This is a genomic window from Methylobacterium sp. Leaf106, from assembly GCF_001422895.1.
GTDB lineage: Bacteria > Pseudomonadota > Alphaproteobacteria > Rhizobiales > Beijerinckiaceae > Methylobacterium > Methylobacterium bullatum.
Genome location: NZ_LMNB01000032.1, coordinates 56675 through 114345, shown reverse-complemented (window position 1 = coordinate 114345; position 57671 = coordinate 56675). Strand labels below are relative to the sequence as shown.

Below are 57671 nucleotides of genomic sequence, written 5' to 3'. Positions count from 1 at the left end.
AACCCTCACCGGTCGTCGAGGCCGCCGCCGCTCCCGAATCCTCCCCGGAGGCCGAGCCCGCCGCCGAGATCGCCGCCGTCACCGAAGTCGCGGCCGTCACCGAAGTCACTGCCCCCGCCGAAGTCGCTGCCCCCGCCGAAGTCGCGGCCGTCGCTTCGGACCCGGTCGAGCCGTTCACGAACTCGATCGCCGAGATGATGCGGCGTCTCGACCGGATCGACCACAAGATCGGTCAGGACCAGCAGGCCTCGCAACAGGCGGCGAGCCGGACGATCGAGGAGATCGAGGCCCGGATCAGCACCGTGCTCGATGCCGGCCTGTCCCCGGCCGCGCAGATGGCCGAGCGCCTGGGCCAGATCGAGCGCCGCATGGTCGAGCTCGGCGAGCAGCTGGCGTCCCCGCGGCCGATCGGCCGGCGCGGCCGTCCGGCGGAGGCCGAGATCCGCGACGCCGTCGCCGAGATCCGCCAGCGCCAGCGCGAACTCGATTCCGACGGGACGCCCGCCCAGGGCAAGGCGAGCGGTGCCGCTCTCCGGATGCCGTCTCCCGCCATTTCCGAATTGCAGGCCGAGACGAGCCGCCTGCGCGAATCGATCGGCGGCCTCGCCACGGGTCGCGACGTCGGCGCCCTCGAACAGGCCATGCGCTCCCTCGTCACCGGGGTCCAGCGCGCCCAGGAGCCGGCCGACCTCGCCGCCATCGCGGCCCCGATCGAGTTGATCCGCGTTCAGGTCACCCGTCTCGCCGACGACGTGGCCGAGAACGTCCATGCCCGCGTCGCCAATGACGTGGAGCGCCTCGCGGCGAAGGTCGACGGCGCGCTCAGCAACAGCACGCCGGGCTTCGCCGACCGCGACGAGCTCGGCAACCTGTTCCGCGAGCTCGACGAGATCCGCCGCCTGATCGCCGCCCTGGCCGGGCCGGAACGGATCCAGAGCCTCGCGCAGGGTCTCCAGGCCATCAGCGCCCAGATCACCGAGCTGCAGGGCGGCGTCGGCGGCGACGGCTCCAACATGGCCGAGCTGCGGCCCCTGCTCGAAGAGATCCGCACCGGATTGCGGACCCCGCCATCGGGGGGGATCGAGGAACAGATCCAGGCGATGGGCGCCAAGCTCGACGCCCTGCGTGACGGTGCCTCCGGCGGCGGCGGCAATTCGGACGCGATCATCGTGCGCATCGACGCCCTGGCCGACAAGGTCGAGCGGGCCAGCGTCAATCCCGTCGGCGACCTGATCGGCCGCCTCGAAGACCTGGGCGAGACCCTGCGCCGGCCGGTGATTCCCGGCGGCGACCTCGCCTCGATCCACGGCATGCTCCACGACCTCGCCGAGAAGCTCGACCGTGTGGGCGGCCCCGTCGGGCCGCGCGCCGAGGGGCTGGATGCCCTGGAAAAGCAGGTCCTGGCGCTCGCCAGCCGTATCGACACGCGGGACGCCGACCCGGCCCTCGCGGGGCTCGAGCGGACGATGTCCGACCTCCTGGCCCAGGTCTCGGCCCTGCGCGACGAAGCACCGATCGAGGCCGCCGTGGAGCGGGCGGCGCGCAACGCCGTCGCCGAGAGCATCGGGACCACCGGCGATACCGGCGAACTCGAACTGCTCAAGGCCAGCCTCGCCGACCTTCGCATGCATCAGGCCGCCTCCGAGCAGCGGATGCAGGCGACCCTCGACGGTGTCCATTCGACCCTGCACAAGCTCGTCGGCCAGCTCGGCGCCCTGGCGGAGGGCGGAGCGCTCCCCACCAACCACGCCTGGTCGACCCATGACCTCGCCGAGCGCCTCGCGGTCGCCACCGGCCGCGTGGACGAGCGTGCGCCGATGCAGAGCGGAATCGGCGTTCGGCGCCCCGAAGCCCTGCGGGTGAGCCCCACGACGCAATCCTTCGAACTGGGCCATGTGACGGACCTGCCGCTGGAGCCCGGCACCCGGCGTCCGAGCCCGGATCGTCCCGCCGACGCCGCGACGGATGCCGCCGCGCCGACCGAGAGCGACATCAAGACGAGCTTCATCGCCGCCGCCCGGCGCGCGGCGCAGGCGGCGCAGAACGAGGCGGCCGAGGCTGCCCGCTCGCCCGGGATGCGCGGCCGCGCCTCATCCGACAACGCCGCGGAAGCCCCCGTCCCCGGGCGCGGCGCGCGGCTGCGCGCCGAACTCGACAAGCGCCGCAAGCCGCTGCTCCTCGGCCTCGCCGCCATCGTCCTGGCACTCGGAGCGCTGCAGGCCATCAACACCCGCCGTGGCGGCGCCGACGCGTCCGCGCCGCAGCTCGCCGCCACGACGGCGGCTCCGGCCGAACCGTCCGAGAGCCCGGACAAGGCCTCCACCGCCGCGACGGCCGGCACCTCTCCGGCCAGCGCTTCACCGGCCGGCACGGAAACGACCGCTCGGCCCGACCCCGAGACCACCCAGTCGATTTCCGACGTCGCGCCGCCACCGACCGTCCCGGCGACCGCTACTGCCGAAGCCGCATCTCGGCCGCCCCAGCGCACCGTGCCGAAGGTCGCCGCGCTGCACGACCTGGCGGGCGATCTCGGCGCCGTGCCCACCGGGCTCGCGCAGCTTCGCAAGGCCGCCCTCGATGGCGACGGCGCCTCCGTCTACGACCTCGCTTCCCGTGCCCTCGAAGGGCGCGGCATGCCGCGCGATTTCGCCGTGGCGGCGAAGCTGTTCGAGGCCCTGGCCGGTGCCGGCTACGCCCCGGCGCAGTACAAGCTCGGCGGCCTCTACGAGAAGGGCTCCGGGGTGGTGCGCGACCTCTCCCAGGCCAAGCTCTGGTACGGGCGTGCGGCGGAGCAGGGCCATGCCCGCTCGATGCACAACCTCGCCGTGGTCTATGCCGAGAACCCCGCCGCGAACGGCAAGCCGGACTACACCACGGCCTCGCAATGGTTCCGGCGCGGCGCCGAATACGGCATGCGCGACAGCCAGTACAACCTCGCCGTCCTGTACGCGCGCGGCCTCGGTGTGCAGCAGGATCTCGTCCAGTCCTACCTCTGGTTCTCCGCCGCCGCGGCCCAGGGCGACGACGATGCGGGCCGGAAGCGCGACGACGTCGCCGCGAAGCTCTCGCCGAAGGATCTCGTCACGGCGCAGAGCCTGAGCACCGCCTTCAAACCGAAGGCGCCGCTCCAGGCCGTGAACGAGCCCCCCGCGCCGACCGGCACCGGGGTGGACGGATCGATGAGCCTGATCGGCGCTCCGCCCCCCGCCGCGCCGGTGCCGGCGCCGCGCCGCAGCACGGGCGCATGACGTGAGCCGCGCATGACAGGGACCGCGCGTGATAGCGACGCGCATGGCCGGTAAGAACGCGGCGCCGCAGCGAATCGGCGTTTCGTAACAAGAGCTTGTCCGGGTTTTGGCGAGGCGCCAGCCCGTCGGTGGCGTGGCGTCCGGTCGGCGTTCCGGGCCGTCGCAACCGTGTATATGATCGAGATCGATGCGATCCAGCCTCCCGGATCGCGGATAACGGAGCCGGAGATTTGATGGCGCGTGTGACGCCCATACCGACGTCAGCCCTCGTTCTCGGCGTCGCCGGCCTCATTCCCTTTCTGGGTTTCGCGGTTCTCTCCCTCAGCGGCAGCGATGGCGGCCTCGGCAATGTCGGCCTGGCCCCGCGCACCATCCTTTCCACTTACGGCGCGGTCATCGCCTCGTTCCTCGGCGGCATCCGCTGGGGGGCTGCCGCTTCCGGCGGTGCGGGCGGGCGCGACTACGTCATCGCCATCCTGCCCTCCCTCATCGCCTGGGCGGCGCTCGCCTGTCCCGTTCCGTGGGACCTGCGGGTGCTCGGCCTCCTCGTCCTCGGCTGGGGCATCGTCGATCTCGACCTCGTCCGGCGCGGACTCGTTCCGAGCTGGCTCGGGCGCCTGCGGCTCGTCCTGTCGGTGGTGGCCGGCTGCGCCCTGCTGATCGCGGCGTGAGGGTTCAGGGCCGGTCCGGGCTCAGCCGCGCGAGATAGTCCCCGGCTTCTTCCCAGGATTCGGCCGTGCCGGAAAAGCCGACATAGCCGTCGGGCCGCACGAGGATCAGCCGGTCGCCGTCGGGCGGGCGTCGCGGCGTCGGCTCGACGAGGGCGGGAAACCGCGCGGCGAAGGCGGCGCCTCGTTCCGAATCCGCCGCATAGAGGACGAAGAGCGGCACCGATCCGGAACCGGGGGGCTTTCCGTCATCCTGCGCCGGTGCCCAGCGCATCCCGGCCTCCGGGCCGTGCGACAGCGGGCTGTCGGCATAGGCGATTCCCACCTCGCTCATCGTGGTCGCCATCTTGTCCTGCACGGCATGGAAGCCGAGCATGAACCGGAGCCCGAGGTTGCGCACGCCCTGCGCCACAGGGTTCGACAGGGTCGCCATGTCGGTGAGCCGGCCGGCATTGCGCAAAACCATGTCGCCGACGGCGTTGCGCTCGGGGCCGTAGCTGTCGAGGAGCGAGGGCGCGGCCTGCTTCCGCTGCACCATCGCCAGTTTCCAGGCGAGGTTGATGGCGTCCTGCATCCCGGTATTCATGCCCTGGCCACCGGCCGGGCTGTGGATATGCGCCGCGTCGCCGGCCAGGATCGCGCGCCCCCGCGCATATTGCGAGACCTTGCGCTCGTTGATGCGGAAATGCGTGAGCCAGACCGGATCGACGACACGAAAGCCGCCCGCGCGCTGATCCACCAGGGCCTGCACGTCGCCGAGGGTCGGGTCCGGGCGCGGATGCGCCGGATCGGTCTTGCCGACCTGGGCGATCACCCGCGCGCGCCCGCCGGGGATCGGGAAGACGACGAGCGGCCCGTCCCGGTGGAGATAGGTCGCGATCTCGTCGCCGGGCGGTGCGCCGTCGCCCTCCAGGCGAATGTCGGCCAGAAGCCAATCGTCCCCCTGGGCCTCTCCCTCGAAGGCGAGATCGAGGCCGTGCCGCACTTTGCTGTGCGCGCCGTCGCAGCCGATGAGCCAGGATGCCGACATGGTCTCCTCCGCACCGTCCGCGTGGCGCAGCGTCGCCTCGACGTGGTCGTCGCCTTGTCTGAAGTTCACGAGCTCCACCTCGCGCTCCACCGCGACACCGAAGGTGGCGAGATGCTCGATCAGCAGGCGCTCGGTCTCCCGCTGCGGGATCATGAGGGCGAAGTTGTAGATGCTGGCGACGGTGTCGAACCGGATATGGCCGAGGATGCTGCCGGCGCTGCGCAGGGTCGCCCCGTGGGCGCGCAGGCCGGCGTCGAGGAAAGCCTGCCTGCACCCCATCCGGTCCATGAGTTCGAGGGTGCGCGCCCAGACCACGAGGGCCTTCGAGGTCTGCGTCGGCTGCGGGCTCTTATCGATCAGGCGGAGGCCGATGCCGTATCGGGCGAGTTCGGCGGCGAGGGTGAGGCCGACCGGGCCGGCCCCGACGATGAGCGCTTGAAGCATGACCGTGCCCTGGCTCCGCTGCGATTCGTATTCGCCACCACTGTACCGGCATTCCGGGCTGGGGGCAGCGACGGAGACGAAGACGACCGCGTGGTGGCTTCCGATCGGCTGCGGATTGGCGTCCCTGAGTGCAGCCGTGCTGTTCTCGTTCGCCCTCGACCGGCCGCTTGCCTGACCGAAACGCGACCTCATCCTGAGGCGCCGCGTGAGCGGCCTCGAAGGAGCCCTCCAGGACGCGCCGAGCGAACTGGAGCCCTCCTTCGAGGCCTCCGCTGCGCTGCAGCGCCTCAGGATGAGGGGGTTGGTTGGGATGGTCCATACTCCCCGGGTCGTCGACCCATGAACCCGATCAACGACGCCCTTAGATCGGAGAGTACCCCCATGCCGCCGTCGTTACTCGGCATCGATGGCCGGGCAGAATTTACCACGCAGGATGCCCCAGCGGCGATGGGGGTTCTCTAAGCACCTGACATAAAACAGGATTTTCCGTCGCGACCGGCGGCGTCGTTCTTGCAATGCAGGCGTGTATCGCTGGGAAAATCGTGCCGCCATGTCCATCGGGCTCAACGGAATATCCGCCCCGGGAGCGAGCTACCCCGTCCGCGCGACATCGTCCGGATCGACGGAGGCGTCGGCGAAGGAAGACTTCCTGAAATATGCCAAGATGACGCCCGCCGAGAAGATCCGCGAACAGATCCTCAAGAAGATGGGCCTCACGGAGGAGGGTTTGGCCGGGATGCCGCAGGATGAGCTCAAAAAGATCAACGACGTGATCAAGGAGAAGATCGAGGAACTGGTGAAGCAAGGCCGGGAGAAAATCGTCGGGGCCTTCGCCGACATCAAGGCCTGACGGGACGGCTCCCTCTCGATCGGCGCTGAGTGTCTCTCACAAAACTCCCGCTGCGCCGTCATGCTCGCAGCGGGACCGACCGTGATCGGGAGTTTTGTGAGCACTCTTAGTCCCGCGCCAGCATCGCCTTGCCGATGGCGAAGACCCGGCCGTCTCCCAGGAGATGCGCGGTGAAGCCGGCGGGAAACAGCGGATCGAAGGCCGGGTTGCGCACGTTGAGGCCGCCCGCATAGGCGCCGAAAGCCGGCATCACCAGGCGCTTCCCGTCGGTGACGAAGCAGCGCCGCCGAACCGCCCGGCCACGCATGGCGACCTTGCCGCAGGGATGCAGATGGCCGGCGATCTCGCCCTCCGGCGCATCCGGCAGCGGCTCGTGCCGCAGGGTCAGGCCACCGAGGGCCAGCGTCTCGGCATAGCGCCCGCCGACGCCCTCCGACACGGCATGGTCGTGGTTGCCGGCGATCCAGACCCAGTCCCGGCCTTCCTGCAGGGCGGCGATCATGGCGCGGTCGCCGGGCTCCATCCGCTCGGGGCCGCGCGCATCGTGGAAGGAATCGCCCAGAGCCACGACGCAGGCCGGGTCGAAGCGGGCCACCGCCTCGTGCAGGCAGGCCAGGGTCTCGCGGGTATCGTAGGGTGGTAGGAACTGGCCCGAGCGCGCGGCAAAGGCCGAGCCCTTCTCCAGATGCAGGTCGGAGACGATCAGGGTCCGGTGCGCGGCGAGCCACAATCCACCGCAGAGGTCGAGGGTGAGGGCTTCGCCGGCCAGAGTTAGGCCGGGGGTTTTGATGGTCCGTTCGAGTTTCTGGCCGAGCGCCAAGATCGCATCCTCTAATCCGGGAAAGGGGCGCGTCACCCGAGCGCTTCTTCGAGAAGCTGCGCCTCGGCCTCGGCCAGGATCTCGTCCGCGCCTTCGCCGTAGACCTTCTCGCGCCCGATTTCGAGCATGACGGACACGGAGAGCGGCGAGACGCGATCGAGCGCCTTGTGGGTGATTCGCCCCTGGATGCGCCTCAACATCATGCCGAGGCGGGCCACGTCGAGGAGTCCGGTTGCCGCATCCTGCCGGGCGGCGCGCAGGAGCAGGTGGTCGGGCTGGTGCTTGCGCAGCACGTCGTAGACGAGGTCGGTGGACATGGTGACCTGCCGCCCGGTCTTCTTCTGGCCGGGATGGCGCCGCTCGATCAGCCCGGCGATGACGGCGCATTGGCGGAAGGTGCGCTTCATCATGGAGGATTCGTCGAGCCAGGCTTCGAGATCGTCGCCGAGCATGTCCTGCGCGAACAAGTCGGCCAGGAAACCGGGCTCGCGGGCGATGGCCTCGCTCACGTCGCGGGTCATCCAGACGGCGATGCCGTAATCGTTGGCGGCAAAACCCAGCGGGCGCAGGCGCGCGCGCTCCATGCGCCGGGTGAGCAGCATCCCCAGGGTCTGGTGGGCGAGCCGGCCCTCGAATGGGAACGCCGTGAGGTAATGACGGCCGCCACGTGGAAACGTCTCCACCAGCAAGCCCTCGGGGCCGGGCAGGATCGAGCGCTGGCGCTGGAGCAGGAGGTAATCCGCCACCTGCTTCGGCAGCCGGTCCCACTCGAACGGATCGGCGATGAGGGCGCGGACACGGGCGGCGAGGAAGGTCGAGAGCGGGAACTTCGCTCCCGCATAGGAGGGAATCGCCGGGTCGGTGCCGGGGCCCGCCCGCGTCGCCAGGGCCTCGTCCTCGGACAGGCCCTCGAAGCGCAGCACCTCGCCGGCGAAGAGGAAGGTGTCGCCCGGCGTCAGGGTGTCGGCGAAATCCTCTTCGATCTCGCCGAGCACGCGCCCGCCCTTCGGCAGGATGGCGCCCGGCTTGCCGCGCACCCCGCGGGCGAGACGCACCTTCACCTTGGCGGATTCGACGATGGTGCCGACATTCATGCGGTATTGCTGGGCGGTCCGCGCATCGCGCACCCGCCACAGCCCGTCCGGCCCGCGCAGGATCTTGGCGAAGCGCTCGTAAGCGCGCAGCGCGTAGCCGCCGGTGGCCACGTAATCGACCACCGCCTCGAAATCCTCCCAGGACAGGGTGGCGTAGGGCGCCGCCGAGACGATCTCGTCGTAAAGCTGCAAAGGATCGAACGCATTGGCGCAGGCCATGCCGAGGACGTGCTGGGCGAGGACGTCCGGCGCGCCGAGGCGGGCATCCGGCGTGTCCTGGGCCGCTGCCTCCACCGCATCGAGGGCGGCTTGGCATTCGAGGATCTCGAAGCGGTTGCCGGGGACGAGATAGGCTTTCGACGGTTCGTCCATGCGGTGGTTGGCGCGCCCGATCCGCTGCATGATCCGGCTCGCTCCCTTCGGCGCGCCGATATTCACGACGAGGTCGACATCGCCCCAGTCGATGCCGAGATCGAGGGTGGCGGTGCAGACGATGGCCCGCAATTGCCCCGCCGCCATCGCCGCCTCCACCCGCCGCCTCTGGCTGGCGTCGAGGGAGCCGTGATGGAGCGCGATGGGCAGCGAGTCTTCGTTGATCCGCCAGAGTTCCTGGAAGGTGTACTCGGCCTGGAGCCGGGTGTTGACGAAGACCAGCACCGTCCGGTGCGCCTGGATCAGGTCGTAGATCGCCGGCATCGCCTGTGAGGCGGTGTGGCCGGCCAGTGGTAGGGTCAGGCCGGTATCGAGCAGGTGCAGGTCGGGTGCCGCCCCGCCCTTCACCACGACGAGGTCGGCCATGGCATCACCGAACCCTCCCCCCTCTGCGGGGGAGGGTGGCCCGCGAAGCGGGTCGGGAGAGGGGAGCGCCGGTTCCGGAGAGGTCGCCCCCTCTCCCGCCTGCTCCGCAGGCACCCTCCCCCGCAGAGGGGGGAGGGTCATCGAGCCCTGCGGCACCAGATACCGCCGCAGATCGTCCGGCTCGCGCACCGTGGCGGAGAGGCCGATGGCGGTGAGGTTCGGGCTGAGGCGGTGGAGCCGCGCCAGCCCGAGGGACAGCAGGTCGCCCCGCTTCGAGGTGACCAGCGCATGCAACTCGTCGAGCACCACGCAGGAGAGGTTCGCAAAGAGCTCGGCCGCCTCGCGATGGGCGATGAGCAGGGCGAGCTGTTCCGGCGTCGTCAGCAGGATGTCGGGCGGGCGCTCGATCTGGCGCGTGCGCTTGTGCGAGGGGGTGTCGCCGGTGCGGGTCTCGACCCGGATCGGCAGGCCCATCTCGGCGATGGGCGCTTCGAGGTTGCGGGCGATGTCGACGGCGAGCGCCTTCAAGGGCGAGATGTAGAGGGTGTGGAGCCCCCGCGTTTTTCGCGATGGGGCGCGCTCGGACAGGGCGACGAGGCTCGGCAGGAAGCCCGCCAGCGTCTTGCCGGCTCCCGTCGGCGCCACCAGCAGGGCCGAGCGCCCGTCGCCGACGATCCGGAGCAACTCGGTCTGGTGCGGCCGGGGTGCCCATCCGCGCGAGGCGAACCAGGCCTCGAACCGCGCGGGGAGGGAGCCCTCAGGCAAGAGTCATCAGGCGAGCGCCATCAGGAACCGGTCGATCAGTTCGAGGGCGCGCTCGGTCATGGCGCCGGGATAGCGCACGAAGACGTGGCAGCCGCCGGGATAGATCGCGGTATGGCCGCCATTGCCGGCCGCCGCCCAGCGCGACGACATGTAGAGCGTGTCGTCCAGCAGCGGATCGTGCGTGCCCACCGAGAACAGGGCAGGCGGCAGGCCCTTCAGCTCGGCATAGAGCGGCGACACGTCGGGGCGGCGCCGGTCGATGCCGTCGCGCACGTAGTCGTTGGCGAAGGTGGTGAGGTCCTGGGTGTTCACCACGAGGCGGGTCTCGCCCCAATTGCGCACGCTCGGCGTCAGGCCGAGATCGAAGAAACCGGCATTGAGGTTGGCGCCGCGGAAGGCGCGGGGCAGGTTGTGCCGGTCGCGCAGGCGCAGGAGCGTCATCACGGCGAGATGCGCGCCCGCAGATTCCCCGCCGATGGTGAGCGCCGAGATGCCGAACTCGGCCTTGCCCGGACCGGCGAGCCACAGGGCCGCCGCCTCGCAATCCTCCAAAGCCGCCGGATAGGGATGCTCCGGGGCGAGGCGGTACTCCACGGACAGGCAGACGAAGCCGCAGGCATCGGCGATCCGCTCCAGCCACGGATCCTGCTCGTCGGCGGCACCCCAGACCCAGCCGCCACGGTGGATGTGGAGATAGGCCCCGCGCAGCTTCTTCCACTTCCGGGCGTCGGGGCGGATCAGCCTCAGGGACAGCGGCCCGTCGGGGCCGTCGATGACCACCGTCTCGGCGCGGGCGCTGCGCGGCATCGCGGGCGAGGCCTGGGTTCCCTGCCGGCGGCGCGCGCGCACCTCGGAGAGGGGGATCGACCAGGGATCGGCCTGGGCCGCATGGGCCGCGACGATCTCGGCGTTGAGGCGGTGGGTCTCCGGATCGATCGTCGCCGGGTCGAAGAGGGCGTGGTCGATCATGGAACGGTTCGTCTCATCCAGTGTGGGGCCGAAGCGGCATTCGGGCTGGCGCGTCGAATGTGGGCGAAGCCCGCACCGATGCCAGTCGCAGGGCCGGCGCGAAACGCCCTAACGCCCCAATGGACAGACGGTTTCGTTCGGGTGTGTCGCATCGGTCACGCTTCCGCCGGGTTCGCCGGCTTCAGAGACGCCGATGAGGCCCCATATGTCCGAAAGAGTTCAGCCGTCGGATCACGGCCAGAGGATGACAGCATGATCGTCGACAACGACCCGCGCCGACAGGGACCCTACCAGGGCCGTCCCCCCGTCGGGAGTGGCTATTCCGATGGACAACCGCGTTCGGCCCTGCGGCGCTTCCTCGGCGGTTCGCCCATGGCGGTGCTGGTGAAGCTGCTGTTCCTGTCCATCCTCGTCGGCGCCATCATGGCGACGCTGGGCATTACGCCCGGCCTGCTGTTCTGGCACATCTACGATGCGGGCCGCGCGCTCATCGACCTCGGGTTCGAGACCTTCCACGATTTCGGCCGCTGGATCCTCGCCGGTGCCGTGGTGGTGGTGCCGCTCTGGCTGCTGTCGCGGTTCCTGTCGGTCTCGAAATAGGCAAGCGGACCGCATTCTACCGAGGGACACGGAAAAGGCCGGCGTTTCCGCCGGCCTTTTTCAATTCGACGCGTGTCGAAAACGATCAGCGCTGGACGATGACCTTCGCGCCGACCTTGGCGCGGGTGTAGAGATCGGCCACGTCGTCGTTGGTCATGCGGATGCAGCCCGACGACACGGCGGTGCCGATCGTCTCCGGCTCGTTGGAGCCGTGGATGCGGTAGATCGAGCCGCCGAGATACATGGCGCGGGCGCCGAGCGGGTTCTCGATGCCGCCCTTCATGAAGCGCGGCAGGTCGGGGCGACGGCGCAGCATCTCGGCCGGGGGACGCCAATCGGGCCATTCCCGCTTCATCGTGATGGTCTGGGTGCCGCCCCAGGTGAAGCCGGGACGACCGACGCCGACGCCGTAGCGCAGGGCCTGACCGCCGCCGAGCACGTAATAGAGCCGGCGCTCGGCCGTGGAGACCACGATGGTGCCGGGAGCGTAATTGCCGCCGAAGGCGACCTGCTCGCGCTGGATCGCCGACATCTGCGGCACGGCCGAGGCCATCGGGTCGGCCGGGTTGAGCGAGGCGTTGGCGGTGGGCACCGCCACCACGGCGGCGGGGGCGGGCTCCGCCTGCGGACGCACGCGCAGCACCAGCGCGTTGTCCAGGGGCTGGCGGGTGAGGGGGTCGATCTCATAGGCGGCGGCGGGCGAGGCCCAGACACCAACCATGCAGGCGAGCCCGGACAGGGCGGGGGCGATACGGCGCATCAAAGCCTCTCGAAGGCAGGCGAAACGTGGGGGAAACACGGTCGGTAACGCGACACAGGATACCGTTTTCCGATCGCCAAGACGTAAACGCTGCCGCCCCAAAGCCAAGCTGAATTCGCGATGAAGCGATGGTTGCGCCGGGGTCGTGACTCCATGGCCACAGTGTGGCGGCTTAGCCGTATTCGCAGGGATTATTGTCCGGGGGCCAGGTCGGCCGGGAACAATCTCCGACGCGGCGGAACCGGAACCGCGCCGGACGCCGTGGTCCTCCGGATCAGACCGCGTCGAGGCCGAGGTCGATGATCGGCGCGCTATGGGTAATCCAGCCGCTGGAGATCAGGTCGACGCCGGAGGCGGCGATGGCGCCCACCGTCTCGCGGTTGATGCGGCCCGAGGCCTCCGCGATGGCGCGCCCGTCGATCATCCGCACGGCCTCGCGCAGCTGGTCCGGGCTCATGTTGTCGAGAAGTACCGCATCGGCGCGGACAGACAGGGCCTCGGCCAGCTGATCCAGCGTGTCGACCTCGATCTCGATCTTCACGAGATGCCCGGAATAGGCCCGTGCCCGCTCGATGGCGGGAACGATCCCGCCGGCCACGGCGACGTGGTTGTCCTTGATGAGCACGGCATCGTCGAGGCCGTAGCGGTGATTGGAGCCTCCCCCGGCCCGGACCGCGTGTTTCTCCAGGGAACGCAGGCCCGGCGTGGTCTTGCGGGTGCAGACGATGCGCGCCTTGCCGTGCGGCCGGGCCGCCTCCACGAGGCCGGCCGTCGCGGTGGCCACGCCGGACATGCGGCACAGCAGGTTCAGCGCCACGCGCTCTGCGGTGAGGATGGCGCGCGCCGGACCGTCGAGCCGGATCACCACGTCGCCGGGTGAGACCCGCGCGCCGTCGCCCCGTTCGACCACGACCGACACGGCCGGGTCGATCAGCCCGAAGGCGATGATGGCCGCGTCGACGCCGGAGATCACCCCGTCCTGCCGGGCCGCGATGACGCCGGAGAGGCGGGCATCGGCGGGCACGATCGCGTCGGTGGTGATGTCGCCGGCCCGGCCGAGATCTTCCAGCAGAGCCGCGCGGACGATCGGCTCCACGAGGAGACGGGGGAGGGGGACGAGACGGGCATCGCTCATGGGGTCGCTCGTAAGATGGTCGCTGGTAGGGGGCCTGAAGTCCCGGTCGTCCGATCTAAACCGGAGCGACCGTATCGGCCGAGACGGTCTCCGCGATCCGCCAAACCTCGGCGAGCGTCACGTCGCTGTGCCGGGCCGGTGCCTGCTCCGGGTGGTCGCTGCGCCAATGGGCACCCCGGCTCTCGTGGCGAGACAGCGCCGAGGTCGCGACCATCAACCCGGTGAGGGCCGCGTCAGAGCCATGCCTCGCCGCCGGCGCGAGGTCGCGCACAGCGTCGGTGAGACCATCGGCGTCACGCACCACCCCGACATCGGCTTCCATGACTTGGCGGATCGCGTCGTGATCGGCCTCGTCGTGCCGGCGTGGCTCGGCCATCTCCGCCGGACCGGGTGCGGGCACGGAGGCGACGGCCTCGGCGATCCAGGGGGCGAAGGCCATCGCTTCGAGGAGGGAGTTGCTGGCGAGGCGGTTCGCGCCGTGCAGGCCGGTGGAGGCGACCTCGCCGCAGGCGAACAGGCCGGGCACGGTGCTGGCGCCGGCACCGTCCACCTTGATGCCGCCCATGTGGTAATGCGCCGCCGGCCGCACGGGGATCGGCTGGCGCTGCGGATCGATGCCGGAGGCGGCGCAGAGGCCCGCCACGGTGGGGAACCGCGTCGCCATGCGCGCGCCGAGGGCACCGCGACAATCGAGGAACACCTCGGTGCCGCGCCGCCGCGCCTGGAAGATCGCGCGGGCGACCACGTCGCGAGGCGCGAGATCGCCCCCGGCGATGCCAGCCATCACCGGCTCGCTATTCGCATCGATCAGCCGCGCGCCCTCGCCGCGCAGGGCTTCGGTGGCGAGCGGCATCGGGTCCAGCCCCACCGAGATGGCGGTGGGGTGGAACTGCACGAACTCCATGTCGCGTAGGGTCGCCCCGGCGCGGGCCGCGAGCGCCAGCCCCCGGCCCGTGGCCCCGCGCGGGTTGGTGGTGGAGGCGTAGAGGGAGCCGAGCCCGCCGGTGGCGAGCACCACCGACCGCGCTGCGAGCCGCACCGAGGCACCGTCGCGCTCACAGACGAGGCCGGCGACGGCGCCGCTCTCGTCCTGCAGCAGGCCGCGGACATCGGCGACCAGGATCTCGATGGACGGCGTCAGCGCCACGGCCTTCAGCAGCGTGTCGAGAACCATCCGCCCGGTGGAATCCCCGCCCGCCCGGACGATGCGGCGGCGCGAATGCGCCGCTTCGAGGCCGAGCGCCAGGGCGCCGGCGGCATCCCGGTCGAAGGGCGCGCCGAGGCCGACGAGCCACTCGATCAGGCCGGGGCCGGCTTGCGCCACCCGCAGGGCGACGGCCGGGTCGGTGAGGCCGGCGCCTGCGGCCTCCGTGTCCGCCGCATGCAGTGCGGCGGCATCGTCCTCGGCCATGGCGGCGGCGATGCCACCCTGCGCCCAGCCGGTCGCCGTGCCGCTGCCGAGGGGCGATGCGGTGACGAGGGTGACCGGGCGGGGGCTGAGCCGCAAAGCCGTGGCGAGGCCGGCGACGCCGGCGCCGACGACGATCACCCGATCAGAGCCGGAGAGGGTGAAGGAGAACGGGGAATGCGCGTTCATCGCGGACGCACCGCGAGCATGCGCTCCACCGCCGCGCGGGCGCGCTCGGCGAGTTCCGGCTCCACCGTCACCTCGTGGGTGAGGGTCTCCAGCGCATGCCGGATGTTCCGCAGCGACATCCGCTTCATGTGCGGGCACAGGTTGCAGGGCTTGATGAACTCGATGTCCGGGTTGGCGGCGGCGATGTTGTCGCCCATGGAGCACTCGGTGACGAGCACCACCTGACGCGGCCGCTTCTCGGTGACGAAGTTCATCATCATCGCGGTCGACCCCGAGAAGTCCGAGGCCGCCACCACGTCGGGCGGGCATTCCGGATGGGCGATGACGGTGACGCCGGGATAGCTCTCGCGCACCTCGTCGATGTCGGCGGGGGTGAACTGCTCGTGGACCTCGCAATGGCCGGCCCAGGTGAGGATCTCGACCTCGGGCACCAGAACCTGGACGTTCTGTGCCAGGAACTCGTCGGGGATCATCAGGACGCGCGGCGCATTGAGCGAGCGCACCACATCCACCGCGTTGCCGGAGGTGCAGCACACGTCCGATTCCGCCTTCACGGCGGCGGAGGTGTTGACGTAGGTCACGATCGGCACGCCGGGATACTTTTCGCGCAAGCCCCGCACGTCGGCGGCGGTGATCGAATCGGCGAGCGAACACCCGGCCCGCATGTCGGGGATCAGGACGGTCTTGCCCGGATTGAGCAGCTTGGCCGTCTCCGCCATGAAATGGACGCCGGCCAGCACGATCACGTCGGCATCCACGTTGATGGCCTCGCGGGCCAGCGCCAGGCTGTCGCCGACGATGTCCGACACCGTGTGGAAGATCTCGGGCGCCTGGTAGTTATGAGCGAGGATGACCGCGTTGCGGGTCTTCTTCAGCTCCAGGATCGCCGCGACGTCGTCGGCCAGGGCCGGCCATTCGATGGCCGGGACATGCCGGCTCACGCGGGCGTAGATCTCGGGCAGAGGCAGGGTCGAAACCCGGTCGATCGGAAAACTCGTGGCCGCCATGGACGCGTCCTCAGTTATGCTCAATCTGAGCATTGTGCCGACTAACGTAGGCGCGCGAGATACGCTTGTCTAGATATGCTGAGCCTGAGCATATTCATTTTGCAGTGCGATATTGTGCAAACGTCATCCTCAGCCACCGCCGTCCCTTCCTGCATGGTCGAGCGCGATAGTTCCTGATCGCATGCAGGGACGATCAGACGTCGAGCGCCGGTTCGGTCCGATAGGCACGATGCAGCAGGGCGGCGAGGTCGCCGGATCGCGGCAGGGTGACGGTGCCGATGGAAGCGACGGCGACTCCCGGCGTCCACGAATTCATCGCGACGGCTCCGGAAAACTCGCCGAGTCCGTCCGCCGCTACGACCGCCTCGCGCTGGGCGACACCGAGGGCGGTCAATCGCCGGCGGAGGATCCCCATCGTGACCCCAGCGAGGATGCCGGCCTGCGGCCATGTCACTGTCGCGCCGTCCAAGAAGGCCAGGTTCCAGATCGTCGCTTCGCCGATCCGTCCCTGGCGATCGACGAAGGCGGCATCGTCGAAGCCCTGCCGGGCGGCCTCGCGCAGGAGATGGGTCTTCGCCGACTCGCCCACATGCTTGACCTCTGGGCGCCAGCGCTCATGCGGTGTGAGGGCCAGTTTCAGCGGGCCGGCGGGGCCGTCATCCGGCGGAAAGGTCCGGACCAGGATCGAGCACTCATCGGTCGCATCGCCGACGCGGAATTCTCCGCTACGCAAAAACACTGTCGCGGTGAGCGACAGGTCGCCGGGTGCGTCCGCAACGGCGATCCGAAGCGCGTCTCGTATGCGCTCCTCCGGCATGATGCGGCCGAACAGTGCCTGCGACCCGTCGCGAAGGCGATCGAGATGGAGGTCCAACCCCCTCACGCGGCGGTCACGGACCTGCATGGCGGTGAAATGCGCGAACCCGGCGAAGGCGAGGGGGGCGGGGTCGGAGGCGGTGGCGGACCGCCCGTCGATCCAAGCACGGGTGGCGAAGACGTCTGTCATGGGAAAGCGCTCTCGACTGGTTTCCATCGAAGAGCCGCAGCCTTAATCCGTGACAGCACTGTCAGGGTCAACGGCCAATGCGGATCGGGACGCTATCGAAGCGCACGGGCGTGAGCGTGCGCATGCTGCGCTATTACGAAGGGGAGGGGCTGCTCACGCCGGAGCGCACCGGCGCCGGGTATCGCGATTACACGCCGCTGGACGAGGACATTGTCCGGCGGATCAGGACACTCGGCGCGGCCGGGATGACGTTGCCGGTCATCCGCGATTTCTTGCCCTGTGCGCTCGCCGGGCGCGGCGCATTCGAACCCTGCGACGAGCTTCGGCAGACGTTGCGCCGGCACATCGCGCAGGTGGACGAGCGCATCACCGAACTGGCGAAGAGCCGCAGCCTGCTGGAATCGATCCTGGCCACGATGTAGTCCCGCCGGGCCATTGCCGCATCGCCGAGGCCGACCCGCGCCCCGGCACGCGCTGCGTCAGGACGACCGCCGCGACGGGGTCAGCCGGAATCCCGGCGCCGGGCGCTCCAGCAGCACCTCACGGCGGAAACGCACGAGGCGGGCAGGCCGCCCTGCGGCGCCGCTCGTGACTTCGTCGGTCTCCTCCACCAGCCCCTGCTGGGCCACGAGCCGACGAAAGTTCTGCTTGTGGAGATTGGCACCGGACAGGGCCTCCACGGTGCGCTGCAGCTGGAACAGGGTGAAGGTCGGCGGCATCAGCTCGAACACCACGGGGCGATACTTGATCTTGCCGCGCAGCCGCCCGATCGCCGTGGCGAGCACGCGGCGATGATCGAAGGTCATGGGGCGCCCCGTCGTGGCGATATCCGTGGCGTGTGCCTCGCCGGCCTGCCCCTGCGCTTCGGGAATCAGCCCGGCCTCGAACAGGAGTTCGTAGCGTTCGAGCACGCGCTCCTCGTTCCAGGCCCCGCCGCCGATGCCGAAGGTGAGCCCGAGCCTGTCCTCGCGCCGGCGCCTGACCTTGGCATCCACCGCCCCGGCGGCCCAGGCCAGGAGCTTGGCCTCGATGCCGTCCAGGGTCTCGGGCCGGCCGGCGCGCCAATCCTCCCAGGGCAGGAAGGCATACCAATTGTGCCACGACGCGTCAGGGAGGGAGGCCGAGCGCATCTCCCGCACGAGGGCGAGGTAGGCCACGGACAGGGAGTGGAGGCCGGCCGAATCGTCGCCCTGCCGGTCGCGGTCGCCGAAGGTGTAGAGTTGCTCCACATAGCCGAGGCGCTGCTGCGTCTGGCGTTCCACCCAGGCGCGCAGGCCGCGCTCCAGCGTGGGGTGCTCCGGCACGAGGGGGCCTGCCGGCAACCCGGTCTCACGGCCCGTGGCCTGTCCCGGAACCCGCACCGTGAGCGCGCGTGGCTCACCGTCCGTCGCCGCGACGATGACGGCGACGAGCCCGACCGCCGACGGATTGGGAAGCGCGCCGGTCGCCTCCACCGCAAACCCGTCCTGCGCCCTCGTCACCTGTCCCGCCCCCCGGTCCGTGAATGGGTCTCATGGCAGATTGTGTGCCGGAATCAACGCGCGACAGGGTGCGCGCGTCGCCTCACGCCTTGGCGGGCACCGGCCGGGCCGGGTTGCCGACCACCGTCGCGCCGGGCGCCACGTCGCGGGTGACGACGGCGCCGGCCCCGATGATCGCATGGTCGCCCACCGTGACGCCGGGCAGGATCAGCGCGCCGCCGCCGATCCAGACGTTGCGGCCGATGGCGATGGGGCGGGCGAATTCCAGCCCGGCCTCGCGCGCCTCCGCCTCGCGGGGATGGTCCGCCGTGAGGATCTGGACACCCGGCCCGATCTGCGTCCGGTCGCCGATCGTCACCGTGGTGCAATCGAGGATGACGCAGTTGAAGTTCAGGAAGACGTGAGCGCCGATGCTGATGTTGAAGCCGTAATCGCAATGGAACGGCGGCCGGATCACCGCCCCGTTGCCGACCCCCGCGAAGATCTCGCGCAGCAGAACCCGGCGCTCGTCGGCGGGGCGCCCGAGCATGGCGTTGTAGCGCGCGAGCCAGGCCTGGCAGGCGCGCAGGTCGGCACCGAGTTCCGCGTCGTCGGGGTGATAGAGGTCCCCCGCGATCATCTTCTGCTTCGGCGTGCGCCCGGCTTCGGTGGTCATGCCAGTCTCCGTGCTTCGTCGAGGCGGGGAGTAGGCCGATGGGCCGGGGCCGGCAAGCGAGGTCCGGTTGGATCGGCCCTGCCTGGCGCGGTCGCCGGAGGCGTCGACACGGTTCGGGAACAGTTGACCGTAGGGCGGCGAGGAGATGCCGAGTAGGGTCACCTCATGGTCGATCTCGTCGCCGAGATCGTAGCGGAACACTGCAACCCCGGCGCATTCGATCACGACCCCTTCGGGGCTTATGGCCGACAGCGCGTTCCAAATGAGAACTCCGTCGCCCGCCGCCTCGTCCGGCGGGACGGTCCGCACGAAAGCATCGAAGCCGGCGGCGGGAACAAAGCGGCCGAACGCGACGCCCATCGGCGGATCGCCGCTTTCCAGTTCGGAATGGCCGATGACCACTCCGTACGCGACGATACCGTACATGACCTTCACCCCCTTCCGCCTTCGCTCTCAGGTGCCCGTGACGCCTCGCCCGTGTCGGTCCGCAGGATGAACTCGGCCCGCTCCCGCACCGAGGGCGAGCGATCCCCGAGAAGCCGCGTGGCGTAGGTACGGGCCTCCGGGCGCCCCTTCAGGCGATACATGGCACCCTCAAGGGCCACACGCCTCACGGCGGCGGAGCGATCGGCGATGCTCTGGGCGATTACGGTGTCGAGACCGGGCGCCACCGTCAGGGGCCGCACGTCGTACACGAATACGAGACGGCGCCGGCCTATCGACTTGTCCACCCATTGCCAGTCGCGGCCCACCGGCCAGGAGGCCTTGCCCTCGACCAGCAGCGAGAGCGCCGCCGCCCGTGCCGCGGGTTGCACCGCCTCGGCGGCCACCCTCAGCAGGTAAGGGTCGAGCGCGGGTGTTCGCGAGACGGCGCGCAGCACCCGCGCGACCGGTCCCGTCATCTGCCCGATCAACAGGTCCGCCAGACGTGCAGCGACGTCCGGGCGGCCGAAGGCCTCGTCGAGGACCGCGCGCTCGCCGCTCCACCGGGACCAGCCGAGCCGTTGAAGGTGGAGGGCGGCCGCGCAGCGCGCCACCACCTCGGGGGGCGTGAGCGGAAAGCAGCGCCGTGCGCAGGCCACGGCGGCCGTGCGCACCGGCGCGGACCAGTCGTTCAGCCGCCACGCCACCGCCGCGAACAGGAACGGCGAGGGCAGGCCGCCGGAGAGGCGCGCCAGGGCGGCCTCGCGCATGCGTCCGTCCCGGTGGAACAGAAACAGGAGGGCGAGATCCGGTGACTGGGCGAGCAGTTCCGCATCGGTGCGCGGCTTGCCGAACCACCGCCAGCGGGACGGGGGCGGCTCCCGGTGGAGCCCCGCCGCGTAGGCGATGGCCGCGTCGGCGGTGGTGATCCGCTCGGGCGGCACCTCGCCCAGAAGGTCGACGATCCGATCCAGGTCGGGGGCAGCCAGCCCATGGTCCGCGCGTCGCCCCAGTACCCTCGCCAGAGCGGCCTGGAGTTCGGGACTGAGCGGCGACGGCATCGGCTTCATGGGGATCATGCTCCCTCCGCCCGTCGATCTCGAGGGCCGGTACCCTGCCTTATAGAAGCCCTGTCGGAGACCTTTGAAGGAAATGCAGGCTCGTCGCGCCGCGTCGGGGCATCCATCCGCCAGGGGGGATGGCGGCCGGATCACGGGTCCTATTGCGGCCCTCCCCCGATTCGGCTGTTTGAAGCGGGTACCAAATCCCGGAGGTTTCCCACTAGGATGCCGTCGCTGCGGCTTACCGGAGGAACGACGTGATCGGACGCGATACCGCCTTGGGCTCGACCGTGCCGGTCGACGTGAGGCTCTACGGCATCCTGGACGTGGGCGTCTGCGGCGATGACGGCGCCGACCTCGCCGAGATGGCGGCGGAGGCCGTCGCGGGCGGGTGCACCCTTCTTCAATACCGCGAAAAGTCCATCGAGAACGCGCGCGAGGCCCTGGCGCGCATCCGCGCCATCCGCGCGGCCATCACGGGCACCGGCGTGCCGCTCCTCGTCAACGACCGCTGCGATCTCGCCCTGGCGGCCGAGGCCGAGGGCGTGCATCTCGGCCAGTCGGACCTGCACCCGGCGGAGGCGCGGCGCATTCTGGGCTCGAGCGCCATCATCGGCCTGACCCTGAAATCGGCGGCCCAGGCGGACGAGCTCTATCGCCTGCCCGTGGATTACGCCTGCATCGGCGGCGTCTTCGCCACCACGAGCAAGGACAATCCCGATCCGCCGGTCGGGCTCGACGGGTTCACGCGCATCGCCTTCCGGGCGCGCCTCGCCCGGGGCACAGGCTTTCCCGTGGGAGCCATCGCGGGCATCGACGGCAGCAACGCCGCATCGATCATCGCGGCGGGCGCCGACGGCATCGCTTTGATCTCGGCGCTGTTTTCCACCGAGGAGGTGGAGGCCGGCGCCAGGGACCTGCGCTTCCGGGTGGATTCGGCCCTCGCGGCGAGGGGCGCGGGCCGTTAGGCCCGGGCCTAAGCGGGTCGCCGGTGAAATTCTCTAAGTCCCTGTTCTAAAATCATTTTCAATCGGGCCGGATTCCCTCGTTCCGGTCGATGGTCTAAGCAGGTTCGCATTGGCAAGCCAACGCTTTACCTCGCTTAGGCCTTTGAAGTGTCGCAGGTTTGAGGACGCAAAACCGGTGACCACTTTTGCTAAACCTGCTTAGGGTTGCTGCAACGCAAGGGACGAGACACGCCATGACACCCATCGCCGTCACCATAGCGGGCTCCGATTCCAGCGGCGGCGCCGGTATCCAGGCCGATCTCAAGACCTTCGCGGCGCTCAAGGTCTACGGCGCCAGCATCATCACCGCGCTCACGGCGCAGAACACCCTGGGCGTCCAGGCCATCCACGACGTGCCGGCCGATTTCATCGCGGCCCAGATCGACAGCGTGTTCTCCGATCTCGACGTCAAGGCGGTGAAGATCGGCATGCTGTCGAAGCCCGCGGTGATCGAGGCCGTGGCCGCCGGGCTCGGCCGTCATGCGTCCCGCATCCCCATCGTCCTCGACCCGGTCATGGTGGCCACGAGCGGAGACCGCCTCATCTCGGACGAGGCGGTGGAGGCCATGCGCCGCCACCTCCTGCCCCTGGCCGATCTGGTGACGCCGAACCTCCCCGAGGCCGCCACCCTGATCGAGTCTCCCGTGGCCAAGAGCGAGAACGAGGCGGTGGTGCAGGGGCGCAAGCTCCTGGCCCTGGGCGCCCGCGCCGTCCTCATCAAGGGAGGCCATGCGGAGGGCACCGAGAGCGTCGACCACCTCATGAGCGCCGACGGGACGCTGCGGCGCTTCGCGTCGGCCCGTGTCGAGACCCGCAATACGCACGGCACCGGCTGCACCCTGTCCTCGGCCGTGGCGGCGGGACTCGCCCGCGGCCTGCCCCTGACGGAGGCCGTCGCCCAGGCCAAACGCTACGTCACCGCCGCCATCGCCGCATCCGGCTCCGTGAACGTGGGACGAGGACACGGACCGGTCCATCATTTCCACGCCCTTTGGCATTGAGACGACGGAGAAGTTGGCCTCCTTCGCCTTGCATCGGATGCCTGATTGCGTTTGAAGTACCGCACGATCGTTCGATGTACGGAACGGCGCGATAGGTTCTGGGACAATGCAAGATCAGGCGACGACGCCCGAGCGGGGGCGGCAGCGGGACATCCTGAACGGGGCACAGGTTCTCTCGGGCCAGCTCGGCAAGACCATCCAGCGGCTGCGCAAGGCCTACAATCTCTCGCTCTCCGAACTCGCCGAGCAGTCCGGTGTCGCGAAATCGATCATCAGCCAGATCGAGCGCAACGAGACCAACCCGACCCTGGCGACGATCTGGCGCCTGAGCCAGGCCCTCGACGTCTCCATCGAGCGGGTGCTGGCCACCAGCGACGAAGAGCCCTTCATCGAGAAGACGTCGCGCGCCGACACGCCGATCCTGCTCTCCGACGACGGCAAGATACGCCTCGCCATCGTCGGCTGGATCAAGACGGTGGAATGGCTGCAATGGTACGAGGTCACGGCCGATCCCGGCGGCGTGCTCGATTCCGATCCGCACCAGCGCGGCTCGGTGGAATCCCTCACCGTCACCGAGGGCGCCCTCGAAGTCGAGGTGGCCGGCACGTTCCAGCGGGCGCGGGTGGGCGAGACGCTGCGCTACCGCTGCGACAGGCCGCACACCGTGCGCTGCGTCGGCACCGAGCCGGCCAAGGCGATCATGGTGGTGATCATGAAGGCCGCCGTGATGGAGTAGGCTAAATAATCCGACTGATATTGGATGCCTGAGAGGATACCAAAACTGAGAATATCCAATCTATGACTGATCACGGAAACGTGATCGCAATCGGGTATTAGTCTAAGTCGAGTCGTATTGACGAAATTGCTGATTGAATATTCAACGATGGTAGTTCAGCTGCCAATCGATGGATCGTGCCATGCCTGTTCGCAAATGGGGCGGGGAGACGCTGGTCAATACCAAGACTGCGGGTGACCAGACATCGGCGGTCGTCACGGTCTTGAACAACGGAAACGTCGTGGCCGTCTGGCAAGATGGCAGCGGTTCCACTGCGGTTCTACGCGGACAGACGTTCGACACGACGGGAGCGCGGATCGGCCGCGAGTTCCTGGTCGACGAGACGACGATCGGCGACACGCTGCCGAGCATCGCGCCGCTGGAGAATGGCGGCTTCATCGTCACCTACCAGCACTACGCCTCGCCCGAGAACCAGGATCTCTACGCTTCTGTCTTCGATGCGGCCGGAAAGTATCAGAGCCGGATCGTCTCGACGTCCTTTGCCAATCAATATCAGCCCGATGTCTCCCAATTGAGAAACGGCTCGGAATCGATCCTGGTCTGGCAGGATCTCGAATCGACGAACGGGGACATCCGCGCCGCGACCTACAACGCGGACGGAACGCTCAAGCCCTCCTTCGTCGTCAACAGCGTGGTCGACGGGGTGCAATCGCACCCTGCCATTTCGGCCGGGCCACTGAGCATCCTTCCCGTGGCCGTCTGGCAGAGCGGAAACAGCATCAAGGGTTCGCTGCTTGGACCCGACGGAACCTACGGGTCCGAATTCCAGGTCAACATCCCGACCGGCGACATCCCGATGGAGCCCGATGTCTCGTATATCGGTGCCGGTCGGTTCGTGGTGACGTGGACGTCGTTCAACCAGGGCAGCGGCGGCGGTATCCATGCGCGGCTCTACGGGGTCTATGGCGGCATCGCGCAGCCGATCGCCAGCGAGATCTTCGTGAACTCGACCACCTTTGGCGGCGATCCTACCCTCACGCCGCTGCATAACGGTGGATTCGTCGTATCCTGGTCGGAAACAAACTACTTCGGCGGCAGCGGACCCGACACATCCGGCTCGTCGATCCATCTCCAGGCGTTCGACGGGTCCGGCGCGAAGATGGGCGGCGAGGCCATCGTCAACACGACGACGTCGAACTCGCAGTTCGATCCCTCCGTCACCGCGCTTCGTGACGGTCGCGTCATGGTGACCTGGACAGATTACAGCGGGGCCGGAGGCGATGCGTCGGGCTCCTCCATCAAGATGCAGATCATCGATCCGCGCGACGGCCTCGTCTACGGCGCCGGCGGCGACGACCTCCTCTACGGGCACGATTTCGTCAATGACGAAATCAATGGCGGCGACGGGGCCGACAGGCTTTACGGCCTCAACGGTGCGGATGCCCTGTATGGCGGAGAAGGCGACGACCTCCTCGATGGAGGAGCAGGCGCGGATACGATGGTCGGCGGCAGCGGGAACGACCGCTACTATGTGGATTCGCGGGACGACCGTATCGTCGAGTTGAAGGAGACGGGAAAGGACGTCGTCGTCTCTTCCGTCAGCTATTCGCTGGCGGGAACCTACGCGGAAACGATCCTTCTTACGGGCACGGGCGCGATCTCGGCCACAGGCAACGAATCGTCCAACAAGATCGTCGGCAATGCTGCGGCCAACACGCTCTCGGGCGGGGCGGGCACCGATACGATCGAGGGCGGTCTCGGCAAAGACTCGCTCTTGGGGGGCATGGGCAACGACAGCTTCGTGTTCGACACCAAGCTCGGCGCCACGAATGTCGACACGATCAACGATTTCGCCAATGTTTCGGGCAACAACGATACGATCAAGCTGGACAATGCGATCTTCACGGCCCTGGTAAAGACCGGTGTTCTCTCCGCTGGACTGTTCGCGGCGAATACCACGGGGACGGCGACGCAGAGCGACGACCGGATCGTCTACGAAACCGATACGGGCCGGCTTCTCTACGATCCCGACGGGGTCAACGGCGCTGCGGCCGTCCTGTTCGCCGTCGTGAAGGACCATCCGGCCCTGACCGCTCAGGACTTCCTGATCGTATGAGGTTTACCGATCGCCCGACCGGGCTCAATGCCCGGAATTCACCCAACGGACCATGTCGGCGAGCACGATGCTCAGCGCAGCGTCGAGACCGACCGCGGCGCTGCCCGCCTCGATCTTGGCCACGGGCACCCGCGCGGTGAAGATGCGGGCGGCGACCACCTTGCCGGTGCCGTCGGCGATGAGCTTGGCCGAGACGTCCACCACCGCTTCGCCCGAATTCGAGGCGATGTCGAAGGCGCGGATCTCGCTGATCAGCGCATAATCGGCGACGATCTTGTCGCCCGGACGGCTCACGGATTTCAGGCGCCCGGAATTCTCGAGGCTCTGGATCAGCCGCGTCTGGACGAGGCGCGGCAGGCGGTCGGCCCATTGGCCGCCGCCGAGGAACGACAGGGCGCCGCCGGCCTGACGCACGATGATGCGATCCTGCTCGAAGGGCTGGAGGCCCACCGGCTCGGCCACCGAGATCGACCGTGCCGCCACGCTCGGCCGGCCGGAACTCGGCAGGGCGGCGAGGTCGAAGGTCATGGGCGCGCCGCCGCCGCAACCGCCGAGCAGGGCGGAGAGGCAGGCGAGCGCCAGGGCATGCGAGCGAAACGTCATCCGAAGAGCCTGGAAACCTGTGCAGCGCGGCAGAACGCGCAACCGTAAACTACGCCATAGCGGTTTCCGTGCCGTGACGCCGGACACATGCGGCTAGGCTTTGCCGGGTTCAGCGGCCACCGTTGTATTCCGGCAACGATGGCTTGCCGCCGAAGATGACCTGGGACGGGTCGCGCTCCAGGCTCTTCACCGTCCGGTTGAGGGTGTTGAGGGTGCGCTGGCCGTCCGACGACAGGGCTTCGACTTCGCGCCGTCCGGTCCCGCTGAGCTTGCTGAAGCTCGACGCGATGGTGGAGGTGCGCTTGTCGAGGTTCTCGGAGAGGGTGCGGAAGGCCTTGCCGGCGTCGCGCACGGAGATCGCCGCGTCGCGCACTTCGGCGAAGGTGCTGCTGCCGGTCTGGCCCGAGGCGGAGCCGAGGAAGCTCTCGGCCCCCTTCAGCACGTTGTCCACCCGGTCGGCCGAGGCGTTGAGTTTGGCCGCCAGCGAGCGCGCATCCTTGACCGCGCCCTCGATGTCGGGGCTGGCGGTGCTGAGCGCCGCCGAGAAGCGCTCGGCATTGTCGATGACGCGGTTGAGCTTCTGCCCGTCGATGGCCTTCACCAGCGAACTCACGGCGGGGCCCGCATCGCTGAGGGTCTTGGAGAACGATTCCACGTTGGCAAGGGTGCGGGTGATGGCGCCTTCGTTGCCGGCCACCAGCTTGTCGAGGCGCTGGAGCATGTCGTCGGCGCGCTGTGCGATCTGCTTGGCCGCCGTCATCATGTCCTGGATGTCGGAACTGTCGGCGAAGATGGTGGGTGTCTGATCGCCCGAGCCCGGCGTCAGCGCCGGGGCATCCGCGTTGCCGCCGGAGAGCGAGATCGTCGAGACGCCGGTGAGCATCGCCGAATCGAGGCGGGCGCGGGTGTCGGCGCGCAGGGGCGTGGTGCGGTCCACCTCCACCATGGCGACGACGCGGCGCGGATCCTGCGGCAGCAGGCGCACGTCCATCACCTCGCCGACCTTGATGCCGTTGAAGGCCACGGTCGAGCCCTTGGCGAGGCCGCCGACGCTGCCGGAGAAGACGATGCGCACGCCCTGCCGTTCCTGGCTGCGCGATCCGCCCTGAAGCCAGAACACGAAGCCGAAGGCGGCCACGACGACCGCGAGAGTGAAGGCGCCGACGAGGGCGTAGTTCGCACGAGTCTCCATTGGATCAGCGATACCTCGGCGTGGCGGGGCGAGTGCGGTGCGGGGACGCACGCGGTGCGCGAGCCCCGATCGATCGCTGCGCGATGTGGCGCACGGCTCCGCACAGGCGCCGCGCGGATGGGATGGAAGGCATTCCGGCCGATCGGCCCGAAGGCCCTTCCGAAGGCTCGGATGTATCGGCGGGGAGCACGGCGAGGCTCCCCTTCCAGGAGGGGGAACCCGCGATGCCCTCGAATCGTGTCCGGACCCGGATCGGCAGGACACAGGCTCCGGTCCGACCGACCGGCGCCCGCATCGTCACGGCGGCGTCAGGCGGCTGCATGCCGGCCTCCCTGCGGGACGATGGCCCGCGCGCGCTTGCCGTGGAAGTAGGAGCGCAGCCAGGGGTGGTCGCTCGCCAGCATGGCCTCGATGGGACCCTGCGCGATGATCTGCCCGTCGCCGAGCGCCGCGATGCGGTCGCAGGCGGTGTAGAGACTGTCGAGATCGTGCGTCACCATGAAGACGGTGAGGCCCAGCGTCTGCTTCAAGGTGGCGACGAGTTCGTCGAATTCGCCCGCGCCGATGGGGTCGAGGCCCGAGGTCGGCTCGTCGAGGAACAGGATTTCCGGGTCGAGGGCGAGGGAGCGGGCCAGGGCCGCGCGCTTGATCATGCCGCCGGAGAGTTCCGAGGGGAGCTTGTCGGCGGCATCGGGCTTCAGGCCCACCATCTCGATCTTGAGGCGGGCGAACTCGTCGAGCAGGCGCTCGGACAGGTTCAGGTGCTCGCGCATGGGCATCTGGATGTTCTGCTTGACCGTCAGGGCGGAAAACAGTGCACCCTGCTGGAACAGCACGCCCCAGCGCTGCTCGATCTGCCGACGGCGGGTCATCGTCATCCCGTCGACGTCCTCGCCGAACACCTCGATCGTGCCCGAGCGCTTCGGCACCAAGCCGAGGATGGTCCGTGTGAGGACCGACTTGCCCTGCCCGGACGGACCGACGAAGCCGAGGATCTCGCCGCGATAGATGTCGAGGTTGAGCCCCTTCATCACGATCTTGTCGCCGAATCCGACCACGAGATCGCGGACGCCGATGATGACGTCGCGGGCTGGGGCGCTGTCGAACCGCGCGGGGGGGGAGGACATGTGATTCACGGGCGTCAGAAATCGATGGCCGCGAAGAACACGGCGAAAAGTCCATCCAGTACGATGACCATGAAGATAGACTTCACGACTGAGGCCGTGACGTGACGCCCGAGCGATTCCGCCGATCCTTCGACCGCGAAACCTTCGATCGTGGCGATGATGCCGATGATCAGCGCCATGAACGGCGCCTTGATCAGGCCGACCGCCACGTGGTGGAACGAGACCGCTGCCTGGAGCCGGGCCAGGAACGCGTCGATGGTCATGCCGCCATAGAGCGAGGCGGTGAGGCCGCCCCCGGCCAGGGCCGCCAGCGAGGCGAGGAAGGCGAGGATCGGCAGGCCGATCACCAGCGCGAGGATGCGCGGGACGATGAGGATCTCGATGGGGTCGAGGCCCATCACCCGCAGGGCATCCACCTCCTCGCGCATACGCATGGAGCCGATCTCGGCGGTGAAGGCCGAGCCCGAGCGCCCCGCCACCATGATCGAGGTGAGAAGCACGCCGAGTTCGCGCAGGATGAGCAGGCCGATCAGGTTGACGACGAAGCTCTGCGCCCCGAAGCGCTGCAGCTGGAAGATGCCCTGCTGCGCCACGATGCCGCCCACCAGGAACGAGATCAGCATGATGATCGGCACGCCCCGGAAGGCGACCTGTTCGAGCTGGTTGACCAGGGCCGTGCCGCGGAACGTGCTCGGCCGCGAGGCGACGCGGATGCAGGCGGTCACCACCTCCCCGAGGAAGGCGAGGCCGCTCACCATGTCCGATTTCGCGCCGACGACCCGGACCCCGAGATCGTGCAGGAAACCGACGAGGCGTCCGCGCTTCGGCTTGCCGGCATAGCCGTCGTCCGGCAGCTTCATCTCGCCGAGCAGGATGCGGTGCTCGGCCGAGGCGCCCGCATAGGCGAGTGTCCCGCCGGATGCCTCGATCTCGCCGCGGGTCCGCTCCAGGACCCAGGCGCCGAGCGTATCGAGGCGGGCGACGTTGGAGAGATCGATGAGGGTGGAAGCGCCGTTGGTGCGTGCCGCGATCTGTGCTGCGGCCTTCTCCACGGACGAGCCCTGATCCGCCGTCCAGCGGCCGCTCAGGACCACGCGTCCGCCCTCGCCGAGAATCGCGGCTTCGGCGGCGTCAGGGTTCGGCTTGGCAGCAGCGTGGCGCACGAAGCGCGACTCCCGGTTCATGCTTCAGAAAAAGCAGATCAAGGTTACGGAATGGTCAAGGTCCGCCACCGACGGCGGAGTGCTGACCTACAAACGAGGCCGTGTGAAGGGCTCACCGGCCGCCATGCGCGCGGAAAGTGACACGAGGCACAGGCCGGACAGGGCGAGCGGCGCCATCAGCGCGAAGGCCAGGCTCCCCCCGCCGGCCTCGTAGGCGACACCGCAGAGGATGGTGGCGCTCGCCGAGGCGCAGGCATTGACGGCGCTCGACAGGCCCTGGGCGCGTCCCCGCGCCCCATCGGGCGCGAAGGCCGAGATCGCCGTCATGGCGCCGAGCTGCGTCGCGCCGAAGCTGAACGCGTGCAGGGTCTGCAGGAGCAGGGCCGGGACGAGGTCGCCTCCCACCTGGGAGAGGCCGACCACGCGGATCAGGGACGCCACGGCGCCGAGCCCGATGAGGCGGAAGGGCGTGCGCCAATGGGCGGGCCAGCGCCCCACGGTGGCGAAGAACACGATCTCGGCGGCGACACCCGTCGCCCAGAGGACGCCGATCCACGAGGCCGAGATGCCGCTGGCCTGCCAGTGGATGCTGCCGAAGGCGTAGGTCGCCGCGTGGCTCGCCTGGATCGTCGCCTGCGCTCCAATGCAGAGCCAGAGCACGCGAGGCAGCTTCGGGCGTGGGCCCGGCGCGATGCGCGGCTGCGCCACGTGGGCTTCCACCGGACTGGCGAAGATGGTGATGGCGGCGACCAGGGCGAGGCCGGTGAGGAGGACCGGCACGGCCAGGCGTTCCCCCATGGCGCCGAGGGCCGCGCCTCCGAGCAGGCTGGCGATGAGAAAGCCGATGGACCCGGCCATGCGGATGCGGGCGTAGTCGAGCCGCTTGCTGTGCCGCACGGCGGCGAGGGTGAGGTAGTCGATGGTCGGCACCAGCGGCGCTCCGGCCGCCGCGTTCACGGCGACGAGCACAGCGAGGATGGGCCAGCCGATGGCGGCACCGGCGGGCATCAGCGCGTAGGTCGCGGCCACCGCCACGCTCCCGACCAGCAGGAGACGGCGCGCGGCCACGCCCCGGTCGATCAGCCCCACCAGGGGCGCCGTGGCGATGATCTTCATGGCGATGGGCAGCGCCAGGAGGGCGCCGATGATCCGCGCATCGAGGCCGAGCGCCTTCAGCCAGACCGGCATGAACGGCATGGCGATGCCGATCTCGACGAAGACGACGGCATAGAGCAGCGACAGGCGCGTCGCGTTCGGCTCCGTCGGAGAGGTTTGGGACACCGGATGGACCGCTCGATCGAGGGGGCGGAGCGGCCTGAAGGCGAAGCGCTGCCGGCCGCTGACGACGATTCGACCCGTAAAGGCGGCGTTAAAACCATCGTGTCAATCTACCGGTGCTGGTACCCGCGACTTCGCGCAATGGCGCGAGGCACCATCGAGGACACGAGTTCTATGTCTGTCATGCGTTCGCTCACCTCGGTCGATGAGTCGGAATACGACCGGATCGAAGCGGCGATGAGCGAGAGCGAACGCGGCCGCTGGTTCCTCGCCGAATATACGAGGCGCAACCGCAGCGCCGATACGGACATGCTGCTCGGCGCCATCGCGCGCCTGGAAAGCGCGGTGACGGCGGACCGCCCCTCCGACCGGGAGACCGAGCGTGTCGGACGCATGCGCGGCGACCTGATGGAGATGGCCCATGCCATCGCCCGCACCAAGGCCGAGATCGCGGCGATCAGCACCGTGGATCAGGACCATAGCCGCCTGGGCATCGCCTCCGTCGCCCTCGACGCCATCGTCCGGGCCACCGAACGCGCGACCTCCGATATCCTCGGCGCAGCGGAAGAGGTCCAGGAGACCGCCTGGACCATGCGCGAATCGGGTGCGGACGCCGAGATCTGCGATGTGCTCGACCGCCGGGCCACGGAAATCTACACGGCCTGCTCGTTCCAGGACCTGACGGCGCAGCGGACCGCGCGCATCATCCATACCCTGCGCTATCTGGAAGAACGCCTCGCGGCGATGATCGCGATCTGGGGCGGCGAGGTCGAGCCGATCCCGCCGGCACCGGGCTCCACCGCGTCGAATGTCGCCCAGGATCTCGACCAGAGCGACGTGGACCGGTTCATCGGCATGGATTCCCTGCGGTCGGAGGCCCAGGCGGCGTCCGAGGTGAAGCCCGAGGCGGCGATGCCGCCCCTCGCCCCTGTGGAAACCGTGGACGACGAGCCGCAATCCGCGGAGGTCCCCTCGCTCGAGGTGATGGCCGAGGCCGCCGAAGAGGACGCGTTCCCCGAGGCGGATCCCGAAGAAACCGCTCCCGAAGAGTCCGTTCTGGACCAGTCCGTTCTCGAGATTCCCACCCCCGAGGAATCCGCCCCCGAGGAAACGGACACCACCGATCTGAACGAGGTCGGCTTCGAGGACGTCGAATCCGACGAGGCGAAGCCGGCGCCGGAGAAGACCGACATCGCCACGGCCTTCGCCGATATCGACGGGCTGAGCGAGAAAGAGAAACTCGCCCTGTTCTCCTGAGGGAGACGAAAGTCACGCGCGCATTCTCGCCGGCGCTGATAAGAGGGCCGTCATGGCCCTTCACCTTCTGAAGCTCTGCGTCGGACCCGCGACGATCGAGGACCTCGAACAGCGCATCGCCCATTACCGGGACGAGGCGGTGCAGGCCGGGCGCGAACCGTCGACGACCCATGTCACCCGGATGGTCCCGAAGCGGGCCTCCGCCATCGCCGGGCAGGGCTCGATCTACTGGGTCATCAAGGGCACCCTGTGCTGCCGCCAGGCCATCACGGCGATCGAGCCATTCACGGATAGCGACGGGATCGGCCGCTGCCGCCTCGTCCTCGATCCCGTCGTGGTGCCGGTCAATCCGCGCCCCTGCCGGCCCTTCCAGGGCTGGCGCTACCTCACGGCGCGGTCGGCACCGGCCGATCTCGCCATGGGCCGTTCCGACGACCTCGCCGACATGCCGGAATCCTTGCGCCGCGAGCTTTCCGTCCTCGGCCTGATCTGACCCGGCCCGGCTTCGGCTTGGCGACGGAGCGGCGATGCCGCCCCGTCGCCGAGGGATGTCAGGCCCCTTCGAAGCGGCCGCTCGCATGGGCGAGCATCGTGTAGACCTTGCCCGTCTCGGAGGTGAGGTAGGCATCGGCGCGGCGCGAGTCGCGGTCGTTCTTCGAGACCTCGCCGAGGAGCCGTTCGAACTCGCCGACATAGCGGTCCACCGTCCGGCGGAACTCGGCATCGGCCGCGTAGCGCCTCCGGATCTCCTCGAAGGTCTGCCGGCCCTGGGCCGTGTAGAGGCGGCGGTCGAACAGGTTCGGCTCACCGCGGCGGTAGCGCTCCCACAATTCCACCGCCGTCTGATGCTCGATCATTTTGGCGATGTCGGTGGAGAGCGTCTCCAGGGCGGTGCGGCTCCGCTCGACGGCGGCCTTGTTCGGCTCCGCACCGGCCGCTCCCTTGGCCGGCTCCGCCTTCGCGGCTCCGGATTTGGCGGCTTTGGGCTGACCGGCGGGCGCCGGAGAGGCGTTCGCCGGATCGGACCCGTCCGTGTCGTCGTCGAGGGAGGCGCGGGTCAGGAGATCCGAGAGCCAGCCGCGATTGTCGCGTCCGTCGCGGGCCGCCGGGACGGCGCCGCGCGCGGCCTCACCGGGCCGCAGGGCGGCCTGGTTGCCGGCCCGGCCGGCTGCCGCCGGCGCGGAGACGATGGTCATCTGCTGGGTCGGGCGCGGATCGGACCCCTTGTCGTCGCGGGCCTTGGGCTCGGATGGCTTGGCGCTCGCCGATGTTGCGACCGGGTTGGCCGCATTCTGCTTCGGCTTGGGAGGCGCGGCTTCCGAGACCTGCACGTCCTGCTGCTTGGCCGGCTGGACCTCCGCCTTGCGCGGGGCGGGGGCTGCCGCCTCGGTCACGTCGACGCTGCGGCGCGAACGCGAGACCAGGGAGGACAGTTCGTTCAGCGCCTTGATCTGGTCGGTCACGACCCGACGCATCTCGCTGGTGGCATCCTGGGTCTCGCGGGGGATTTCCAGAACGCCGCGCTGCAGGTCCGCCCGCGTTGCCTCGAGTTCGCGGCGGATCTCGGCCGCCATCTCGCGCATCCCCGCCACCGAGTCGCCGAAGCGACTGGCCGCGCCCTCGAACACCGTCATCATCTGCTCGGACGCGCCGGAGATCGCCGCACGGACGGCGGTGGCGGTCCGCTCGCCCTCGCTCCCGGCATCCTTGCGAAGGCCTTCGAAGGCTCCGGTCACGCTGGCGCCCGCGCTCTGCGCCGCCTCGGACAGGCTGCCGGCGATGCCGCGCGCCCGCTCCTCGGCGGAGCGAAGGGTCTCGGCCATCAGCGTGTCGAAGCGCGCGGTCTGCTCCTCCAGGGCGCCGGACCGTGCCTCGATGCGCGTCAGCACGTCCTCCACCGCCTTGTCGCGGCTGGTGAGGAGATCGATCAGGCGCGTCTCGACGGTCTCGAGCGAGCCCGCCGCGCTGGTGAGCGTGCCGGAATGGGCGCGGGAGATCTCGGTGAGCGAGGTCCCGCGGGCATCGAGCGAGGCGGCGAGGTCGGCCGCATCGCGCAGGGCGCCCTCGGCGACCGCCTTCAGCTGATCGACCTGTTCGGCCACGCTCCGGCTGGCGCGCTCGGTCTCGCTTCCAATCGCGGAGAGCGTCGCCTGCACCTGCTCGACCCGGCCCGAGAGGCCCTGCTCGATGGCGCCGAGATTCTCGCCGGCATCGGTGATGAGCTCGCGCAGGGCCGAGTTCGCCCCCTCGACCCGGTTCAGGACGCCGCCCAGCTCGCTGCGGAGCCGGTCGTTGGCCTCGTTGAGGCTCGCCAGGGCGCGGGAGGCGCCGCCGTCGATGGCCGCGAGCAGCGCGTTCCTCGACGCGTCGGACTGTTCGGCGAGGTCGCGGACCCGCTCGCGCAGGGTCTCGGCGAGGGGCGTTCCGCTCTCGTCGAGGATGCGCGCGATCTCCTGGCTGCGCTCGCCCAGGGAGGCGACCAGCCGGGAGGCCGGGCCTTCGACGATCTCGCGGAGGCGTTCGGAATGGGTCGCCATCGCCTCGACCATATGGTTTCCGCGACCGTCGATGGTCTCCACGATCGATCCTCCCCGCTCCTCGATGGCGCGGGTGATGGTCTCCGCACTCTCGGCGAGGCGGCGGGCCAGCGATTGCCCGCGAGCCTCGATCAGCGAGGCCAGGGCCGTCGAGCGGCGGTCGAAGCCGGCGATCATGTCCTGGTTGCGACCGTCGATGAGGGCGGCGACGGCCTCGTTGCGCTGGTCCAGAGCCGTGGCGAGCGCGTCGGCATGGGCCTGGGCGAGGGCGGCGTGACGGTCCACGCGTTCGTCGAAGGCGGCGAGCATCGTGGCGCTGTGCTCGTCCACCAGGGCCGCATAGGCGTCCTGGCGGTCGTCGAAGGCGCTGGCGAGGGCATCGCCGCGCGATGCCACGAGGGCGGCGAAGACCTTCATCCGGCTGTCGATCCGGTTCGTGAAGGCTTCGCTTCGGGCATCCACCGCCTGGGTCAGGGCCGTGCCCTGATTGTCGATGGTCCGGGCGAAGGCCGTGGTCCGGTCGTCCACCAGCCGCTCGAGGGCGCGCAGGCACTCGTCGAACAGGGCCGCGATGGCCTGCGTGCGGGTATCCACCGACTGTGTCAGCGACAGGCCCTGGTCGTCCACGGTGCGGGTGAACTCCGTCGTCCGCCCGTCGACGAGGTCGGCGAGGGCGCGCAGGCGCTGGTCGAACACGCTGCCGATCGCCTCGGCGCCGGCCTCGACGGCCTGGCTCAGCGACGCGCCGCGGCCGTCGATGGTGTGCGTGATCTGGGCCGTCCGGTTGTCCACGAGGTCGGCGAGGGCGCGCAGGCGCTCGTCGAACATGCTGCCGATCGACTGGGCTCCGGCCTCCACGGCCTGGCCCAGCGATGCGCCGCGGTTGTCGATGCTGTGGGTGAGGTCGGCCGAGCGGTTGTCCACGAGAAGGTCGAGGGCGCGCAGGCGTTCGTCGAAGACGGTCCCGATGGACTGGGCGCCGGCCTCGACGGCCCGGGTCAACGACGTGCCGTGGCCGTCGATGGTGCGGGCGAACTCGGCCGCGCGGTTGTCCACGAGGTGGTCGAGGGCGCGCAGGCGCTCGTCGAACAGCGCACCCATGGATTCCGTGCGCTCGTCGACGGACCGGTACAGGGCGCTGCCCTGCATCTCCATGGTCCGGGCGAACTCCGCAGTCCGGGTCTCCACGAGGGCGTTGAGCTCATGCAGGCGCTCGTCGAAGAGCGCGCGGAGCGAGCCGGTGCGGTCGTCGAGATTCCGGGTGAGGTTGCCGCCGCGCTCGTCCACCGTGTGGACGAGGTCCGCGGTGCGGCTCTCGACCAGCTGATCGAGGGCGCGCAGGCGCTCGTCGAACAGCGTGCTCAGCATGGCCGTGCCCGCATCGACCGAGTGGGTCAGGACGGAGCCCTTGGTATCCAGCGTGCGGGCGAAATCGGCCGAACGCTCCGCCACGAGGGCGTCGAGGGCCTGCATGCGGTCGTCGAACAGGGCACCCATCGCGTGGGTCCGGTCGTCGACGGTCTGCGTGAGGGCCGTGCCCTTGGTGTCGATGGTGCGGACGAGTTCGGCCGCGCGGTTCTCCACCAGATCGTCGATCGCGCGCAGGCGTTCGTCGAACAAGGCGCTCAAGGCGTGGGTGCGCGCATCGACCCTGTCGGTGAGGGCTTCGGCGCGGCTGTCCACGAGACCGTCGAGGGCGGTGAGGATGTCGTCGAACAAGGTCCGCAGCCCGTGGGTGCGGGCTTCCACCGATTCCGCGATCCTCGCGCCGCGACCGTCCACGAGCTCGTCCAGGGCGCCGATGCGCTGGTCGAACAGCGCAACGAGGTCGCGGGTGCGGGCTTCCACCGCGCCTGCCGCGCCGCCGAGGCTGGCTTCGATCGTGTCGACGAAGGTCCGGCCATGCTGGCCGAGCGAATCGTGCAACGGAGCCAGCCGGTCTTCGAAGCTGCTGGCGAGAACCTGGGAATGATCGTCCAGCATGGTCCGGATCTCGTTGGTCCGGTTGTCCAGGAGCTGGTGCACGGTGCGCACGCCCTCGTCGAGCAGGCTGCCGATATCGGTGGTCCGCGTCTGCAGGGTGGAGCCGAGGCGGCCTTCGCCTTCGCTGAGCAGACGGTCCGCATCGGCGACGACGTCGCGCAGGCGGGCGATGATGGTGTCGCCGCGCTGTTCCAGAAGCTCCGCCAGGGAGGAGCCGCCGCGATCGAACAGGTGCGCCAGCTCGGTGATGCGGGTGCCTAGGGCGCCGAAGACCACGCGTCCCTTCTCGTCGAGCTCCTGGCCCATGGCGGCCGTGCGCTCGTCGATGAGGGCGGCCAAGGCTTCCGCGCGGTGCGAGAAGGACGAGCGGATCGCCTCCGCCTGTCCGGCCAGGGCCTCGTTGGCATGGCCCGTCCGGCTCTCGATCATCTCGACGAGTTCGCGGGTCCGGTTGGCGAGATCCTCGTCCACGGCGCGGGTGCGGCTCTCGATGAGGCGGATCGCCTCGAAGGCCTGGGAGCCGAAGGTCTCGTCGATCAGGCGGCTGCGCTCCTCCAGCGCGGCGGCGATGGCGTCGAGACGCCCGACGACGCTGGTGTCGAAGCGGCCGACGCCCTCTTCGATGCGGCGGGACAGGTCTGTCGCCTGCTGCTCGAAGCGTGCGGCGATCTCGGTGGAACGGCTGCCGAGGGTATCGCCCAGGGCCAGGCTGCGGGCGGCGATGTCCTGCGCCATGCCGTCGGCGCGGGCATCGAGGGTCTGGACGAGGTCGCGGCTGCCTTCGACCATGATGCGCGCCATCTCGCCGGTGCGCAGGATCAGGGCTTCGTTGAGGGCGGTGGCGCGGGAGCCGAGCTGACCGTCGATCTGGCTCACCAAGTGGGTGAAGGTCTCGCCGATCTCGGCGGAGCGCTTCACCGAGCGCTCCTCGAGGGCGCCGAGCTGGCTCTCCACGGTCTCACGCGCTTCGCGGGTGCGCTCGGCGATGATGTCTGCCACGGCCTTGCCCTGCACCGTGATGACGCGGTCCATCTCCTGCAGCTGGCCGGTGACGGTCTCGCTGAGGGTGGAGGTGTCGCGGGCGATGCGGTCGGCGAGGATGTCGCCGCGGGCGATGGTCTCCTGCAGGGCCGCGAGGCGGTCGTTGAGCACGGTGTCGATGGCCTTCGCCCGGCTTTCCGTGGTGTCGGCGAAGGTGGCGCCGCTCTGGGCGAGGGCGTCGCTCACGCGGGCGCTCTGGGCGGTCACCGCCAGCACGATCTCGCGGCCGGTGTTGGCGAGCTGCCCATGCGCCTCTTCGGCATGGGTGGCGATGAGGTCGGTGAGGCCACGGCTATGCGTGCCGAAGGAGGCCTCGACATCCTTGATCCGGGCGGCGAGTTCGCCGCCGACATTCTCGGCCGCGCGGGCGATGGAGCCCGTCGCCTCGTTGGCGCGGTGGAGCAGGGTCTCGTCGATCTCGGTGAGGGTGCGGCGCAGGGCCTCCATCGCGTCCTGCGCGCGTCCTCCCACTTCACCGCTGAGACCGCTGGCGGCCTGCTGCAGGAGCTGGGCGGCTTCCTGCGTGCGGGCGGCGAGCTCGGCGGACGTGGCGGACAGGCGCCGCTCGAAGATCTGCACCGCCTCCACGGTCCGTGCCTCGAGTTCGCCGGTGGCGCTCGCCGAGGAGCGCCGCAGGGCCTGGGCGGCCTCCGCCGTGCTGGCGCCGAGGGCCACGGTGGTCTCTTCCGCGCTGCGGCGGAAGATGTCGGCGGCCTCGCTGGTGCGCGAGCCGATCTCGGCAGCCAGGGTGTCGAGGACGGCACGCAGGCTCTCGATCGCGCTGCCCGACTGGGAATCGAAGGTGCTGCCGAGAACCCCGAACGCGCCGGTCAGGGTGAGGGTGGCATCCTCGACGCGCTGGGTCACGAGGCCGCCGACCTGCTCGCCGGCCTTGTTGAGGCGGCGGATGCTGGTGTTGACGACGGAGGCCGTATCTTCGGCGCTGTTGCGCAGAGCGGTCGCGGCCTCGGCCGACCGGGCGTCGATCTCGCCGTTGAGGCCCGCCACGGTGCCCCGGAGGTTCTCCACCGTGCCCATGGCGCGGGTCTCGAAATGGGTGCCGAGGGAGGCCAGCGCCGCATCCATGGCCCGCGCGGCTTCCTCGGCGCGCTGGGTGACGAGGTCTCCCATCCGCTCCCCGGCGGAGGCGAGGTTGGTCTCGAGCGAACCGCCCTGGACGGTGAGGGTCTCGTGCAGGCGGGTCGCCACCGTATCGATGCGCTCGGCCAGATGACCGGCGCGATCGTCGATGCCGTTGCCGGCGGTCTCGATGGAGCGGACGAGGTCGTCGCGCAGGGCGCCGGTCCGTGCGGCGAAGGCCTCGACGATCCCTTCGGAGGCCTGGGCCAGGCCCGCCTGGGCCTCGCGGGTGCGGATCTCGATCGCCTCGGACACGCCGCTGCCGGCGGCCTCGATCTCGGCGCGCAGGGCGGCGCCGCGCGCGGCGATGTCATCGGTGAGCGTGGCCCCCGTGGCGGCGAAATGCTCGCGCAGCGCCGTGCCGGTCTCGGCGAACCGGGCGGTGATCTCGCCGCCGGTATGGGAGAAATTCGTGGTGAGTTCGGTGCCGCGGGCGAGGAACGTGTTTTCGAGGCCGCGCGCGGATTCCTCGAAGGTCTGGCGGACTTCGCTGCCTTGGCGGTTCAGGCTCTCGATCACCTCCATGCCGGTCTGGGCCAGCGTGCGGGCGACCTGGCCGGCATTGTCGGCGAGCGTCGCGGTGAGCATGCCGCCGGTGCGCTCGAAGGCGAGAGTGACGTCCGCCGCCCGGCTCTCCAGGGACTGCGTCAGGGTGTTGCCGACTTCGGTGAGGCTGCTGCGCACACCTTCGCTGGTGCTGGCGAGGCGCTGGACGAGATCGTCGCCCCGGTCGGTGACGAGCCCGACCACGCGGTCCCCAGCCTCGCCGAGGGCTGCCGTGATGGCGTCGCCGCGGTTGCCGAGGGCCGAGGTGATGGCCTCGCCGCGGGCGTCGAGGGCGCCGGTCACCCGCTCGCCGGCGCCGGTGACGGCGGCGACGATGCGCTCGGCCGCTCCGTCCAGCTCCTGCGTCAGGTTCTGGTGCGATCCGGTGATCGCGCCGCGAACGCGCTCGGCATTGGCGACGATGGATTCACGCTGGGCGACGAGTTCGTCGACGAGGGAGCGGATGCGGATCTCGTTGTCGGAATAGGCGCGTTCCAGGGTGGCGATCTCGCCGCGCACCAGGGTCTCAAGTTCGCCGGCACGGGCCAGCGCCCGTTCGACGCCGTCGCCCACGGCCGCGACCTCGCGCCGGACCGTCTGCGACATGGTGAGGACGGCATCGGTGGAGAAGTTCTCGGGCTCGGCGAGGCGGATCGCCACTTCACCGACGGCGCGTGCCACGAGACGCATCTCCTGGGCGCGGACGGCGAGCATCGCCATGATCGCGAACAGGACGATGGGGCCGACGATGGCGGTGGCGCCGACGGCGGCCTGAAGCGCCGTCATCCCGGCGATGAAGCCCTTCAGCTCGCCCCCCGACTGGTTCCAGGCCAGCGCGAGGAGGGCGGCGAACCAGAGAGCGGAGACGATGGCGGCGACGATGTAGGGCGTGCCCGACGGCCGCACGCGCAGGGTCTGCTGCAGGATGCCGATGTTCTGTCGGTCGTCGTTGGCGACCATCGAGCGGTCCGGCGGCAGCAGGCCACCCTCCCGGCGCGGCCGGTTGCGGTCCGGCGGCGGCAGGTCGGAGGCCAGGGGCTGGTCGAGATCGAGGCGCGGGGGAGCGAGGCGGCCGCTGGGGTCGCTCAGGGGATCGTTGTCGCCGACATCGGGAAGCCGAGGTTCGACGCGCGGTTCCGTCGCCTGCGTCGAGGGGAAGTCCAGGTTGAGGGCCTGCTCGATGGCGGAAAGAGCCGCCTCGGCCGGGTCCTTGAGCTTCTTTTCCGTGGCCATCCAACGCCTCGTTACGCAGGTCGTCGAGACCGGCCGCATCCGGTGATCGACGACATTTTTACCAATTTACCAAGGAACTTTAGACCTCGGCGCGAGACCCGGATACCCGAGTGGATCGAACCGTCCAAAAAACCTTAACGGAATGGTTACCAAGCGTGTGGCCGGTTTCATTCCGTCGGCTTTATGCATGATGCCGCAAGGCTTAAACGGAAGCGAACGATCTCGGACGCTCCTGTGGATAGACTGGTGGAGGGGCGCTCGAACGCCCCGTTGGGTTAAGGCGAGGCGGCGGGTGACCAGTCTGATCGATCGTGCCTACCTCGCCGAGCAGACTTTCGGCGACGTCGACCTCGCCCTGGAACTGCTCGTGCTCTTTTCCGGCCAATGCCGCCGGCTGCTGCCCGGGATCACCGATCCGCGCCTCGACGACCACCACCGCGCCGACCTCGCCCACACACTGAAAGGCTCCGCCCTCGGGGTCGGCGCCGCGCGGGTCGCCGAACTCAGCGCCGTCATCGAGGACGGCCTGAGGCGGGGGGGCGGCGTTCCGGCACCGGCCTATGTCGCGCTGGCCGATGCGGTGGATGCGACCCTGTCGGAAATCGACGCACCCGCCTGATCTCGGCCGCGTGGACGGAACGGGTCGGCGTCTGCGGCGTAAGCGCAGGAATGTAAGGCGATGAGGCCGGTGCCGCTTGCATTCACCGGGCCGCGCCTTCAAGGCAGTCGCGCCGCACAACCGGCCGCAGACGTGTTGTACGAGCCTGGAGTCTTCGATGCCCAAGATCACCTACGTCGACCATGCTGGAACGGCCAGGACCGTGGAAGCCGACGTAGGATCGACCGTCATGGAAGCGGCGATCCGCAACAACGTACCGGGGATCGACGCCGAATGCGGCGGCGCCTGCGCCTGCGCCACCTGCCACGTCTATGTGGATGCCGAGTGGGTCGATGCCGTGGGACCGGCCGAACCGATGGAGCAGGACATGCTCGATTTCGCGTCCGATGTGCGTGCGACGTCCCGCCTGTGCTGCCAGATCCGGATCAAGCCGGAACTCGACGGCCTGACGGTCATCACGCCGGCTCGCCAGGGCTGAGCGGGCGTCGGCCAAGACTCTCGGCGAAGCGCAGCAGATACCCGTCGGGGTCCTGAACCAGGAATTGCCTGACGCCGACCTCCACCTCCCCGACCCGGTACCAGGCCTCGTGCACGGGCCGGAACAGGGGCCAGGACGCGGAATCGAGGGCGGCCAGGATCGGATCGACGGCATCGACCGCGATCTAAAGGTTGATCCCGCGGCCGAGCGGCGGTTCGAGAGCGCCCGTCAGCCAGTTCCCGTTGGCGACGTTGAGCATCACCTGCGCTCCGCCCCTCTCGAGATAGGCGAAGCCGTTCTCCGGTCGAGAATAGGCGACCGTAAATCCGAGCGTCCCGCACCAGAAGGCGAGGCTGGCTGGAAGGTCGTGGACGTCGAGTTCCGGAGCGAGGGGGCTGAACCCGCCATGGGGCAGCCTGTCGCCGGTCATCTCACCAGCGCCCTCATGGCCCCGTCGATCCCCTCGATGTTGAGCGGAAACATCCTGTCCGAGACGATTCTGCGGATCATGCCGATCGACTGGGTATAGGCCCAGTGCTCGGCGGGGACCGGGTTCAGCCAGACCGATTTCGGAAACCGTTCGAGCACCCGTTCCAGCCAGACCTCTCCCGGCTCCTCGTTCCAATGCTCCACCGAGCCGCCCTGCATGGCGATCTCGTAGGGGCTCATGGAGGCGTCTCCGACGAAGACGGCACGGTAATCGGGCGGGTAGGTGCGCAGCACGTCGAGGAGCGGGATCGCCTCGTCGTGGCGCCGACGGTTCTCTTTCCAGACGCGTTCATAGGGGCAATTGTGGAAGTAGAAATGCTCCACATACTTGAACTCGGCGCGCGCTGCCGAGAACAGCTCCTCGGCGAGCGCCACGTGCCAGTCCATCGACCCGCCGACATCGAGGAAGAGCAGGACCTTCACGGCGTTGCGACGCTCCGGGCGCAGCTTCACGTCGAGATAGCCCTTGCTGGCGGTCTCGCGGATCGTGCCGTCGAGATCGAGTTCGTCGGCGGCGCCCGTGCGGGCGAAACGGCGCAGGCGCCGGAGGGCGACCCGCATGTTGCGGGTGCCGAGTTCGACGCCGTCGTCGAGATCCCTGAACTCCCGCTTGTCCCAGACCTTCACCGCGCGAAAATTCCGGTTGCCGTCCTGGCCGATGCGGATGCCTTCGGGGTTGTAGCCATAGGCGCCGAAGGGTGATGTGCCGCCGGTGCCGATCCACTTGTTGCCGCCCTGGTGGCGTTCCTTCTGCTCGGCGAGCCGTTGTTTCAGCGTCTCGAACAGCTTGTCCCAGCCGAGCGCCTTCAGCTCCGCCTTCTCAGCGTCGGTGAGGTACTTCTCGGCGAGCTTGCGCAGCCATTCCTCGGGGATCGCCGTCGGCTCCGCCGCCTCGCCGAGGGTCTCGATTCCCTGGAACACGGTGCCGAACACCCGGTCGAACCGGTCGAGATGGCGCTCATCCTTCACCAGGGCGGTGCGGGCGAGGAGATAGAACTCCTCGACGCGCTTGTCCGCCAGATCGCGGTCCAGGGCCTCGAGCAGCGTGAGATGTTCCCGAAGCGTGACGGGGATCTTTGCGTCGCGCAGGGCCGTGAAGAAGTGAAGCAGCATGGGGCAGAGAACGCGCGAACCGGGCCTTCGGGTCAAGGGTGTCCGCGCACCGGTCATGCCCACCGGAACGGTCGGTCGACGACGCCGGACTCGTGAGCCGGGTAACGGAAATAATCCTGAATTCAGTGAGACATGGGCGCCGCTTTCCCTCTCCGGTGCCGACGAAGCTGGGTATAAGTCCGGTTTTCTGTTGATATCACCGCCTACTGTGTTCTTCGCACCTTCAACATTGTCATTGAAATCAAACAGCTGGGAGACAGAGTGAACGCCAAGTCAGGGCCGGGGTATTTGGCAGAGTAAGGGTGGACGTCATGGCGCTCGTCTTGCGCTCCTTGAGTGATTTCAAGCGGTTTCTGGCGAAGCCGGGCGCGACGATTCAGATCGTGCGGAACACCTTCATCGAGCGCCAGCCGGCCTCGTTTCAGGAAGCCTATCGCCAGAAGGGCATGTACGAGCCACGCACCGTCCAGGCGATCTCGAAGAAGGCGGCGGTCTTCGCCATCAAGGGCCATCCGACGACGGTCTGGCTCTATTGGGACAAGGGCACGCGGAACTGGCGCTATTCCGGCGACACCCTGGCCGTCCCGCTCAATACCGGCGTGGGGCCGCCCGACGAGATCATCTATCGCTGCAGCTTCGCGCCGGGATCGGAGCCGAAGGCCCGTGCGCCCGCCCGTACCAAGCCCGTCGATCCCGCGCCCGCATCGCCGGGGGACAAGCCGACCCCCACCATGCCCGAACGCGGCCAGGGCCGCCTGTTCTAACTTCTTCCGGTCATCGTGATCCGTCTCGATCCGTGATCGGTCGGTCAGCACCGTCCGGCCAAATCTACGTTTTCAAGATCATCGCGGCTTCATACCGGCGTCTTGAGACGATCGACACCCCTAATTTATACCGCGCTCCGGTACCCGCAATAGCATTCGTTGGTCGATGCGCCTGAATTCAGGCTCTCTCCCGAGTTATCCACTTCCCCGACATTGTTGCTGCATCACTCTGTCCGGAAGAAGACACAACGCCGGATCGATCAGGCACTCTTCGCGGGCTGCTCGTCTTTGGCAGGTGCTTCGCGGGTCTCCGTCACCTTCCCCGCGTCGACGTTCTTGCCCACGGTGCGGCGTGCACGGAAGGCTGGCCTCACCTCGGTCTCCTTGCGCTTGAGCATGGCGCGGTACTCGTCGCGCCGCTCGTGGATCGAGGCGATGACGAGGCCCATGGGTACGCCCACATCGACCAACACGGCCTCCGAGAGCTGCAGGGACGCTTCGATGGTCTCGGGCACGGCATCGTCGACGCCCATCTCGTAGAGCGCGGTGGCGTGGCGGGCGTCGCGGGCGCGGGCGACGATGGTGATGTCGCGGCGCTCCGCACGCGCCGCCTCCACCACGGCCTCAACGGCCCGGGGATTGTCCAGGGTAACGACGAGGGCGCGGGCATTGGCGATGTCGCAGCGGCGCAGCAGTTCCGGGTTGGAGGAATCGCCGAAATAGACCGGGTTGCCGAGGCGGCGGTGCTCCGAGACGCGCGCCGCGTCTGCATCGAGGGCGAGATACGGGATCTTGTGGCGGGCCAGCATCTCCCCGACCTGACGTCCGACCCGGCCGTAGCCGGCGATGATGACGCGGTTCTGCTGCTTGTCCGGCACCGGCTCGGCGCGGGCGCGGCCGAGATTGGAGCGGGACATCCGCTTGCCGAGGCGCCGGGCCAGGCTCGCCAGCCCCGGAATCGCGATCATCGTCACCGTGGTGACGATCAGCGCCGCCTGGCCGAGGCCATCCGGCACGAGCCCGCCCGCGATGGCGCCGCCGATGAGGACGAAGGCGAATTCGCCGCCGGGGCCGAGGAGGAGTGCGGCTTCCAGGGCGACACCGCGCGGGATGCGCAGGAACCGGGCCGCCACGAGGATCACCGCGCCCTTGATCAGGATCAGCCCGATGGACAGGCCGAGAATGGTCTTCGGCGCCGCCATCAACTGGGCCGGGTCGAGGTTCATGCCCACCGACACGAAGAACACCCCGAGCAGCAGGCCCTTGAACGGATCGATCGTCGCCTCGATCGCCCGGCGATACTCCGTCTCCGCCAGGAGCAGGCCCGCGACGAAGGCGCCGAGCGTCATCGAGAGGCCGCTCGCCGCCGCCGTCAGGGCGGTCGCCACGATGACGAGGAGGCAGGCGGCCATGAACAGTTCCGGCGAGCGCGTTCGGGCCACGAGCTGGAACAGGGGCCGTAGCGCGAGGCGGCCCGCCACCACGATGAGGACGAGGGCGATGGCCGCCTGTCCGAGCGCGAGGGCGAGCGCGCCGCCGACATCCGCCCCGTCGCTGCGGCCGAGCACGGCGATGGCGAACAGCATCGGCGCCACGGCGAGATCCTGGAACAGCAGCACGGCGAAGCTGGCGCGGCCCGCGGGCGTGTTCAGGCGCTTCTGTTCGGCCAGGACCGGCAGGACCACGGCGGTGGAGGACAGGGCGAGCGCCAGGCCGACGATGACGGAGGCGGCCAACGGCACTTCGAGGGCGAAGAGGATGATGCCGATGACGAGGGAGGAGGCGAGCACCTGGGCCGAACCGAGCCCGAAGACGAGGCGGCGCAGGGTGCGGAGCCGCTCCCATGACAACTCGACGCCGATCATGAACATCAGGAAGATCACGCCGAATTCGGCCAGATGCGCGATCTCGGACCGGTTGCCGATGGTGAAGATCGAGACCCACGGCACCGTGTCGGCCAACCGCCCCAGGCCGAACGGCCCGAGGATCGCGCCCGCTCCGATGAAGCCCAGAACCGGACTGATGCGCAGCCGGTGGAACAGCGGCACCACCACGCCTGCGGTGACGAGAAAGATGATCGCTTCCTTGTAGGATCCGGCGTGAACGTCCGTCATCGAGCTGGGCAATCTCCCGAGGGTGGTGCGCGCGACGCTGGCCGAGACGGGGCAGCCGAAGTTCTGCACAGGGAACTCCGGCCGCGGGAATCCATCGGGTCGCCGGCAGCGATGAGAGCATGCAAGCCCATGTGCCGCCTGGGCAACCGGCTTTTTGCCGGCCCATGCGGATTTGATCCCTCGCCGCACTCAGCCATGCATGCGGGACGCGCTGGCGCGGACGAGGTTTTGCGCTGCGATACGGAATGGCGCAAAAACGGCACAATGGCCGCATAGGGCGGAACTTAACGATCGGTTAAGTCCCAGCCTACCTCACGGTTTGTTGCGTCGTTCGTCGCGTTTTTTGAAGACACGAGTGCCTCATGCGAAAGTCGCCGCCCAACCGGGATGTTCAGCGCGAACGACGTGACTGGATCCGTGAGTCCGAGCGCTGGACGCACGAGCGCCATCTCGAGAAGGGCTACCGGATCAAGTGGGGCTATGTCGGGATCGCGTATCTCGTCGAGTTCATGGTCATCGGCGCGTCCCTTTGGGGCGCCTGGCTGTTCGCCGGGGTCTACAGCGACGGGGACGACAAGGCCTTCTACTTCATGCTCCTCGCGCCGCTGGTCTACGCGGCGGTGGAACTCTGCCGCGTGCCGCTGGGCATCCTGGCCCGCACGCAGCGCTCCTACTTCATCCGGGCGCTGGCCATCGTCGGCATCATCTTCGCGGCCGGCGTCACCACCAAGTCGGTGTCGCAGCTCGGCGAGATGATGTTCCACCCCCGCCTGATGGATGCGGCCAAGGCCAAGACCGCCCTCAAGGACGCGCAGGCCGACAGCTCGACCATCGACAACCGCATCGCCGCCGCCGATGCCCGGGTCGCCCAGTACACCACGGAACTCGACCAGATCGAGAAGCGCGCCGCCGAGAACGCGAGCCAACTTTCGGCCTTGCCCGCCCAGCGCTGTGAGCGCGTCTCGGGCACCAACAGCAAGGGCCAGCGCTATTCCAACCTGAAATGCGTCACCGATCCGCGCACCGCCACCCTGAATGCCAGTGTCGGCAAGGCCGGCGCCGACCGGGCGGTGGTGACGAAATCCCTCGAGGAAGCGCGCAAGGCGCGCGCCGAACTCGACCGCGGCATGGCCGAGCGCAAGGTCGCCGATGCCGAGCAGGCCTACCGCAATTCGGTGAACCGCTCGCAGCTCCACTCCTTCACCGCCATGGTCTACGGCGTCGACCCGATCGACGTGACCGACGCGCAGGTCCACGCTTTCCTGCGCATCTTCGTGTTCGTGCCCGCCCTCTGCGCCGCCTTCGCCTCGACGATCCTGGCGCTCTGCGCGGTCTCGGTGCGCAAGACCTTCATGGACGAGGACGATCTCGGCGCGGCAGTGAACCTCGAGGCGACGCCCTACATGCTCGACTCGATCACCGATTCCCTACGCCAGGAAATGGGCTTGGCGCCGCCCAAGCCCGTGCGCGATGTGACGCCCACGGGTGAAGTGATCCCGCTGGACCGCCGTAACGCGCCCAACACCAACATTCCGCCCGTTGCCAGCGCGGGAGCCGGCGCATGAGCATCCACGCTTCGGGGACGCCGGAAAACGTCGTCCTGGCCCAAAGTGTCAATGGCCGCCTCCGGGCCGAGACGCGGATCACCGCCGCCCGGGCCTTCCTGTTCCGGGCCATCGGGGCGGGAGCCTTCGCGGCGCTCGCCGGCATCGGCATCGGCGCGGCGTCCTATGGCTACGCCTACATGAACCAGTTCGACTCGGCCGCCGAGAAGATCGCCGCCGCCATGCAGACCGCGCTGTCCGACGTGACGCTGAAGACCAAGGGCGAGGTGACGCTCACCGACAACGTCCTGAAACTGGAGAGTAGCCCCGGCCGCTCCTCCCCGTCGCCGACCCAGGCCCAGCTCGGCAAGGACGCCGCTCCCGCCTCCAAGGCCACGGTGAACACCACCTTCACGGTGTTCAAACAGGTGCCCTACATGGACGGCCAGATCGTCACCGGCTGGAACTTCCGCGCCAACGAGGAAGTGCCCTTCCAGCAATATTGCTACTTCTCGCGGCGGACCAACGAGGCCAAGGGCCAGGTCGAGATGAAGATCGACCTCGCCATGGACGGCAAGGTTCTGCCGCAGCCGCAGAAATCCGACGTGAACCTCGCGATCCTGGCCTCGAACTGCGTGTGGAGCGACGGGAAGTCGCTCTGAGGGCTCAACGCTTCAGCCGAATTTCGGTAGTGGGAGGGCACCCGTCGCCATCCTGCTTAGGGGAAGCGCGCATCGGCTGCGCCGCAGACGCTGAAGCTTCCCAATGGATGAAGCCGCAACAGAAAGCCGACGCCTCATGCGCTTTACCGGTACCGCCGATTACGTCGCCACCTCGGATCTCACCACCGCCGTCAACGCTGCCATCGTGCTGGAGCGGCCGCTGCTGGTGAAGGGCGAGCCCGGCACCGGCAAGACCGTGCTGGCGGAGGAGATCGCCAAGGGGCTCGGTGCGCCGCTCCTCACCTGGAACGTCAAATCCACCACCAAGGCGCAGCAGGGCCTCTACGAATACGACGCGGTCTCGCGCCTGCGCGACAGCCAGCTCGGCGATCCGCGCGTGTCGGAGATCGGCAACTACATCCGGCGCGGCAAGCTGTGGGAGGCGTTCACCCATCCCGAGCGGCCGGTTCTCCTCATCGACGAGATCGACAAGGCCGATATCGAGTTCCCGAACGACCTGCTGACCGAACTCGACCGGATGGAGTTCCACGTCTACGAGACCGGCGAGACGATCCGCGCCGAGCGCCGCCCCATCGTCATCATCACCTCGAACAACGAGAAAGAACTGCCGGACGCGTTCCTGCGCCGCTGCTTCTTCCACTACATCAAGTTCCCCGATGCCGAGACGCTGAAGGCCATCGTCGAGGTGCATTTCCCCGGCATCAAGCATCGCCTCGTGGAGGAGGCCCTGCGGGTCTTCCTCGAGACGCGGGAGGTGCCGGGCCTGAAGAAGAAGCCCTCCACCTCGGAATTGCTGGATTGGCTCAAGCTCCTCGTGTCGGAGGATGTCTCCCCGGAGACCCTGCGCGAGCGCGATGGCCGCAAGCTGATCCCGCCGCTGCACGGGGCGCTCTTGAAGAACGAGCAGGATGTCGGCCTGTTCGAGAAGCTGGCCTTCATGATGCGGCGCGAGGGGCGGGGCGGCTAAGCAAGCTTAGCAAAGGTGGTCACCGGTTTTGCGTTCTAAAACCTGCCGAGGACCACCTCCGGCCGAGTTACGCTCGCCGGCGCCATTCAAACTCGACCTCGCGTCCCCATCCTGCAAGCGGACCGCTTCCATGAAACTGAAGAAACTCGGCCGGACCGGCCTCGACGTGTCGCCGCTCTGCCTCGGCTGCATGACCTACGGCATTCCCGAGCGCGGCCCCCATCCCTGGACCCTACGCGAAGAGGAGAGCCGCCCGCTCATCCGGCAGGCGATCGAGCTCGGCATCAACTTCTTCGACACGGCGAACTACTATTCCGACGGGACCAGCGAGGAGATCGTCGGGCGCGCCCTCAAGGACTTCGCCGACCGCGACAGCGTCGTGCTCGCGACGAAGTGCTATTATCCGCTGAAAGACCAGCCCAATGCCGGCGGCCTCTCCCGGAAGGCGATCTTCGCCTCTATCGATGCCAGCCTGAAGCGCCTCGGTACCGACCATGTCGATCTTTTCCAGATCCATCGCTGGGATTACGGCACGCCCATCGAGGTGACGATGGAGGCCCTCCACGACGTGGTGAAGGCCGGCAAGGCCCGCTATATCGGCGCGTCCTCCATGTACGCCTGGCAATTCGCCAAGGCCCTGTTCACCGCCGATCTCCATGGCTGGACCCGGTTTGCGACGATGCAGGACCATTACAACCTCCTCCACCGCGAGGAGGAGCGCGAGATGCTGCCGCTCTGCGCCGACCAGGGCATCGGTGTGCTGCCCTGGAGTCCGCTGGCGCGCGGGCGCCTGACCCGCGACTGGGACGAGCGGAGCGCCCGCCAGGATTCCGACGAGGTCGGCAAGCGGCTCTATGCCTCCGCCGAGGAGGCGGACCGGGCCATCGTCGGCAAGGTGGCGGAGATCGCGCAAGCACGGGGCGTGTCGCGGGCGCAGGTGGCTTTGGCCTGGGTGATCCAGAAGCCGATCGTCACCGCCCCGATCATCGGGGCGTCGAAACCCACCCACCTGACCGATGCCGTGGCGGCCCTCGACCTCGCGCTCGATGCCGACGAGATCTCCGCCCTCGAAGCGCTCTACACGCCGCACCCCGTCGTCGGCTTCCAGTAAGGTCTCTTGCCCATGCGCCGCCTGATGCTCCTGCGCCACGCCAAGTCCGACCGTTCGCCGGGCGTGCGCGATATCGACCGTCCGCTGAACCCGCGCGGCTTCAAGGCCGCGCCGCAGATGGGGGCCTATCTGGCGGCGCAGGATCTGATCCCCAAGAAGGTCGTCGTCTCCCCGTCCTTGCGGACGCGACAGACCTGGGAGGGCATGTCCGCCGCCCTCGGCAATCCCGAGGTCGAGATCGTCGACGCGATCTACGAAGCACCGGACAGCGCGCTGCTCGAGGTCATCCGGTCGACGCCCGCCGAGATCCGGACCCTGCTCATGATCGGGCACAATCCCGGCCTGCAGGATCTCTCCCTCGATCTCGTGGGCGACGGCCCCCGCGAGGCGAGGGCGCGGCTCTCCGTGGAATTCCCGACCGCGGCGCTCGCCATCATCGAGATCGAGGGCGAGGCCTGGACCGGGTTCCGCCCCGGCAAGGGCCGGCTCGAACGGTTCGTGACGCCCAAGGGTCTCGACCGCGACGACGCCGCCTGAGGCTATCGAGATCGATTGAACGGATCATCGGCTGGGCCGTTGCTCAGTGCCATGGCCCGCCACCGCTGATCCCGTGTTCGTCACCACGCTTCTCGTCCTGACATCCCTGATGCCCCGCATGGGTATCGGCCTCGACGCCGTGAAGTCCGGCGTCGCTCGCGCGCAATCGGCCGTGGCGACGGTTGCCCCTCCCTCCGAGGCCCCGAGTTTTCTCGCCGGCGAGAGGGCGGTGTCGAACTGGCGCGCGGAGGCGAGCACGGCCCTGCGTCCGGCGTCTCTCGCCCTGGTAGCCCGCTACGCGCCGGTCCCGCCCGCTTTCGTGGCGCGCTGCGTCAAGCTCAACAATTACTGGTGCATCAAGAGCGCCCGCTGGCGGGGCGAGATCGGCAGCGATGCCGAGGGCCATACCGGGTTTGCCAAAGCCGACGACGGCGCCGATGCGGCGGCCTCCCTGCTGAGGCGCTATTACCGCGAGTTCGGCCGCCGCAACGCCCTGTCCATCGTCCGGCGATGGGCGCCGGCGGAATGCGCCGTTTCGAGCGCCGGGGGATCGGGTGGACGGGTCTCCACCGGCCTCGCGCCGCTCGGTCTCGGCAAGACGCTCCGGGCCCGCTACCTCGCCCGTCATGCGCGGGGAGGCATGCGAAAGCCCCGCATGGTCGCGCGGGGCGGGCCGCTTCGGGTGCAGCCCTGGTCGCCGCTGGCGAGGATGGCGGGTGGGCCGAAGCCCCGGCCCGTCCGCGTCGCGGGGGCGGCCGAGACCATCGGCAGGCCGGCGATCACGCCGATCATCGCGAGCCCGTCCGAGACCGGGGCGACATCGCCGTCCTCCCGGCTGGCGGACCGGTTCGCGGCGGAATCCGCGGCTTTGCCCGCACTCGCCGCCGGACTACCGGGCCTTCGGCTGCAGGATCTGGCGGCTCCGGCACCCCTCTGCGGCAATGACGAGGTCCGCATCCGCAATTACGCCACCCGGATCGCCGCCAGCGTCGGCCTCAAGATCGAGGACGATCTGGCTCTGTTCGATGCGGATGGTCGGCCCTCGCCCCGTCTCGCCCCGGTGATGCTCGCCATGTCGGCGGTGGAACTCGGCGTGCTGCGGGCGGGACCGGATCTGGTGGAAGCCGCCATCGCACGGCTCGCCGCCGCCCAGGTCGATCCTGGCCAGGGCGATCCCGGCGCGGTGGAGCGATGACGCGTCCGGTTCTTGCGTTCGCCTGAGACGCGCGCCACCTCACCCCTGCATTCGCCACCCATCCTCCCCCTCCGGCCAAACGAGACCCTCGCTTCATGATCAGCTTCGCCTCGCGCGCGGGCTCCGCGATCCAGGCCTTCGCCGAGGCGTCGAGCGATCTCCTGATCCAGCCGACCCTGAGGCTCGGCGTCACCGGTCTCGCGCGGTCGGGCAAGACGGTGTTCACGACCGCGCTGATCCATCATCTGGTGGAAACCCACGCGCTGCCGGCCTTCGCGCCGGCGCATGAGGGACGGCTGCGCCGGGCGCGCCTCGTGCCGCAACCCGACGACGACATACCGCGCTTCCCCTACGAGGATCATTTCGCGGCCCTGACGGAGCAGCGCCTGTGGCCGCGCTCCACCGACCGGATCAGCCAGTTCCGCCTCGCCATCGAATACGAGCGCAAGGGCGGCTGGCGCTCCGGGCCGGGCACGCTGATGCTCGACGTGGTGGATTATCCCGGCGAATGGCTGCTCGACCTCGCGCTGATCGACCAGAGCTACGCGGAATGGTCCGCCGCCACCATCGCGGGCACCCGCCGCACCGGGCGCGCTGCCATCGCGGCGCCCTGGCTGGCGGTGCTGAAGGACCTCGACCCGTCCGGTCCCCTCGACGAGGTCGTGGCCGAGCGCGCCAGCATCGCCTTCACCGCCTATCTCACCGCGTTGCGCGCCGGGCCGGAATCGGTGGCGACCACGCCCCCGGGCCGTTTCCTCATGCCGGGCGACCTCGCCGGATCGCCGGCTCTCACCTTCGCGCCCCTCGACGCGCTGCCGGAGAGCATCGTCCCGAACAGCCTCGCGGGGCTGATGGAACGGCGTTTCGAGGCCTACAAGGCCAAGGTCGTGGAGCCGTTCTTCCGCAACCACTTCCAGCGGGTGGACCGGCAAATCGTCCTCGTGGACGTGCTCGCCGCCGTCGATGCCGGGCCGGCCGCCCTCGCCGAGTTGGAAGAGGCGCTCGATACCGTGCTCCTCAGCTTCCGGATCGGCCGCAACACCATCCTGTCGCGCCTGTTCGCGCCGAGGGCGGACCGCATCATGTTCGCCGCCACCAAGGCGGATCACCTGCACCAGACCAGCCACGACCGGCTGGAGGCGTTGCTGCGGCTCCTCGTCTCCCGCGCCATGCGCCGGACCGAGGCGGCCGGCGCCCGCGTCGGCACCGTGGCCCTCGCCTCGGTGCGGGCCACACGGGAAACCACGGTCCACGATGACGGCGTGACCCTGCGCGCGGTCTCGGGAACGCCCGAGGCGGGGGAGCATGTGGGCGACGAAATCTTCGACGGGCGAAGCGAGGCGGCGGTGTTCCCCGGTGAGTTGCCGTCCCGGCCCGAATCCGTGCTGGAAGGCGCGGTGCCGCCCGGCTCCCTTCGCTTTCCGCGCTTTCGCCCCCCGCTGATCCGGCCCGATGCCCATGGCCGCCCCGGCCACCTGCCGCAGATCCGCCTCGACCGTGCGATGCAGTTCCTCATCGGCGACAAGCTGACGTGAGCGCCGCCGTCCGTCATCTCATCCCGTCCACCGACCTCATCCTGAGGTGCCGCGCCAGCGGCCTCGAAGGAGGGTTCCAGGCTCCGCTGCGCGAACTGGAGGGCTCCTTCGAGGCCTCCGCTCCGCTCCGGCACCTCAGGATGAGGTGGGCGGATGGGGGAAGGCCGGTCTCGCAGTTTGCCTATTACGCCTCAGACAGGGTCCGCCCATGACCTCTCAGAACCGTCCCCGCGCCTTCCGCATCCCCGCCGCCGAGCCGGCCGAGGGACTGGAGGGCATCGTTCCGCCGCCGGTGCCGCCGAACGCGGTCAGGATCGTCGAAGAGCCGTTCGAGATCGTCGAGGCGGCGGACGGCACCGCCGTGCCGGTGGCTCCGAAATCGCGGGCGCCCTGGCTGTCGGTGCTGATGCTGGCTTTGGGCGGCCTCGTCTCGCTCGGGGTCGGCCTGTCGCTGGAGCGGATGATCGCCGACCTGTTCTCCGCCGCGCCCTGGCTCGGCGGCGTCGCCCTGGCCCTGCTCGTCCTCGCGGCCATCGCCTTCCTCGCCCTGGTGATGCGCGAACTCGCGGGCATCTGGCGCGAGCGTCGGATCGAGACGCTGCGGGCGAAGGCCATCGAAGCCATCGCCACGCGGGACCATACCGGTGCGCAGGCGGTGGTCGCTGAACTTTGCGACCTCTACGCCACGAGGACCGGGCTCGCGGCCGGCCGCCAGCGCCTGAAGGCCCTGGGCGATACCATCCTCGACGTGGACGACCGGATCGGGCTCGCCGAACACGAACTGCTCGAACCCCTCGACCGGCAGGCCCGCAATGCCATCGCCTCGGCCGCCAAGCAGGTCTCGGCGGTGACGGCGCTCAGCCCGCGCGCCATCGTCGACGTGGCCTTCGTGGTCTTCGCCGCCGTGCGCCTCCTGCGCCAGATCGCGACGATCTATGGCGGACGGCCGGGTTTCCTCGGGTTCCTGCGCCTTGCCCGCGCCGCCTTCGCGCATCTCACCGTCACGGGCGGGATGGCGGTGGGCGAGAGCATGATTCAGCAGGTGCTCGGCCTCGGCATCGCCGCGCGGGTCTCGGCGAAGCTCGGCGAGGGCGTGCTCAATGGCCTGATGACCGCCCGGTTTGGCCTCGCCGCCCTGGCCGTCTGCCGCCCGCTCCCTTTCGTCAGGGAGGAGCCGCCGCGCCTGTCGGACGTGGCCGGGGAGTTGCTGAAGCCTATGGGCGGGGCCGAGAAGGCGTGACTCAGAGCCCCTTGAGGAATCCCGCCAGGCGCATCAGCCCTTCCGGCCACGGACCGTGCCCGCTCGCCACGTTGATGTGGCCGGATTCGCCGGCATCCACCAGGGCGGAGCCCCAGGCATAGGCGAAGTCCTCGGCCCGGTCATAGGCACAATAGGGGTCGTTGCGGCTCGCCACCAGCAGGGACGGGAAGGGCAGGGGATCGCGCGGCACCGGCGCGAAATCCGTGACGCTGGATGGCAGGTCCGGCGTCCGCTCCACGTCCGGGAACGCCACGAGAAGGGCGCCACGCACCTTGCCCTCGGGAAAGGCGGGCGCGGCCTGGACGGAGGCGACCACGCCGAGGCTGTGGGCGATGAGCATCACCGGCCGCGTCGCCGCCTCCACCGCCTCGACGATGCGTGCGCGCCACGATGCCGCTTCGGGATGGTGCCAGTCGTCCTGCTCGACGATGCGGGCATTGGCCATGCGGGCGGCCCAGCCGGCCTGCCAATGGCCGTCTTCCGAGCCTGCATAGCCGGGGAGGATGAGGATGTCGCAATCGGCGAGCTTCATTCTGCCCCGATAGCGGCTCGCTCGCGCGGCGTCGAGACGGGTGAGGGGAATTCGGCAGGCGTCACCGCGCCGAGTGAGATGCCTCCGGGCTGCGAGAGGCGGCGGCCCATCATTTTCATCGAGGGCCCGCGCGGATCACGGTTTCCCGCGTTAGCCGAGTGTCGCGCGCTCAGGCGTGCCCAGGAGGATGGACATGACGAAGCTCTTCATCGCCAATATCCGCGCAGCCAAGGGCTTTCGCCCGCTGGTCACGGTTCGGGCTGCCGCCGAGGGTGAGGCCAAGGTCTTTCTCGCCGCGGCCTATCCCGACGATGAGATCGTCGATGTGGTCGAGCCGAGCGACTGGGTCAGCGATGCCGATACCGGGTCCGCGCCGGGTGATATCCGGGAGCATGCCGGCGTCGAATGGCAGTCCCCGTGAAGCGTGAACGAGACGAGGGGGCGACGGCTCCCCTCGATTCCGGCGCGGCTTTCATTGGCTAGAGCTGCGCCCGACCACGGCCATCCCAGACCATCGGCCAGCCCCGACACGGCGATGAGGACGGGCGTCCGGAAATGGACCAGGCCCGGGCCGCTCCACACCGTGACCCGCTCGGTGCAGCCGGTGGTGTTCATCTCGTATCGCAGAGGGACGAGACAGAAGGGATCGCGCCCTATGGACCTTCCCGCAGGGCATCGACGGCGTGACCGGCGAGGTTGGCCCCCAGCAGACGTTCGGCGTCGAAGCCCCCCAGCGGCCGAAGGCGGCCGGACAGGCCGACGATGTCGCGCTGCCGCCGAATCGCGGCCTCTCTCGCAATTGCCAGGGTGACGGCCTCGAACCGAATCGGATCGCCCGGCCGGCTTTGGGCGAGGCGGCGCAGATCGGCCGAGATCACCGTGGCGATCTTCGGATAGCCGCCCGTGGTCTGCCGATCCGCCATCAGCACGATGGGCAGGCCGTTGCCCGGCACCTGGATCGAACCCATGACGGTGGCGTCCGAGACGATGTTGTAGCCCCCCTCGCCATGGGCGATGGCGGGGCCGTCGAGCTGGTATCCCATCCGGTCGGCGCGGTGCGACACGGTGAAGGTCGAGCCCAGCAGGGTGTCGATCCCGGCTTGCGGGAAGCGGTCGGCCTGGGGGCCGAGCATGACGCGGATCGGCGCGTCGCGGTCGAGGGGCACGGCATCGGTGGTCCGGTCGCCCGGTGTGGTGCCCTCCACAGCGGCGAAGGCCAGATGGTCGCCCGCTCGGAGGAGCCGGCCGTCGGCACCCCCGATGCCGGCGCGGAGATGGAGCGAAACGCTGCCGAGCACGGCGCCCGCTTCGAAGCCGCCGGCCACGGCCAAGTAGGCGAACGCTCCCTCACGTGGCGGGTCCACGATGAGTTCGGCGCCTTCCGCCAGGGTCGCGGTGCGGTGGCCGGTGAGGGGGGCTCCGTCGATACGCAGGGTGCAGGGCGCGCCGGCACAGGCGAACCAACCCTGTTCCGCCTCCACGACGAAGCGACCGCCGCCGAGGCCGAGTTCGAGGACCGGCGCGTCGGGCGCATTGCCGACGAGGACATTCGCGGTCGCCATGGCGAGGCGATCCATGGCGCCGGAGCCGGAGAGGCCGTAGCGCTGGTAGCCCCGTCGTCCGCCGTCCTGCAGGCTGAGCGCGCCGTGGCATCGCCGGATGACGAGACGTCCGCTCACGGCGCGGTCTCGCAGTCGACGATGCGCTCCCCGGCGCGCGCGGCCCGGTCGAGTTCGTCCCATCTTTCCGGCCCAATGGGCAGGAAGCGGATGGCGTCGCCGGGCTCGAACAGGAAGACCGGGTCGCGGCCCGGCAGGAAGGCGCACACGGGGGTCCGGCCGAGGAGATGCCATCCGCTGGGGGCAGCGATGCTCGCCACCAGAGCCTGCACGCCGCCAATGGAGATGGTGCCGGCCGGCGTCACCGGCCTCGGGCTCTCCCGGCGCGAGAGAGCGAGGCTCGGGTCGAGGCCGGAGAGATAGGCATAGCCCGGCAGGAAGCCGTTCATGGCCACACGGTAATCGGCGGCCGCATGCCGGGACACGACCTCGTCGGCGCTCAACCCGTGATGGGCGGCGACGTCGGCGAGATCGATGCCGAACGCACCGCCATAGACCACCGGAATGCGCCAGAGCCGGCGCGGCGTGGTCTCGGCGGGGACCGTACCGACGAGGGCGAGAAGCGCGGATTCGATTTCTCCGGGCTCGCCCGCGCAGGGATCGAGATGGACGGTGAGCGACCTGTAGGTGGGAACGGCCTCTATGAGCCCCGGTATGCCGGCATCCCGCACGGCGCGGTCGAGGGCCAGGACCAGCGCGTTGGCCTCGGGGGCGATGGTTTCACCGAACTCGACGGTGA

Annotated in this window: 47 protein-coding genes and 1 pseudogene (2 of these 48 running past the window's edge); 23 read left to right on the top strand and 25 right to left on the bottom strand. The window is 69.2% G+C overall.

Translation table 11 applies throughout. The features are described 5' to 3' along the window. Window positions 1–3248: the 3' portion of an SEL1-like repeat protein gene (locus tag ASF34_RS17340; RefSeq protein ID WP_244479033.1), read on the top strand. 250 nt of this gene lie to the left of the window's left edge; 3248 of the gene's 3498 nt are visible here — the last part of the coding sequence; its start codon lies off the left edge, out of view; it ends in the stop codon at window positions 3246–3248. A gap of 233 nt (window positions 3249–3481) precedes the next feature. Beyond that, on the top strand, window positions 3482–3919 hold the full coding sequence (locus tag ASF34_RS17335) for a DUF3429 domain-containing protein (protein ID WP_056150023.1): 438 nt from the start codon (window positions 3482–3484) through the stop codon (window positions 3917–3919). A 4-nt stretch (window positions 3920–3923) separates the two neighbouring features. On the opposite strand, the gene ASF34_RS17330 is transcribed toward ASF34_RS17335, so the two are convergent. Then, on the bottom strand, window positions 3924–5390 hold the full coding sequence (locus ASF34_RS17330) for an FAD-dependent monooxygenase (protein WP_056163002.1): 1467 nt from the start codon (window positions 5388–5390) through the stop codon (window positions 3924–3926). A 550-nt stretch (window positions 5391–5940) separates the two neighbouring features. Between ASF34_RS17330 and ASF34_RS23255 the strand changes: the two genes are divergently transcribed. Further along, window positions 5941–6240, top strand: coding sequence for a hypothetical protein (locus ASF34_RS23255; RefSeq protein WP_056162844.1), 300 nt, complete (start codon window positions 5941–5943; stop codon window positions 6238–6240). A 106-nt stretch (window positions 6241–6346) separates the two neighbouring features. Here ASF34_RS23255 and pdeM read toward each other — a convergent pair whose 3' ends face one another. The 3 genes from pdeM to ASF34_RS17310 are packed head-to-tail and all read right to left on the bottom strand — an operon-like array spanning window position 6347 to window position 10686. Further along, window positions 6347–7060 carry a ligase-associated DNA damage response endonuclease PdeM gene (pdeM, locus tag ASF34_RS17320; RefSeq protein WP_018042194.1) on the bottom strand — a complete coding sequence of 238 codons (714 nt, stop codon included), beginning with the start codon at window positions 7058–7060 and terminating at the stop codon, window positions 6347–6349. 32 nt (window positions 7061–7092) lie between these two features. Continuing rightward, complete coding sequence (locus ASF34_RS17315; RefSeq protein WP_056162841.1) at window positions 7093–9717, bottom strand: ligase-associated DNA damage response DEXH box helicase; 2625 nt, start codon at window positions 9715–9717, stop codon at window positions 7093–7095. A 6-nt stretch (window positions 9718–9723) separates the two neighbouring features. Further along, window positions 9724–10686, bottom strand: coding sequence for an alpha/beta hydrolase (locus ASF34_RS17310; RefSeq protein WP_056150015.1), 963 nt, complete (start codon window positions 10684–10686; stop codon window positions 9724–9726). A 252-nt stretch (window positions 10687–10938) separates the two neighbouring features. On the opposite strand from ASF34_RS17310, the gene ASF34_RS17305 reads away from it, so the two are divergent. Further along, the gene (locus ASF34_RS17305; RefSeq protein WP_056150012.1) at window positions 10939–11286 is read left to right on the top strand and encodes a DUF6460 domain-containing protein; all 348 of its coding nucleotides are present in this window, start codon (window positions 10939–10941) and stop codon (window positions 11284–11286) included. A gap of 85 nt (window positions 11287–11371) precedes the next feature. On the opposite strand, the gene ASF34_RS17300 is transcribed toward ASF34_RS17305, so the two are convergent. The 5 genes from ASF34_RS17300 to ASF34_RS17280 all read right to left on the bottom strand — a co-directional run bounded on the left by ASF34_RS17300 (window position 11372) and on the right by ASF34_RS17280 (window position 16791). Continuing rightward, window positions 11372–12046 (bottom strand): L,D-transpeptidase, encoded by a 675-nt coding sequence (locus ASF34_RS17300; protein ID WP_018042198.1) that lies wholly within the window; start codon window positions 12044–12046, stop codon window positions 11372–11374. A gap of 274 nt (window positions 12047–12320) precedes the next feature. Then, entirely contained in the window at window positions 12321–13181 is an 861-nt protein-coding gene (gene nadC / locus ASF34_RS17295) for a carboxylating nicotinate-nucleotide diphosphorylase (protein WP_056162837.1), read from the bottom strand. A 55-nt stretch (window positions 13182–13236) separates the two neighbouring features. Then, window positions 13237–14778: an L-aspartate oxidase gene (locus tag ASF34_RS17290; protein ID WP_056162835.1), complete on the bottom strand. Its 1542-nt coding sequence runs from the start codon at window positions 14776–14778 to the stop codon at window positions 13237–13239. Further along, window positions 14775–15785, bottom strand: coding sequence for a quinolinate synthase NadA (gene nadA / locus ASF34_RS17285; protein ID WP_018042201.1), 1011 nt, complete (start codon window positions 15783–15785; stop codon window positions 14775–14777). The genes ASF34_RS17290 and nadA overlap by 4 nt, the downstream gene beginning before the upstream one ends. Before the next feature lie 193 nt (window positions 15786–15978). Then, the gene (locus ASF34_RS17280; protein WP_056162831.1) at window positions 15979–16791 is read right to left on the bottom strand and encodes an aminotransferase class IV family protein; all 813 of its coding nucleotides are present in this window, start codon (window positions 16789–16791) and stop codon (window positions 15979–15981) included. A 77-nt stretch (window positions 16792–16868) separates the two neighbouring features. Here ASF34_RS17280 and ASF34_RS17275 point away from each other — a divergent pair, with 77 nt between their 5' ends. Then, the gene (locus ASF34_RS17275; protein ID WP_056162829.1) at window positions 16869–17213 is read left to right on the top strand and encodes a MerR family transcriptional regulator; all 345 of its coding nucleotides are present in this window, start codon (window positions 16869–16871) and stop codon (window positions 17211–17213) included. Between the two features lie 57 nt (window positions 17214–17270). Here ASF34_RS17275 and ASF34_RS17270 read toward each other — a convergent pair whose 3' ends face one another. The 3 genes from ASF34_RS17270 to ASF34_RS17260 all read right to left on the bottom strand — a co-directional run bounded on the left by ASF34_RS17270 (window position 17271) and on the right by ASF34_RS17260 (window position 20429). Next, window positions 17271–18272 (bottom strand): NUDIX hydrolase, encoded by a 1002-nt coding sequence (locus ASF34_RS17270; RefSeq protein WP_056162826.1) that lies wholly within the window; start codon window positions 18270–18272, stop codon window positions 17271–17273. Window positions 18273–18354: 82 nt separating this feature from the next. Then, on the bottom strand, window positions 18355–18927 hold the full coding sequence (locus ASF34_RS17265) for a sugar O-acetyltransferase (RefSeq protein WP_056162999.1): 573 nt from the start codon (window positions 18925–18927) through the stop codon (window positions 18355–18357). Window positions 18928–19358: 431 nt separating this feature from the next. Continuing rightward, the gene (locus ASF34_RS17260) at window positions 19359–20429 is read right to left on the bottom strand and encodes a hypothetical protein (RefSeq protein WP_056162822.1); all 1071 of its coding nucleotides are present in this window, start codon (window positions 20427–20429) and stop codon (window positions 19359–19361) included. 239 nt (window positions 20430–20668) lie between these two features. Here ASF34_RS17260 and thiE point away from each other — a divergent pair, with 239 nt between their 5' ends. The 4 genes from thiE (at window position 20669) to ASF34_RS17240 (ending at window position 25271) form a co-directional block, all read left to right on the top strand. Then, window positions 20669–21379, top strand: a complete 711-nt coding sequence (gene thiE, locus ASF34_RS17255) for a thiamine phosphate synthase (RefSeq protein ID WP_056162819.1) — start codon at window positions 20669–20671, stop codon at window positions 21377–21379. A gap of 233 nt (window positions 21380–21612) precedes the next feature. Next, on the top strand, window positions 21613–22419 hold the full coding sequence (thiD, locus tag ASF34_RS17250) for a bifunctional hydroxymethylpyrimidine kinase/phosphomethylpyrimidine kinase (RefSeq protein WP_056162817.1): 807 nt from the start codon (window positions 21613–21615) through the stop codon (window positions 22417–22419). Between the two features lie 106 nt (window positions 22420–22525). Next, window positions 22526–23155 (top strand): helix-turn-helix domain-containing protein, encoded by a 630-nt coding sequence (locus ASF34_RS17245; RefSeq protein ID WP_018042207.1) that lies wholly within the window; start codon window positions 22526–22528, stop codon window positions 23153–23155. A gap of 181 nt (window positions 23156–23336) precedes the next feature. Beyond that, a complete protein-coding gene (locus tag ASF34_RS17240) occupies window positions 23337–25271 on the top strand; it encodes a calcium-binding protein (protein WP_244479032.1) in 1935 nt (644 codons plus the stop codon). 24 nt (window positions 25272–25295) lie between these two features. Here the strand turns inward: ASF34_RS17240 and ASF34_RS17235 are convergent, their stop codons facing one another. The 5 genes from ASF34_RS17235 to ASF34_RS17215 form a co-directional block, all read right to left on the bottom strand. Next, entirely contained in the window at window positions 25296–25874 is a 579-nt protein-coding gene (locus ASF34_RS17235) for an ABC-type transport auxiliary lipoprotein family protein (protein WP_018042209.1), read from the bottom strand. Window positions 25875–25983: 109 nt separating this feature from the next. After that, window positions 25984–27066, bottom strand: a complete 1083-nt coding sequence (locus ASF34_RS17230; RefSeq protein ID WP_018042210.1) for an MlaD family protein — start codon at window positions 27064–27066, stop codon at window positions 25984–25986. Window positions 27067–27374: 308 nt separating this feature from the next. Then, entirely contained in the window at window positions 27375–28193 is an 819-nt protein-coding gene (locus ASF34_RS17225) for an ABC transporter ATP-binding protein (protein ID WP_056149987.1), read from the bottom strand. A gap of 14 nt (window positions 28194–28207) precedes the next feature. After that, window positions 28208–29377 (bottom strand): ABC transporter permease, encoded by a 1170-nt coding sequence (locus ASF34_RS17220; RefSeq protein ID WP_018042212.1) that lies wholly within the window; start codon window positions 29375–29377, stop codon window positions 28208–28210. Window positions 29378–29443: 66 nt separating this feature from the next. Then, window positions 29444–30637, bottom strand: a complete 1194-nt coding sequence (locus ASF34_RS17215) for an MFS transporter (protein ID WP_056162812.1) — start codon at window positions 30635–30637, stop codon at window positions 29444–29446. A gap of 171 nt (window positions 30638–30808) precedes the next feature. Here ASF34_RS17215 and ASF34_RS17210 point away from each other — a divergent pair, with 171 nt between their 5' ends. Together ASF34_RS17210 and ASF34_RS17205 are read left to right on the top strand one after the other, a co-directional pair. Continuing rightward, on the top strand, window positions 30809–31891 hold the full coding sequence (locus ASF34_RS17210; RefSeq protein ID WP_082494215.1) for a hypothetical protein: 1083 nt from the start codon (window positions 30809–30811) through the stop codon (window positions 31889–31891). A 52-nt stretch (window positions 31892–31943) separates the two neighbouring features. Next, entirely contained in the window at window positions 31944–32384 is a 441-nt protein-coding gene (locus ASF34_RS17205; RefSeq protein ID WP_056162805.1) for a DUF1489 family protein, read from the top strand. Window positions 32385–32442: 58 nt separating this feature from the next. Here ASF34_RS17205 and ASF34_RS17200 read toward each other — a convergent pair whose 3' ends face one another. Continuing rightward, window positions 32443–40371, bottom strand: coding sequence for a hypothetical protein (locus ASF34_RS17200; RefSeq protein WP_056162803.1), 7929 nt, complete (start codon window positions 40369–40371; stop codon window positions 32443–32445). A 292-nt stretch (window positions 40372–40663) separates the two neighbouring features. On the opposite strand from ASF34_RS17200, the gene ASF34_RS17195 reads away from it, so the two are divergent. Both ASF34_RS17195 and ASF34_RS17190 read left to right on the top strand, forming a co-directional pair. Beyond that, entirely contained in the window at window positions 40664–40990 is a 327-nt protein-coding gene (locus ASF34_RS17195; protein WP_056162800.1) for an Hpt domain-containing protein, read from the top strand. Between the two features lie 157 nt (window positions 40991–41147). Next, the gene (locus ASF34_RS17190; RefSeq protein WP_018042218.1) at window positions 41148–41468 is read left to right on the top strand and encodes a 2Fe-2S iron-sulfur cluster-binding protein; all 321 of its coding nucleotides are present in this window, start codon (window positions 41148–41150) and stop codon (window positions 41466–41468) included. Here ASF34_RS17190 and ASF34_RS23800 read toward each other — a convergent pair. The 3 genes and pseudogenes from ASF34_RS23800 to ASF34_RS17180 all read right to left on the bottom strand — a co-directional run. After that, window positions 41446–41580, bottom strand: a pseudogene (locus ASF34_RS23800) (bleomycin resistance protein); the annotation flags it as partial. The gene ASF34_RS17190 and the pseudogene ASF34_RS23800 overlap by 23 nt on opposite strands. 72 nt (window positions 41581–41652) lie before the next feature. Further along, window positions 41653–41898, bottom strand: a complete 246-nt coding sequence (locus ASF34_RS23700) for a VOC family protein (protein WP_338011538.1) — start codon at window positions 41896–41898, stop codon at window positions 41653–41655. Beyond that, window positions 41895–43070: a vWA domain-containing protein gene (locus ASF34_RS17180; RefSeq protein ID WP_056162797.1), complete on the bottom strand. Its 1176-nt coding sequence runs from the start codon at window positions 43068–43070 to the stop codon at window positions 41895–41897. Before ASF34_RS17180 ends, ASF34_RS23700 begins: the two co-directional genes overlap by 4 nt. A 311-nt stretch (window positions 43071–43381) precedes the next feature. Between ASF34_RS17180 and ASF34_RS17175 the strand changes: the two genes are divergently transcribed. Further along, window positions 43382–43834, top strand: a complete 453-nt coding sequence (locus ASF34_RS17175; RefSeq protein ID WP_018042221.1) for a hypothetical protein — start codon at window positions 43382–43384, stop codon at window positions 43832–43834. 260 nt (window positions 43835–44094) lie between these two features. Here the strand turns inward: ASF34_RS17175 and ASF34_RS17170 are convergent, their stop codons facing one another. After that, window positions 44095–45948 carry a cation:proton antiporter domain-containing protein gene (locus tag ASF34_RS17170; RefSeq protein ID WP_051074361.1) on the bottom strand — a complete coding sequence of 618 codons (1854 nt, stop codon included), beginning with the start codon at window positions 45946–45948 and terminating at the stop codon, window positions 44095–44097. A 362-nt stretch (window positions 45949–46310) separates the two neighbouring features. Between ASF34_RS17170 and ASF34_RS17165 the strand changes: the two genes are divergently transcribed. The 8 genes from ASF34_RS17165 to ASF34_RS17125 all read left to right on the top strand — a co-directional run bounded on the left by ASF34_RS17165 (window position 46311) and on the right by ASF34_RS17125 (window position 54760). Beyond that, window positions 46311–47513 carry a hypothetical protein gene (locus tag ASF34_RS17165; protein WP_056162795.1) on the top strand — a complete coding sequence of 401 codons (1203 nt, stop codon included), beginning with the start codon at window positions 46311–46313 and terminating at the stop codon, window positions 47511–47513. Continuing rightward, complete coding sequence (locus tag ASF34_RS17160; RefSeq protein ID WP_056162792.1) at window positions 47510–48154, top strand: hypothetical protein; 645 nt, start codon at window positions 47510–47512, stop codon at window positions 48152–48154. Before ASF34_RS17165 ends, ASF34_RS17160 begins: the two co-directional genes overlap by 4 nt. 136 nt (window positions 48155–48290) lie before the next feature. Continuing rightward, complete coding sequence (locus tag ASF34_RS17155; RefSeq protein WP_056162789.1) at window positions 48291–49142, top strand: AAA family ATPase; 852 nt, start codon at window positions 48291–48293, stop codon at window positions 49140–49142. Window positions 49143–49272: 130 nt separating this feature from the next. Then, on the top strand, window positions 49273–50253 hold the full coding sequence (locus ASF34_RS17150; protein WP_056162786.1) for an aldo/keto reductase: 981 nt from the start codon (window positions 49273–49275) through the stop codon (window positions 50251–50253). A 12-nt stretch (window positions 50254–50265) separates the two neighbouring features. After that, a complete protein-coding gene (locus tag ASF34_RS17145) occupies window positions 50266–50790 on the top strand; it encodes a SixA phosphatase family protein (protein ID WP_056162783.1) in 525 nt (174 codons plus the stop codon). Between the two features lie 73 nt (window positions 50791–50863). Beyond that, window positions 50864–51985, top strand: a complete 1122-nt coding sequence (locus ASF34_RS17140; RefSeq protein ID WP_056162780.1) for a hypothetical protein — start codon at window positions 50864–50866, stop codon at window positions 51983–51985. 95 nt (window positions 51986–52080) lie between these two features. Continuing rightward, window positions 52081–53520: a YcjX family protein gene (locus ASF34_RS17135; protein ID WP_056162778.1), complete on the top strand. Its 1440-nt coding sequence runs from the start codon at window positions 52081–52083 to the stop codon at window positions 53518–53520. Window positions 53521–53728: 208 nt separating this feature from the next. Beyond that, a complete protein-coding gene (locus ASF34_RS17125) occupies window positions 53729–54760 on the top strand; it encodes a YcjF family protein (protein WP_056162772.1) in 1032 nt (343 codons plus the stop codon). Between the two features lies 1 nt (window position 54761). On the opposite strand, the gene ASF34_RS17120 is transcribed toward ASF34_RS17125, so the two are convergent. Further along, entirely contained in the window at window positions 54762–55313 is a 552-nt protein-coding gene (locus ASF34_RS17120) for an RBBP9/YdeN family alpha/beta hydrolase (RefSeq protein ID WP_018042231.1), read from the bottom strand. Between the two features lie 193 nt (window positions 55314–55506). Between ASF34_RS17120 and ASF34_RS17115 the strand changes: the two genes are divergently transcribed. Then, window positions 55507–55734 (top strand): hypothetical protein, encoded by a 228-nt coding sequence (locus ASF34_RS17115; protein ID WP_056150188.1) that lies wholly within the window; start codon window positions 55507–55509, stop codon window positions 55732–55734. A gap of 232 nt (window positions 55735–55966) precedes the next feature. Here the strand turns inward: ASF34_RS17115 and ASF34_RS17110 are convergent, their stop codons facing one another. Together ASF34_RS17110 and pxpB are read right to left on the bottom strand one after the other, a co-directional pair. Continuing rightward, window positions 55967–56992, bottom strand: coding sequence for a biotin-dependent carboxyltransferase family protein (locus tag ASF34_RS17110; protein ID WP_056162769.1), 1026 nt, complete (start codon window positions 56990–56992; stop codon window positions 55967–55969). Then, on the bottom strand, window positions 56989–57671 hold the 3' portion of the coding sequence (gene pxpB / locus ASF34_RS17105) for a 5-oxoprolinase subunit PxpB (protein ID WP_056162766.1). It continues 46 nt past the right edge of the window; only the last 683 of its 729 coding nucleotides appear in the window; the start codon falls outside the window, past its right edge; it ends in the stop codon at window positions 56989–56991. The genes ASF34_RS17110 and pxpB overlap by 4 nt, the downstream gene beginning before the upstream one ends.

Bases quoted from the DNA above. Each gene is read 5' to 3' on its own strand.
- thiD (WP_056162817.1), top strand. From the start codon at position 21,613: ATGACACCCATCGCCGTCACCATAGCGGGCTCCGATTCCAGCGGCGGC.
- ASF34_RS17210 (WP_082494215.1), top strand. From the start codon at position 30,809: ATGTCTGTCATGCGTTCGCTCACCTCGGTCGATGAGTCGGAATACGAC.
- ASF34_RS17175 (WP_018042221.1), top strand. From the start codon at position 43,382: ATGGCGCTCGTCTTGCGCTCCTTGAGTGATTTCAAGCGGTTTCTGGCG.
- ASF34_RS17225 (WP_056149987.1), bottom strand. From the start codon at position 28,193: ATGTCCTCCCCCCCCGCGCGGTTCGACAGCGCCCCAGCCCGCGACGTC.
- ASF34_RS17120 (WP_018042231.1), bottom strand. From the start codon at position 55,313: ATGAAGCTCGCCGATTGCGACATCCTCATCCTCCCCGGCTATGCAGGC.
- ASF34_RS17180 (WP_056162797.1), bottom strand. From the start codon at position 43,070: ATGCTGCTTCACTTCTTCACGGCCCTGCGCGACGCAAAGATCCCCGTC.
- ASF34_RS17260 (WP_056162822.1), bottom strand. From the start codon at position 20,429: ATGATCCCCATGAAGCCGATGCCGTCGCCGCTCAGTCCCGAACTCCAG.
- ASF34_RS17335 (WP_056150023.1), top strand. From the start codon at position 3,482: ATGGCGCGTGTGACGCCCATACCGACGTCAGCCCTCGTTCTCGGCGTC.
- ASF34_RS17240 (WP_244479032.1), top strand. From the start codon at position 23,337: ATGCCTGTTCGCAAATGGGGCGGGGAGACGCTGGTCAATACCAAGACT.
- ASF34_RS17115 (WP_056150188.1), top strand. From the start codon at position 55,507: ATGACGAAGCTCTTCATCGCCAATATCCGCGCAGCCAAGGGCTTTCGC.
- ASF34_RS17220 (WP_018042212.1), bottom strand. From the start codon at position 29,377: ATGAACCGGGAGTCGCGCTTCGTGCGCCACGCTGCTGCCAAGCCGAAC.
- ASF34_RS17330 (WP_056163002.1), bottom strand. From the start codon at position 5,390: ATGCTTCAAGCGCTCATCGTCGGGGCCGGCCCGGTCGGCCTCACCCTC.
- ASF34_RS17205 (WP_056162805.1), top strand. From the start codon at position 31,944: ATGGCCCTTCACCTTCTGAAGCTCTGCGTCGGACCCGCGACGATCGAG.
- ASF34_RS17155 (WP_056162789.1), top strand. From the start codon at position 48,291: ATGCGCTTTACCGGTACCGCCGATTACGTCGCCACCTCGGATCTCACC.
- ASF34_RS17300 (WP_018042198.1), bottom strand. From the start codon at position 12,046: ATGCGCCGTATCGCCCCCGCCCTGTCCGGGCTCGCCTGCATGGTTGGT.
- ASF34_RS17305 (WP_056150012.1), top strand. From the start codon at position 10,939: ATGATCGTCGACAACGACCCGCGCCGACAGGGACCCTACCAGGGCCGT.
- ASF34_RS17135 (WP_056162778.1), top strand. From the start codon at position 52,081: ATGATCAGCTTCGCCTCGCGCGCGGGCTCCGCGATCCAGGCCTTCGCC.
- ASF34_RS17125 (WP_056162772.1), top strand. From the start codon at position 53,729: ATGACCTCTCAGAACCGTCCCCGCGCCTTCCGCATCCCCGCCGCCGAG.
- ASF34_RS17145 (WP_056162783.1), top strand. From the start codon at position 50,266: ATGCGCCGCCTGATGCTCCTGCGCCACGCCAAGTCCGACCGTTCGCCG.
- ASF34_RS17265 (WP_056162999.1), bottom strand. From the start codon at position 18,927: ATGACCACCGAAGCCGGGCGCACGCCGAAGCAGAAGATGATCGCGGGG.
- nadC (WP_056162837.1), bottom strand. From the start codon at position 13,181: ATGAGCGATGCCCGTCTCGTCCCCCTCCCCCGTCTCCTCGTGGAGCCG.
- ASF34_RS17160 (WP_056162792.1), top strand. From the start codon at position 47,510: ATGAGCATCCACGCTTCGGGGACGCCGGAAAACGTCGTCCTGGCCCAA.
- ASF34_RS17230 (WP_018042210.1), bottom strand. From the start codon at position 27,066: ATGGAGACTCGTGCGAACTACGCCCTCGTCGGCGCCTTCACTCTCGCG.
- ASF34_RS17165 (WP_056162795.1), top strand. From the start codon at position 46,311: ATGCGAAAGTCGCCGCCCAACCGGGATGTTCAGCGCGAACGACGTGAC.
- ASF34_RS17275 (WP_056162829.1), top strand. From the start codon at position 16,869: ATGCGGATCGGGACGCTATCGAAGCGCACGGGCGTGAGCGTGCGCATG.
- ASF34_RS17280 (WP_056162831.1), bottom strand. From the start codon at position 16,791: ATGACAGACGTCTTCGCCACCCGTGCTTGGATCGACGGGCGGTCCGCC.
- ASF34_RS17235 (WP_018042209.1), bottom strand. From the start codon at position 25,874: ATGACGTTTCGCTCGCATGCCCTGGCGCTCGCCTGCCTCTCCGCCCTG.
- ASF34_RS23255 (WP_056162844.1), top strand. From the start codon at position 5,941: ATGTCCATCGGGCTCAACGGAATATCCGCCCCGGGAGCGAGCTACCCC.
- ASF34_RS17200 (WP_056162803.1), bottom strand. From the start codon at position 40,371: ATGGCCACGGAAAAGAAGCTCAAGGACCCGGCCGAGGCGGCTCTTTCC.
- ASF34_RS17150 (WP_056162786.1), top strand. From the start codon at position 49,273: ATGAAACTGAAGAAACTCGGCCGGACCGGCCTCGACGTGTCGCCGCTC.
- ASF34_RS17245 (WP_018042207.1), top strand. From the start codon at position 22,526: ATGCAAGATCAGGCGACGACGCCCGAGCGGGGGCGGCAGCGGGACATC.
- ASF34_RS17290 (WP_056162835.1), bottom strand. From the start codon at position 14,778: ATGAACGCGCATTCCCCGTTCTCCTTCACCCTCTCCGGCTCTGATCGG.
- ASF34_RS17170 (WP_051074361.1), bottom strand. From the start codon at position 45,948: ATGACGGACGTTCACGCCGGATCCTACAAGGAAGCGATCATCTTTCTC.
- nadA (WP_018042201.1), bottom strand. From the start codon at position 15,785: ATGGCGGCCACGAGTTTTCCGATCGACCGGGTTTCGACCCTGCCTCTG.
- ASF34_RS23700 (WP_338011538.1), bottom strand. From the start codon at position 41,898: ATGACCGGCGACAGGCTGCCCCATGGCGGGTTCAGCCCCCTCGCTCCG.
- ASF34_RS17310 (WP_056150015.1), bottom strand. From the start codon at position 10,686: ATGATCGACCACGCCCTCTTCGACCCGGCGACGATCGATCCGGAGACC.
- ASF34_RS17190 (WP_018042218.1), top strand. From the start codon at position 41,148: ATGCCCAAGATCACCTACGTCGACCATGCTGGAACGGCCAGGACCGTG.